This window comes from Levilactobacillus tangyuanensis, assembly GCF_003946545.1.
Taxonomy (GTDB): domain Bacteria; phylum Bacillota; class Bacilli; order Lactobacillales; family Lactobacillaceae; genus Levilactobacillus; species Levilactobacillus tangyuanensis.
On record NZ_RHOA01000013.1, the window covers coordinates 1 to 48204 of the forward strand.

Below are 48204 nucleotides of genomic sequence, written 5' to 3' on the forward strand. Positions count from 1 at the left end.
GATGCGGCTTCGGATTCGGATGCGGCTTCGGATTCAGACGCTGCTTCAGATTCACTTGCTGCTTCAGATTCGGATGCTGCTTCAGATTCGGACGCTGCTTCAGATTCGGATGCTGCTTCAGATTCGGATGCGGCTTCGGATTCTGATGCTTCTGATTCAGCTTCAGACTCGGATGCGGCTTCGGATTCGGATGCGGCTTCGGATTCAGACGCTGCTTCAGATTCGGATGCTGCTTCAGATTCGGATGCTGCTTCAGATTCAGACGCTGCTTCAGATTCACTTGCTGCTTCAGATTCACTTGCGGCTTCGGATTCAGATGCTGCTTCGGATTCACTTGCTGCTTCGGATTCTGATGCTTCTGATTCAGCTTCAGACTCAGATGCGGCTTCAGACTCAGATGCTGCTTCAGACTCAGATGCTGCTTCAGATTCTGACGCGGCTTCGGATTCACTTGCGGCTTCAGATTCGGACGCTGCTTCAGATTCTGATGCGGCTTCGGATTCCGACGCTGCTTCGGATTCACTTGCTGCTTCGGATTCTGATGCTTCTGATTCAGCTTCAGACTCAGATGCGGCCTCAGACTCAGATGCTGCTTCGGATTCGGATGCGGCCTCAGACTCAGATGCTGCTTCGGATTCGGATGCGGCCTCAGACTCAGATGCTGCTTCAGATTCTGACGCGGCTTCGGATTCACTTGCGGCTTCAGATTCGGACGCGGCTTCGGATTCACTTGCTTCTTCAGATTCTGATTGAGCTTCGGATTCAGACGTTGCTTCTGATTCTGATTGAGCTTCAGATTCTGATTGAGCCTCAGACTCGGACTGTGCCTCAGATTCCGATTGCGCTTCTGATTCACTGTCCGACTCAGAATCACTTTCTGAGTCAGCCTCACTGTGTGCTTCGGAGGCTAAACTAGCATAATTGTTAGCATCATTGGCAGCGCTGGAAGCTTTATCCTTTGCGGCTGCTGCAGATGAAGCAGCCTCTTTGGCCGTTTCAGCAGCGCTAGATGCCGTTGAGTTATCTCCCGCTGCTGTTGCAGAATCAGCATTCGATTGGGCAGCCTGTGCGGCAGATGCTGCAGCAGACGCTTCAGATGCTGCAGATGCTGCAGTTGAAGCTGCGGCTTGAGCTTGTTCTGCGTATGAAGTCGATGCGGAATACTTGTCGCCACCATATTGGTCAGCAACGTTAGCGTAGGAGTTTGCCAGACTAGCGTATTCGCCAGCGGCAGCTGCCGCCTCAGAGGCTGATAAGGCAGCAGATGAAGCATTGTCAGCACTAATCCCATCAACGGTCAATTCGGCAGGCCCTAAGGTCATGGTCAAATCACCATCGGTAACAACCAGGTAGTAGTACCCTGCTTGACTAGTCTTAACGTCGTTCAGATCCAATTGAGCACTGGTTGCTCCGCTGATAGCCGTACCACCAGTATTGCTATCAGTTGCTGAGTAATACCATTGGTAGGTAACTTCAGAGGTATCGTCGTTAGTTGTCGTCAAACTTGAATCTGGCAACCAAATCACATTGTCCCCAGCATTAACAGATTGATCGACTAACCCATTACCAACCGTAACCGTTCTAGAAGAAGAATAAGTTGATCCATCAGCGTTGGTAATCGTTGCTGTAATGGTAACTTTTCCTTCTGACTGGTCGGAAACAGCACTTACCACACCACCATTATCTACCGTAGCGATACTGGTATCGCTACTTGCCCAGCTGATTTCACCAGTGGCGTTCCCTGGGTTCGTCGTAGTCGTAAACTTCGATGACTGGGTATTCAGAACATAGTCTGGCCCACTGATTTCGATACTTGTTGCTGGAACATCAGAGTCATACACATCAACTTCGGCAATATTGCTACCATGAGTGATATGCGTAACCGTCAAAGCATCTTGGTACTGAGCGACCATTTGGAACATCATCGTCCCAGTAAAGTCGGAAGCCGTTTGAACGGTTACCGTGTTAGAAACGTTGGTCAGCACTGGTAATAAGTTGTATTGGTCGGTCTTCTGTTCACTGTACGTCAGGTAACCGGCGTCTTGAGCGGCGGACAACTTCATCCATGAACCGTTGATTTGGACATACCAAGTTGAAACCGTGTTGTTAGCGTACAAGTTCACCGTATTAATGTAGGAAGTGGCACTCAAGGTGAATGTATTTCCAGAAACAGTGGACGTAACCGCTGACGGTTGAGTTGTAAAACCAGCCTTCAAGGTCATTCCAAGGAATTGACTAGCATCACCAGTAATCGATGCTTGAGAAGTATTGGTCTTGTTAGAGTAATTTGTCGCATTCACAATGGCAATTGCAGCATTACTTGCGGCAGAGGTTGCGGCCGTTGCGTACGCCGTTGCATTTTCCAGCGCTTGGTTAGCATCGGCAGCGAAACCACTAGCGGCATTAAAGTCGCCCGCAGCAACTGCAGATGATGCCAAGGTCATGTAACTAGTAGCATCGGAAGCTGCATCGTCTCCTTGAGCTGCAGCAAGTTGTGCCTGTTGTGCCAAGCTAGCAGCTTGACTGATAAATGATGCACCTAGGCTCGTGTTCGACTTGTATTTAGCAGCCAGTGAGGTTGCTGCAGAGGACGCACTAATTGCGGAAGCGTTAGCGGCCGAAATTGACGTTCTTGCATCTGCGGCAACGGAAGACGCGTATGATGATTGCGCTGTCACAATCGTAGTTGTGGCGGCGTTTGCAGCGCTAGCCGCATAGCTTTGTTGTTCTACCGTCTGCTTCAGGTACGTGTTGGTAGAAACGGCGGCGTTAGAGGCAGCCTTGTAGTCTCCGTCAGCACCATAACTTGCAGCGGTAGAAGCGGCACTACTTGCCAGGGCAGCAAAACTAGAAGCTGCTGCGGCGGCAGAGGTTGCCATACTATTAGCTTCAGTTGCGGCTGAATTAAAATCAGGTGATGAAGACCACGCGTTGTTAGCAGCGGCGGCATTCGAACCTGCAACCGAGGCAACATTGGCGGCACTTGAGGCAGTAGCAGCTGCGATGGCAGCGTAACTAGCACCCAAGTAGTCGGCAGTTTCCTTATCAGATGAGGCTTCTTCTGCTGCGGATAATGCTAAGTCAACGCTACCTAAGGCAGCAGACGCAGCTGAACTAGCCATCACGTTGTAAGAACTAGCCAAAGTTGATTGTTCAGCGGCAACACTAGCAGCTGAACTGGCAACCGCATAATCCTTGGTTGCTTCGGTCAATGCAGCGGCAGTCTTCGAAACGGCAGCAATACTAGCAGCTTCGCTGGCCAATGCGGCGTATGAACTAGCCGCTTCACCACTCTTAGTTGCTAAGGAAGCGTTGTAGCTAGCCGTGTTGTCTGAAGAAACGTCCGCAATCGAGTTCATGTTAGCGATTGCTGAACTTGCAGCAGCAGCGGCGGCTTCGGCTGCCGTTGCATACTCAGCGGCTTCACTAGCTGATTTCGCAGATTGATCCGTGTAAGTCCCCTTGGCGTCAGTAACCACCACGGTAATGACATTCGAACCCGCCTTAAAGCCAGTAGAACTAAATAAAGCCGTTTTCGTTCCAGTAACCACTGCTTGATAGTAGTAAGTCCCAGCAGTCGTTGCGTTTGGGGCAAATGTCGCAGAAGTTTGGCCACTCACAGGTGACCAGGTACGTCCATCAGTTGAAACATACCAAACGTAATTTGCTGTCTTAACCTCATAACTGTTGACAAGCAGGTAATAACCCAAATCACTGATATTGGTTGTAATGGAAATCTGTTCACCAACCTTGTATTGGGTCTTGGCTGCACTAGCCGTAAGACTAGCCCCGCTGGCCGTCGAATCTTGACCAGTCACAGAAGTATTGAACGCCTTGGCCAGCGTTGCGGCATTGGAAGCATCCGCTGCGGCCGAAGAAGCCAAGACGGCTGCGGCTGCGGCCTCACGAGCGTAAGACGTCGCGTCCTGCGCCGTTAAAGCTGCGGCGGCATTGGAGGCAGCGGCACTGGTTTTAGCGGCTGCTGAACTGGCAATCGTAGAGGCACTGGCTGCACTGGAAGCATAGTTTGCCGATTGTGTCCCTTTGTAACCTGCAGCCTGAGAAGCTGCAGTACTTGCCATATTTGCCGAAGATGCTGCTAATGAAGCACTAGAAGCGGCTGAACTAGCCAGGTCCTGAATAGATAAGGTCGAGGCTTCGAGTCCTGCTGACTGGGCAACACTGTTAGCATCCGTAACGGTCGTGCTGGCAATTGCAGCAGCACTGGCAACACTATTCATGCTGACATTGGCGTTGCTTGCTGCGGCGTAATCGCCAGTGATACCTGCAGCACTGGCTGCAGCATAAGCGGCATCAGCTTGGCTGGCCAGATCACTTAAGGCAGCAGCGGCACTAGAGGCAACAGTTGCGGCACTAGTTGCCGTTGAGTATGCCGCCATGGCTGCTGAATTTTGTTTTGCATATTGTGTTGCTGTGTATGCGCTGCTGGCAGCGGCAGAAGCCTCAGCGGCAGCGATTGCTGCTGCACTGGCTGCCGAGTGAACATCCACGCCGGCACTGCTTACGAGGCTTGCCATTCCTTGAGCAGCTGCTAATTGAGCAGCTGAGGCGGCGCTGGACGTAATGTCAGCATAAGAGACCGCTGCGGCGGCATATGAAGCTGCAGCACTGGAAGCAGTGGCATAATTTTTGGTCATTTCTGAAGCATCACTGGTGACGTTCAGAGAATCCAAGTACATGTTCGCCAAACTATTGTAATGTTTAGCAAAATCATAAGCCTGGAGAGTTTCTTGATAAGCACTTGAGGCAGTCTTGTAGGCCGCCTGAGTATCTAACGTATTAACTAAAGATGCATAACTACTTGCTGCACTGGCAGCAACGGCTGCGGATGAAGCTGCGGCCGAAGCCGCATTCGCAGCACTACTATCCCCCGTTGAAGCACTGTTTGTATCGCCTGTGGTCGTGACTAATGAAGCACTTTCGGCCACTGGCATCACAACAGCCTGTCGGGTCATCGCAACTTTAGTCACAGTCTTAGTGACATTAGTTGTCAAGGTGACATCGGCATCTGTGTTAGCAGCTAAGCTAGCAACCTTCTTATTAGTATCATTCGTTGCAGCGCTTGAAGCCGAAATGGCCGTAATTGCTGAACTACTAGATGAAGAACTTGCTGAACTTGAGTCCGATGCATCCGAACTTTCCCCTGCAGCCGAGCTTAATTCAGCTGATGCTGAAGAAATCTTATCTGCCGAAGAAGAAGCGGCGGAGCTGGACTCATCACCTGCTGAACTTGCAGCAGATGATGCTGTTGAACTTGCAGCCGCTGAGCTATCTCGTAGCTTAACGGTTGACGATGAACTCGCCGAAGAGGCAGCAGAAGAAGTATTACCTGCTTTGCTGCTGGACTCATCAGCCTGACTAGCCGTGTCGGCCTTGGCAGTCAAATTGCCGGTTCCTAAAAGCGTAAAAGATGCCAACGCCGCGAAGACCCAGGTCTTCCCTGACTTGAACATCTTGTACCGCAATTTTGGATCACCGTTGAATGCCTTGTTCCGCATGAATTTCACTGTCGTAACGCCCTCCTTTATGAAAGAGATTCCAAATAAATTACAATCACTACCCCAAAAGTCATCAAACATTTTGAAATGATAGCGTTCAAAAGTTGAATGGTCTATACGCTTCCCCCACGATAGGGTCTCCCCTATAAACCAATCCCCTGATGGTGTTCATTCTAGCACAATTTCACTATACGTACTATTTTTAAAGTTAAATTACTAACGATAAACAAATAATTTCATGAATATTGTTCCTTTCTTAAAAATTTCTCAGTTAAATCAGTTGAGATTTTCAGCAGTATTAATCAATGAAAACGATTTATTAAACATCGAAAATTAACGACGACGATCAGTTTATAAACCCTGGTGTGGCGCCGTTTTCAGGCATGATGCCTTTTGACGGTCTCTCATCGCTTTTCTTTCAATGGTCAAGACTATTGATTACTGTCATTTTCACGGTTACTATTTGGTCCTCTAATATTACATTTCCGTTAAAAAATTGGCCATTTTCGCGTTTGTGTGAGCCTGTTTTCGAGGCACATTCGTTCCAAAAATCAAGGGATCAGTTTAGGTTTCTTTAAGGTTCAGTACCATGTTTTACTCACACAATATAGAATGTGTAACATTATTCATCTAGGCCAATTTATTTGATTTCACAATATTTTTCACAAAAGCTATTATATCAAGTTTCCTGACCATTTTGCCGCTTAACTAACACTTGATAAGTGACAGTTAAGGGGGGCGCAAAAAAAGCTCGCTAACTTAAGTTGGTTAGCGAGCTTTCTTTATTAAACGATGACTTCTTCTTGAATCACTCGAGCGAGATCGTTTGGAAGTTGAGCGTAGCAAGTGATCCACTGCTTCTTGAATGGTTGATAGAAACTCAGGCGAGCACAGTGCAATGCCTGCCGGTGAATCCACGGATCCGTTGGTTGACTGTATAACCAGTCCCCCAGCAATGGATGTCCCAGTGCTTCACAATGAACTCGGATCTGGTGTGTCTTTCCGGTATGTAATTTAATAGCCAGCAAACTGGCCATTTCAGACCGGCGACGAACCCAAATTTCCGTTTTGGCTGCCTTGCCATCTGGTCGAACGGTTCTTTTGATAAAGGACCCCTCCGCCCGACCAATGGGTTCATTCACTACCAGATGGTCTGGCTGCATCGACCCTTTGGCAACGGCAATGTACCGTTTATCCAATTGTCCCAGCTTCAGCTGTTTATCCAGAATTGAATGGGCAAAGTGATGCTTCGCAAACAGTACGCAACCACTGGTATCCCGGTCCAACCGAGTCACAATGTGCGTCACATCACTGTCGGCCTGAATGGCCCGTAGATGACCTTTCACCCGATTGGCTAACGTATCATCCGGATAAAGATGAGACGGCACAGAGGCCATTCCAGCCGGCTTATTAACCACTAAAAAGTGGTCGTCTTCATATAAAATATCTAAGGGATTGGTCGACACACTCACATGCTCATTCGTCGGTTCAGGGGGCAGCACGAGCCCCACTCGTTGTCCAGGATTAGCCATTGCAATGACTCGAACTGGCTGACCATCCAAGGTGACAATGCCACCATGGAACTTCACCTGCTTCAGAAAAGTCCTGGTGACGCCGTGCGCCATCAGGACTGTCCTAACGTGAACTGGACTCTGGCCGTCTACCGACCATTCGAAGGCCGTCATGAGCGTTCCCGTCCAATGAAGGACGCCTCGACTCGCTGCCAGAAATGGGTGTGACGATACTCAGCAAATAAAATTCGTTGCGGCGCAATTCGATACGTAATCGCTTTGATTGGCCGTCCCTCGATACTAAGCTGATCACACATCAAAACGTTATCGGCAGAGCTTGCTGGCTCGATCCGAATCCATTCGTCGGCCGGAATAATGAGTGGCGAACCCAGCGTTCGAAAGACAATGTTGTTGATTGATCCGATTTCCGCCATTTGAATCGCATTAAACCGAGGGTCGAGCACCGCCCCACCTACCGACTTGTTGTAGGCCGTTGATCCGGTTGGTGTCGAGATGCACAGGCCATCCCCCCGAAAGCTTTCGAACAATTCATCCTTGATATAGACGTCGGCAACCATGGTCCCGGAAACCTTTTTAATTGTAGATTCATTCAAAGCCAATGCCTCATCCGCATGCGTACCATCCGCATACTCTACCCGAATGGCCAACATGGGATAGCTGATACTTTGCCCATTGTCTTCCACCAGACTAGCCACCAACTCATCCACTTCATAGTCACGCCAATCCGTGTAGAACCCCAGGTGCCCTGTATGGATCCCAACGAAGCGTACCTGATCCAATCGGTCACTATAATGATGAACGGCAGACAAAAGGGTCCCGTCACCACCGACGGTTACCACAATGTCCGGGTCCAAACTATCTATGGTCACGCCACCAGCTGCGAGGCCCTCATGAAGCGCCGTTGCGACAGCCTTTGATTCTGGCCCATTATTACTAAAGATGGAAACCTTCATATCATTCTTCCTTGCTTTGCCCCGTCGAAGACGAGTCATGGTGTTGAGGCGTCATGTACTGTTGCGCCTCTTGAATTTCTTCACGAATTTCCGACATTTCCGTGTCCAGCTTAAAGGCCGCTTCCGCCGCCCGTTGCAGTCGACCACTTAATTCTTCGGGAAAATCGCCTTGATATTTGTAATTTAAAGAGTGTTCAATCGTTGCCCAGAAGTTCATTGCCAAGGTCCGAACCTGAATTTCCGCCAAAATTTTCTTTTCGCCGGAAACTAACTGCACGGGATACTCGATGACAATGTGATAGGAGCGATAACCACTCGGTTTTTCATTGTGAATATAATCGCGTTCTTCGAGAATGGTCAGGTCCGTGCGTCGTCGCAAGAGGTCGACCACATCATAGATATCATCAACAAATTGGCACATGATTCGTAGGCCAGCAATGTCTTGCATATCCTGTTCAAGTCGTTCCTCGGCAACGTGTCGCCGTGACATTTTTTCCTTGATACTAGCAACCGGTTTCACTCGACCAGTCACAAACTCTATCGGTGGCCGTTCATTACGATTCTCAAATTGTTTGCGAATCCCACGGAGCTTAACTTTAAGCTCGCTAACAGCCTGCTGATAGGGTAATAAAAATTGGTCCCAATTTGCTATCATAATCACGTTCCCCCTATCATTTGGCACAGATGTCCTATCCGATTTTACCATACTTTGACCGGAACCGAGAGAAATTACCAGTCACACCTGTGACTCATTTCACACTCTTGGACATGGTCAACAAACTAGCCGACTTACGAGGCGTTTAGCTTTACCTAATCACAAAAATGTTGCATGATTAGGTTGCGTTTTAAACGGACGGTCTTCACCTCAAACAAACGTTCTGATTGCTATTTTTATTTTTTTTGGTAGTGTAGTGTTATTAGTTTTTGTTTTGGCGACCTTGCTGATTGCCAATTAGACAGGTATAGGAGGAAGTAATGTGTTAGAAGTCTACTTGTTCGTCAACCCATTAGGCGCTCGCTGTATGCGTTCCGAGCGTAACATCATGAAGTTGGCTGACCATTTGAATAGCAAGGTATCCTTTCAATTCGTGCCCCTGCTCAATCAACAGATTATTGAGCAGTCACTCACAGCGCGTCCAACCCTAGCGGAAAGAAACGATCGCTTCAATGTGTATTATCGGGCAATTCTGGCCTACAAGGCGGCCCTCTTCCAAGGGAAGCGCAAGGGTCGTTCATTCTTACTCGATATGCAGTCAGCCGTCGTTGACCACCACCGGACTTTCTCTCAAGAATTAGCGCTCGACTTAGCTAAGGATTGTCAGTTAGACCTCGACATGTTCGTGGAAGACTGTGACTCCGATCTGGCCAAACAGGCCTTTCGGACTGACCAGAAGCTAGCTGCCGAAATGAAGGTCGAACAGTCCTCTTCCGCCGTTATTTTCAATTGTAGTGCCTCTCAGTGCGGCTTGTTACTCAACGATGTCACCTACGAATCACTCTGTGATGTCTGCGAAAGCCAAGGCGTTGCGACTAAAGAAATGTTAATGGCAGAACCTAATTACCCACAAAATAAAGAAGCTGCTTCAGCAGGCGGTTCCAGTCGTCCTCACCTGCACGTTCTTTAAGCAGCATTGAATCGTTTTACCCTTGTCCGACCAGCGTTCTGGCCGGGCTTTTTATTTGGCCAGATATGAAAACTAATTGCAATATGTTATGATGAAGCCAATTAATTGATTCTCAATTAAAGGGGTGCTTATTTTATGTCTACCGCTATTGTGACCGACACTGCTGCTTACCTAACCCCAACGCAAATTGCGCAGTATCACATCACCGTGTTACCAATCACAGTGATCTTAGGTGAGCATCAATATCCAGAATCAGAATTAGAAGAACAACCGCAGATGTTTTACGACTATTTGCGGACCAATCCCGACCTCCCAACGACCTCACAGACCTCGTTGGGCGAAGTCAAGGAAGCCTACGATAAGCTGGCAGATCAAGGGGTTGATGAAATCATCTCGATTCACCTTTCTAGCGGCATCACATCATTCATGGATAACCTGCAAATCTTTGCTAAGGACTATTCACGGGCTAAGGTCTACCCTATTGATTCACTGGTTGCTAGCGCGGGCGAAGCCAACCTCTGTCTTCTGGCCGGACAAATGGTCGCTAACGGCGATCACGCGGACACCATCGTTCCCGAACTGGAGAGTCTGCGGACAACGATGCAGGTCTACTTCGCCGTTAATAGCCTGAGTCACCTGGCCCGTACCGGTCGCCTGAGTAATCGGTCGGCGATCATTGGTGATCTCTTCAACATCAAACCAATCTTAACCTTCAATCCGACGGGCGAAATCATCGCCATCGATAAAGAACGGACGATGAAGAAGGCCTTCCGCTTAATGGTAGACCATCTAAAAACCACTTTACAATCCGTTGACTACCCGATTCTAGTTACCGTCATTGCGGCGAATAATCCCGAATTGGCAGACCAATGGGTCGCAAAAATTGCGGCCGACTTTCCTGAGGTTCGCGTTGTCTTCAGCGAGTTGGGCCCGGTCATCAGCGTCCACACTGGCGAAAAAACAATGGGCCTTATCTGGCAACGGGATTGGCGGTCTGTTTAGTTTAAACCTAATAACAAATTAAAAAAACTATCGGCCTAGGCCGATAGCTTTTTTTCGTCTACTTCAACTGTTTGGCCAACTCTTTAAATTCTGCTAACCGTTCATCAAAGGTCGCAAAGGCCGTTTCCAAATAATCTGGCTTCGTCATGTCGACACCGGCCGCCCGCATCACATCTAAAGGTGCTGCCGAGCTACCAGACTTTAAGTAACCCAAATACGCTTCGCGCTTTTCGGGGTCCCCACTCAGGATTCGTTGGGCCAATGTGGTGGCCGCCGCAAAGCCGGTCGCATACTGATAAACATAGTAATTGTAGTAGAAATGAGGAATCCGGGTCCACTCGTCGGCAATTTCAGGATCGGAAATAACGGCATCCCCGTAGTAGCGTTCGTTAAGTTTGCCATAGAAGTCACTCATGAAGTCCGCCGTCAGTGACTGACCATCTGCTGCCTGTTGATGGATAAAGTCTTCAAACTCAGCAAACTGGGTCTGACGATAAACGGTTCCCTTAAATCCATCGAGGTAATGATTTAACACATAGGCCCGAACCTTAGGATCCGTCTGAGTCTTCAACAGATAGTCCGTCAAAAGGTTTTCATTTGTCGTTGAAGCAATCTCGGCCACGAAAATGGAATAATCGCCGTACTGGAACGGCTGGTTAGCGCGCGTGTAGTGGCTGTGCATGCTATGGCCCATCTCGTGAACCAGCGTGAACAGGCTCTCCAAGCTATCCTGCCAATTGAGGAGGATGTAAGGCTTCGTATCATACGCCCCACCCGAGTAAGCACCAGTCCGTTTCCCTTGGTTTTCAACCACATCGATTGCCCGACTGGTGAACATTGCCTGGACCTGATCGATATAATCCGGCCCAAGGACACTGAGCGCCTTCAATGCTTCTTGCTGGGCTTCCTCATAGGTATAGCTCAAACTTGGCTCCCCCGTGATCGGCGTATAAAGGTCATACATATGCAACTCCGGTAAGCCTAGGATATCCCGGCGAAGATGAACATAATCATGAAGCGAGTCCAAATGACTGTTTACCGTCGTGACCAGATTATCGTAGACCTGGGCTGGAATTTGATTCTCGGCCATCGCCGCCTCACGAGCACTGGCGTAATGCCGCGTTTTCGCCGTAAAATTATGCGTTTTAACCTCACTAGCCAGTGTAGAGGCAAAGGTATGCCTGAACTGCTGATAAACGCTGTAAAGGCCCTTAAAAGCCTGTTCACGAACTCGTGGCGTGGTTGACTGTAACAAGACTCCATAGAGGCCCTCAGAGAGGCGAACATCCTTCCCTTCGGCATCTTGAACAACCGGAAATTTCAGATCGGCATCGCTCAAAACACTATAGGTCTTAGCTGAAGCACCAAAGATATCCTGAGCACCTGCCAGCAACTTTTCCTCACTAGTCGACAAGGTATGGTCCCGTTGTTCCGCCAAAACATCAAATAAATGTTGATAATCGGCCAAGCGTGGCTCGCTGTCAATCAGCTTCTGTAGATCTGCCGCGCTGAGCGCCAAGACCTCGGGTTCATACCAAGCCGTTGCGCTGGCAACAGTGGCCACCAAGCTCTCCGCCTGCCCTGCCAGATCTTGATAGGTAGCGTTGCCGGTATCTTGGTCATTCTTCAGTGAGGCATAGACGTAGAGTCGTTCAAGTTGACGGTTCAGGTCTAAAACCGCCGTCGTCACTCGGTAGAGGTCCGCACCACTCCTACTCAGTTGTCCTGATAGGGACTTGATCTGTTCTGCAGCGTCTTTAACTTGCTGCACATCCTTTTTGAAACTGGCATCATCCGGATAAATTGACGTCAAGTCCCAAGTCAGTTGTTCCGGTACTGCCGAACGCTTCGGTAATTGTTTCATTTGCACTCGTCCTCCTTCGATTTCCATAAGGATAGTTTAACACTTTCCCCAAAGATGACCGGACTAGGCGACCCCCGCTGACCAGGTTGGTTGCTTGGCCACCCGCCAACCACCGGAACCTGGGACTAGATAACCGTGATTGACCGCAACCCGTAACAAATCGCGAATAGCGTGCCCGATCACATCTGGGCAAGTGAACCCGGCTCCCGCCATGTGCCCACCGGTTTGATCAAAGACTGCTTGCCCTAATTCTAAAACCCGGTCCGGTGTGATCAGTTCCGTCTCGGAGAAAAGCCTGGAAATCATCAGGATTCGCCAATAGACCTCCCCCTGGCCAAATAATGGCCAGGTTGCTTGGTCACTCATCAGCATCTGAGGAAACGTTGCCAGGTTTTGACCACGAAGGTAAAGTTCCTCTTGTAACGGTCGTAATCGCGCATCCGACCGCCACAATCGTTGCTGTAACTGACGCCTAAATTGCGGCCAATTCGGTCTGGCCGGTGGGGTCATCCGGGGCCGGCCTTGAACAAATTGATCTAAACGCGTTATCCAGGCCGTTGTCCCCCAGCAATGACCCAAAACATCCTGATAAAGATGGTGGACCACTCGCAACTGTTGCCGGCCAACATCCCAGAACAATAGACACAGTCCCCATTGACCGCGAACGGCCGCAAACCGCTGAATCAAGCCTAATGACAGCCCCTGTTGATCATACCGCTTGCCCAACAACCACCCCATCGCCACCCCAAGTCTTGCATAGCCCTGCGTACGTAAAAGGACCTGGGTATCGTTGATTGGACTACACTGAAATTCTAACGCCAGTGGCCTTTGACCATGTGTCACCCAGACATCTGCTCGTTGCTGAATCGCCGGGAGAACCTCTTCAAGTCGAACAGGTCCCCACGCACTGAAGAAACTCGCCAATTGGCGCTTTCCCTGCATGTGCTGGCGACTCTCATGCTCACTCGCAATCTGACACTGACTGTGTGGTAGGTGGGCGAAATACGGTGGAATTCGCTGTCCGTGCCGTAATCTCACCGGTTCCTTGCAGGCGGGACAGGCGTAACGGCCGCCCTTTTGGGCCACTTGAGCGTCAATCAATCGGTGATCAGTCTCCGCAATTAACATGTCATCAGCTCCTTTAAGTTACCTCCGACAGTCTTCACCAAAAAATTTTAATAAAAAAAGCGACCCTCATAAGGGCCGCTCGTCAGATCATTAATTTTCAGGAAAATGGGCAATCACTTGGTAAATAGGACCCTTGGACGAAAACTTCTGCTCGTATTCCGTCTCAACATCCTCAACACCATCGGTGGCCGCATGCAGGTCCAACCAGACCCCTTCAAGAATCATGGGGAAATTACTCAAACTAGTCAGGGAATACTCAAACAAGCCACGGTTATCCGTCTTGAATTGTAACTGTCCCTTGGGCTGCATAATATCCTGGTAATGGGCCAAGAACACTGGCGATGTCAGCCGACGCTTGATGTGCCGTGTCTTGGGCCATGGATCGGAGAAATTAAGGAAAATTCCAGCGACTTCGGCGGGCGCAAAAATGGTGTTAACGGCCACGCCATCGGTGTGAACCAATTGAATGTTGGTTAAGCCACTGGCCACAACCAGCTTCAAAGCCGCCGCAATCACTGACATTTGAATTTCAATTCCAATAAAGTTGTGATCGGGATGCCGCCGGGCCATTTCAACGATGAATTGGCCCTTCCCGGTTCCGATCTCAACATAAAGTGGCTGGTCGCTTGGAAAACGACTCTGCCAGTCCCCACGTAAGGGTTCTGGTTCAACAACCATCCGTTCAGTATGTTCGGCCATGTAGTCCTTGGCCCAAGGTTTATTGCGCACCCGCATTGTTAGTCCTCCTAATGACAAGAACGGGAGTGAGGACATCCCCACTCCCGTCGACGATTAATCCGTCACTGATTCTCGTGTCAATTTTTCTAATAAGATTAAATGTTGATTCATAATTTGAAAACGTTGTTGATGGAAACTATCGGCGATCACCGTCAAACAGTGAATTCGAGCATACCAGTTCACCCGCGCCAACAGATCTGGCGTCAAGCGTTCGCCATAGTCCTGCAACCAACGTTGCCATTCTTCTAGTGGCACATACTCACATAGCAAGGCCCCAAGGTCGTAAGCCGGATCGGCAAAAGTTGCAGCGTCCCAGTCGACTAGGTACAGTCGACGACGATCGGACAACAACCAGTTCTTATGATTCAGATCACCATGACAAACTTCATAATCGGTCTTGGGCAGTTGTGGTTGCTCGTCTTGCAAGGCAGCAAACGCCGACTGAATTAACGGATGCTGCCGTAAGTCAGAAGCTAATGCCGGTTGCAGTCGACCCAACAACTGGGCGGGCGTTGTAAACCGTCCGCCGACTTTTAATAACATATCATGAAGCAGGTGGGAATGATGAACCCGATGGAGCAGTCGCGCGACACGTTGTTCACGCATCTCACTTCGTCGTAACGTCCGACCATTCAACCACTCCTGGGCAGTCATAACGTCTCCCGAAGCCAGCCGTTTCGTCCAGACCAGCCGAGGCGTAATGCCCTCCATTGACAGAGCTGCCAGGAAAGGTGAGGCATTCTGCTTGAGAAAGACTTTTTGCGATGCCTTAGTCCCCATAAAGGCCGTTCCGGTGTTGCCACCTAGCGGATACAGACTCCAGCCATCACTAATATCCAAAGCCATGCTTGCCACCCCTCCTCGATTTGTCAGCTACGATCAATTCTATTGGGAAATGCTGGGCACGTCAACCCCTATTTTTGATTGCCCGTGCAAGTCGTTGGGGTGTGTAAATGCGAGCAAGGTACCAGACCTCAATCAACTCAACGACTAGACTTCCGCCAGCGGTTTCAACCGTTGGATTAGCAATCAAAATGATCACCCACAGCAATGCCGCAGCGACCGCCAGGATTAACGTCACTAACTTAACAAAACTTTTCACTTGTTGTTGCTCAGTCAATGGATAAACGTGGGTAAAAACCACATCGTCATACTGCTGGAAGAATGGCAGGAGTTGAAACCCAATCAGATAAATAAAGAGTGCCGCTAGGAAGATCGGCAACCATTGTCCCCGGACAAAGTATAGGAGCAACATCCCAATCACCGTCAGCCGAACGACCAACCCACTAAACTCGGTTCCTCGTAACATTCCCCGGCTATATAGGTATAGATAGGTTTGCGAATGGGTCGGTTTAACCAGTCGCAGAATGCCATCGAGATAACGACGACGCTTAATCGTTCCCGCAACCATTGGCACCTCTGTGAATAAATTAAAGAACCGATAGATGCCGAGCATCCGATTATCCTCGATCTTGATCTGTTCACGCCAACGAATCTGTTGTTTGGGCCACCGTTCTTCCAACCAGAGCCAACTGAAAACGTCAATGAATAGAATCAAGACGAAGGACAAGAATGGCGTTAACCACAGTCCGGGCACCAACACAACGAGGCTGATTAACCACTTCAGTGACCAGTGATTCATGCGTCGCTGACCGGTTACCTGATAGGCACTGGCAATATCCAACCGCAGCAAGGCATCCTTCAAGACGAGTTGGGCAATCAATAATAGAATAACTTCCATTAACGACCAGCCCAAGGCAACCCGTAAGAATGGGGTCAAGATGAACATCACAATGACTTGCACAATTTCAGCCAGAACCAGGCTGTACTTACGCGCCTGAACGAAGTAGGCATGCATGGCCCGTTCCTTAGGCAACAGAAAGACGCGGTCCGCATCTTCAATCAAAGTGGCATATCGGCCAATTTGAGCGGTGATCGCCAAGATTAGTAACGCCACGAATGGCGCCCACCATTGATCTGCCTTAAGGTGTTTTAAAATGTTGGAATAACCTAGTCCTAAACCGCCTAGGAAAAATAGCAATGCAAAGACAAAGAAGTCATTAAAGACTAACCGCAGGTACTTCGCCATTTCCCGGAGATGACGCTGCAGTCGCTCGTGAAATAACTCGGTCATGAGCGATCGACCTTTGTCATTGAAAGATAGATATCGTTAAGTGATTCCCCCGCTTCCGGTAGCGCGGCCTGTAACTCACTCAACGTGCCTTCGGTCTTCACCTGACCATCGTGTAACAGGACGAACCGGTCACAATACCGTTGGGCGGTATCTAACACGTGGGTCGACATCAAGATACTGGCCCCTTCTTGCTTACGCTTTTCAATCAGCTGCAGCAGGTCGTTAACGGCCAATGGATCGAGCCCCAAGAAAGGCTCATCGATGATAAAAAGCTTGGCCTGCGTTAAGAAGGCACAAACAATCATAACCTTTTGTTTCATCCCTTTAGAGAAGTTGGCTGGGAACCAGTCCAACTTATTATCCAGCCGGAACGTCTTCAATAAGTCATGGGCCGTGACCCACGCTGCTTCGTGGTCGAGATCATAGGCCATCATGGTAAGTTCCAAATGTTCCCGTAAAGTCAGTTCCTGATAAAGCACGGGCGTTTCTGGAATATAGGCAATCTGCTGCTTATACGCCTGACTATCCTGAGTAATGGTAACGCCATTTAAGGTAATCGTCCCCTTGTGGGGCGTCAATAAGCCAATAACATGGTTAATGGTTGTGGACTTGCCGGCACCGTTGAGTCCGATCAGGCCGACTAATTCACCGTCTTGAACATCAAAACTAATATCTTTTAAGACGGGAATTTGTGAGTACCCACCCACAACATGGCTAACTTCTAATGCCATAAACATCCCTTCATTTCATCGAATTTAACCGTCTTATTATACCATAGCTCGACTGGTAATCGAATAATCTGCGGTGAACCCGTGGCGTTTGATGGTGTATAATGAATGAAACTTGAAGGAAAGAAGGAGTTCGTATGGATAAAATGACCCTCGACCCCCACTATGATGATGACTGTATCTTTTGCAAGATTTTGAAGGGAGACATCCCCAGCTACACCGTCTATGAAGACAATGTGGTGAAGGCCTTTCTCGACATCTCGCAAGGAACCCCCGGTCACACGTTAGTCATTCCTAAGACCCATGTTGCCGACATCTTTGCCTACGATACCGACTTGGCCGCAGCCGTTTTCTCGCGGATTCCGAAGATTGCTCGGGCCGTCAAGGCAGCCAATCCCGATATTACCGGGATGAACATCGTCAATAACAATGGTGAAGTGGCCTATCAATCCGTGTTCCACTCACACTTCCACTTAGTCCCTCGGTACACGGACCACGATGACTTTAAGATGATCTTCAAGGATAATTCCGATAATTACTCTCCTGCTGATTACCAGGCCATCCAAGCAAAAATCAAAGCCCAACTGGAGGATTAATTATGCGCTTAAGTCACTTAATCACAGGAACTGCTTTGGCTGCCGGCGTTGGTTTGGCAACCTATTTAACCATCTCGAAACAAGATCCTTTGACCTGGGGACGACACGTGAAGCAACAGGCCAAGCTGACCACGAACAATATCAGTAACGTCAAAGACGCCAAGGATCAATTGGGTCAGAGCGCCCACAATTTGGCAACGGCAATCGAGGACGCCCAACCTGCTCTCGATGAGATTCAGTCGGCAGTCGACAAGTTTTCTTTCAAGATAGCCCCTCGTTTAGAGGCCATCGAGTCTACCCTTGACCGGATGAACAGTCGGTAAGTTTGAACTTTTTGTAAAGCTTCCTCGACCTTTTTAGGTTTGCCTATTTTTGTGTTATGATGTCTGAGTATGGTGTTTACACCAATCTTGATGAATGGATGTGTTGATTAATATGAAGAAATGGTTTATCGCCCTCGCTGGTTTGTTACTTACTGTAACGCTTGCCGGTTGTGGGAACAAAACCGTTGCTACCACTGACGGTGGCAAGATTACCGAAAGTGCTTACTACAGCAGCTTAAAGGGGACCTCCTCTGGTAAGCAAGTTCTGCAACAAATGATCCTGAACAAGGTCTTGGAAAAGCAATACGGTAGCAAGGTAAGTAAGAAAGAAGTTACCAAGCAATTCAACACCTACAAGGCACAATACGGGTCATCATTTAGCAGCGTCTTATCTCAAAGTGGGATGACGCAATCAAGTCTTAAGACGGAAATTCGTTCTAACTTATTGTTGAAGGAAGCCGTTAAGGACAACGTTAAGGTTACTGATGCCCAATTGCAAAAGCAATTTAAGAGCTACCAACCTAAGGTTACTGTTGCCCACATCTTAGTTTCCAAGAAGTCTACGGCCGAAAAGGTTATCAGCGACCTCAAGGGCACTAAGAAGAGCGACCTGACTAGCGAATTCACTAAGGATGCTAAGAAGTACTCCACTGATACTGCTACCAAGAACAAGGGTGGTAAGTTAAGTGCCTTCGATAGCACCGACACTTCCCTCGACTCAACCTTTAAGAAGGCTGCCTTCAAGCTTAAGACTGATGAATACACCGCAACGCCTGTTAAGACGCAATACGGTTACCACGTCATCTTAATGTTGAAGAACCCTGGTAAGGGTACGATCAAGGACCACAAGGCAGAATTAACGAAGCAAGTCATTGATAACGATATGAATGACAGCACGACTCTGCACAACGTGGTTGCTAAGGTCTTGAAGAAGGGCGACGTATCCATCAAGGATAGCGATCTTAAGAACATCTTGTCTGACTACCTGTCAACATCATCAAGTTCTAAGACCTCTGCTTCATCTTCATCTAAGTAATTAACAACGAACACAAAAGGCAGCAACCAAATTAATTGGTTGCTGCCTTTTTATATGGTTAGGATTCTTTTGGTTTAGGTTCGGATGGCCGATAGAACCGCCGGCCGTCCATGGCGAAGACGCGTTCGGAGAACTCCCCTGGTGCGGTATGCTCCACCACCGTGTCAAGCATCATGATTGAAGCATCCAATTCATCCAGTTGATGTAAGACATCGGCCTCGCGTAAAGCCGGCCGAACTGGCGAACCATACTCGAGTAACCCATGGTGACTCAAGATCATGTGCCGTAACAAGAGGACGTCTTCGGCCTGCGGATCTAGCTTGAGTGGCTCGCAAGCCCGAACCAGTTCCCCATCGATGAGCACGATGTGGCCAACCAGATTACCGGCTAGCGTGTAAGTTGTCGACTTGGGGCCAGACAGTTCGATGGTCTTCCCCAGGTCATGTAGGATTGCGCCGGCAAATAACAACGGGGCATTGAGATCGGGATACTGCTTCACCACCGAATGCGCTAGCTTCAGAATTGAAATGGTATGGAAAGCCAGCCCACCTTGAAAGGCATGGTGATTGGTCTTCGCCGCCGGAAAGGTAAAGAACGCCTCCTGATACTCGGCTAAGAGTTTACGGACCAGGCGATTCCACGTCGGTTGGGTGATCTCAAAGACCGTTTGATTAATATAATCCTCCATGTCCGCCCGAGACATCGGGGCCTTTTCGATGTATTGATTCGGATCATCGGGCTCTCCCGCCGTGGTTAACCGCAGGTGAAAAATCTTAATTTGGGGATGCGTTTGATAGTTCTCGCGCTTCCCTTGAAGATGCACCACAATTCCCGCCACATAGTTCTCAATGTCTTCCGGTGACGCATCCCAGTATTTTCCTGAAATTTCTCCCGACCGGTCTTCAAAGACTAAGGCAATGTATTGTTTACCATTCTTAGCCGTGCGGACATCCGCTGCTTTTAGGAGCACAAAGGTATCAACTGCTTCATCAACCGCATAATCCATTAACTGCTTTGTTGCCGCCATCAAGGTCCCTCCTAGTCCATTAAACGAATGATATTTCCCGGCACTTCCTGAATAGCCGCTGCATCCGCTGTTAATAAAATAATTTGTAATTGCTCGCTGAGATCTGCCAACACTTGGATGGCGGCCCGCCGTCGGTTCGCATCAAAGTTCACCAAGCCATCATCGATGATGAGTGGCATCTGAACCCGTTCATTCATGACGACCGCAAAGGCTAGTTTAACCGCTAGATCCAACTGTTCCGCCGTTCCTCGTGACAGCTGGCTGACTTCCCGCCAATCACCCGTCGCCAACCGGACCCGTAGGTCGGTGTCGGTCAACGCAATCTCAGTATATCTATTTGACGTTAGTTTACCATAAAAGCCGCTTGCTCGTTGTAGAATCTGTGGCAATCGATCACCCGAGGCCGCGGCCAGCGTCGCCTTAATCCATTGACTCACCAATTGTTGTACCAGCCACGACTGGGCGTTGGCCTGCATCTGAGTTTCAAGGTTCGCGAGTCTCTGCCGCAAGGTAGCTTGTGTGCCACTGGCCGTCAAATGGTCAATTTGCCCGGCAATCGTTGCCAGTTGACTCGTACTGGCATCCAACGCTTGCTGGTGCTGTTGCTGGGCCGACTGCGCCGCCTGGACGGCCTGCTGAAGACTTGGCTGGTCCGCATACTGTTGAAGCCGCGTCATCGCTTCCTGACCCAACTGATTCGCCAGGGCAGCCTGTTGAGCTCGTTTATTTTGCGCTTCACGACTGGCCTCATAACGCTCGTAGAACGCCTGTGGACTCCGGACATTGCGAGTCTGCAAGAAGACCTGTTGATCCCGTTCCGCCGTTTGTAAGGCCACCTGTGATTGTTTCAATCGATTCATCAGGCTCGTCAACTCATCGTCTCGCGTACTGAGTTGCTGCCGCGTTCGATCAATCGCCGATAATTCGGCCAGAACCGCCGATAATGGTCGCCGACTCAAATCGGGAAATAACGTCCCAACTGCTTGCTGAAAGGCGGCCTGTTGATCGATGCCATTCGTTAACTGATCCGTGACCGTTTCTAATTGTTCCGTCAACTGATCCCATTCATGAATGGCGGCCTGTGCCGCTCCCCACTGTTCAACTGGGAGGTTGTCTAATCCATAGGCCGAACCAATCTCATCCAACTGGCTTGTTAACTGGTCGATACGCTGCCCACCCTCGCGAAGCTGGGCCTGGGTATCTTGAATGTCATCCGTAATGCTTTGTAACTGCCGACTAGCCGGTGTAGCACTATCGACGATGAAAACCCCATAATACCCGATGGCAACTCCCAGCAGAGCCCCGGCGAGCTTGAACGGTGCTGCCGGCAATAACAGCGAGCCGACCAAGATAATCAGACCAGCGGCCAGCCAGCCAACCTGCTTATCGGCCAACGGATTCGTCCGTTGGTGGCTGGTTGGTTGGACCTGACGATACTGTTCATTGAGTTGATTCAGCTCCTGCTGAAGTCGGCGACGCTTCTGTGTTGCCTTCACCAGTTCGGCCTGCCAACTGGTCACGTTTTGCGTAACGCCTGACGGAAAGCTTCGAGGCATCGTGCCATCCGCATTGGCGACCTGCTGCTCAATCACGGCCATCCGTTGTTGTAGCCCTTGCTGTGTTTGTCGTAACTGGTCATGCTCGGTAACGATCTGTCGTTGCTTGGGCAACTGGGCTAGAAGTGGATTCGCCTGAGCCGCCACGCTGACATATTGTTGGAAATTAGCCGGCAGATCGGCCTGTGCTTGAGCCTTTTCCAAGGAACGTTGCAGCGTTGCATTGCCCGTGGTTGCCGCCTTAACCTGACCCGTTAATCGTTCAAGTTCTGTCAGGTCAGCTTGGCTGAATCCGGTCGTTGGCTGAACGGCCATGTGCTGCAGCTGTCGCCATTGTTCGAAGGTTGGCCACAGACTGGCTAAGTGCGCCAACCGTTCGCTGGCCTGACGCTGCTGGGCTAATGCCGCTTGCTGCTGTTGTTGGTCCTGTCGCAAACGCTGTTGATCCTGTAGCAAGGTCCAGTAGGTGTCGTAAGCAGCATTGGCCTTGTTCAACTTGACCGTCAGCTCGGCATGCTCCTGCAGTTGCTGGTTTAACCGTGGATTCCGGCCCAACGGTTTATAGATCAGGTCAGCCGCCTTTTCCTGATTAGCCGCCTGTCGTAGCCAATAATCACTGCCAACCGCACCAACGTGACGGAGTCGTTCGACTAACGCCTGCTTGGAGGCCGCAAAGACCTCACTTAATCGAGGCTCATTCATGCTGTACACCTGAGTAAATAGTTGTTCATCTACCGGCGACAACAAACGCTCTAAGTTTTCCGCAGGCAACGGACTGTCAGTCGTTAGATTGGTCAGCGTGACCTTACCGCCACGCGGACCGTCGACGCGCCGAACTAAATAGTCGACGCCGGCTTGAGTCAAGAGAATCTCGCCACCAAACTGACTGCCATCTAACGGTTCATATCGTCGTTCGGGATGTTTCTTGGTGGGAAAACCAAATAGAATTGACGTGATGAACTGGGTAAGCGTCGACTTTCCTGCCTCATTCGGTCCCATCATAATATTCAGACCCGGCGTGAGATCGAAGGTTCGATCATGGAACTTCCCATAGCCATAAATGGTTAATCGCTTAAGTTGCATGATTGTCCTCCTCTCCCATTAATTTAGTCAGGGCCTGTTCGGCCTGCTGCCGAAGCTCATAGTCCGTACCTGGATGCGAAAACCAATCTGCCAGTGAGGGATCCTGCAAGAGCCGACCGAACGTTTCTCGTTCATTAGCCGGCTCGAAGACCTCGGCCTGTGCCTGCTGCCAATACTGCTGATCGATCTGTGGTGCGCTCAGCTTGACCGGCGCCTGTTGCACCTGAAGCCTGATCAATAGCCGATTGGCGGCCAGTAAGTGCCGCTGCTGCGTTCGCAGATAGAGGGCTAGCCAATCACCGCTGACAATTTGCGTGAGCTCGGTGGCATCGAGCGCCTGCGACAGGGTTACCGTTAACGCCGTCAGGGTCAGTTTCGCGGCTGCATGGGTCTCGATCCATGTCGTTAATGCCAGGCCTAGGCTCTTCAAATCCGTCACCTTATCAAGGGACACCGTCGCCTTTTCCCATAACACGGCACTCGTTGGAAAGAAGCTCGGAACCAAGTTTCCATTTTGACTGGTCACGAGATAAGCCCCTTTGGCCCCCGTCTCATTCACCGAACGTCCTTGGGTGTTCCCAGAATAGAGGATCGGCGGTTGGTCATTCAGTAGCTGTCGATGATGAATATGGCCAAGTGCCCAATAATCATAGCCCTTGGTTAAAAGCTCACTCACCTTGAACGGCGCGTAATGGTCATCCCCCCCGGTTGCAACGGCGCCATGAAGCATGCCGATTTGCCAGTCCACCTGCGAGCGTATGGGAAATGCAGCCGCTAGATCCCGCTTAACCCACCGTTCTGGATAACTAAAACCGCTAATGGCCACCGTTTCACCACTTTTAAGGGTCAATTTCTTCGTGGTCACTTCGGCCCCCAAGGTGGTCACATTATTAGGATAGGCCACCGTCTGGTGTTGATCCGTGGCGAAGTCATGATTCCCGAAACTGATGACCACCGGAATTTCTGCCTGATCAAGACGGTCAAACTGTTGAAATAGGTAAGCCTGGGCGGCCACACTCTGCTCGGCCCGATCGAACAAGTCCCCCGCCAAGAGAACAAAGTCGACGTGCTCCGCAATTGCCCGGTCAAAGACCTTGGTCGCTGCGGTAAAGGTTGCTTGCCGAACCGTGGTTAGAACCGCGTTGGGTAAATTAGTGAGCCCCAGAAAGGGACTATCTAAATGTAAATCGGCTGCGTGAATAAATTTCATGATGGTGCCCCCTTTCTGATTTTAAAACAAAAAAACGTCGGCACCGACCTCCCAAATTGAGTGGTTGCGCCGACGATTTACGATCTCATTACCCTTGGTAAATATCTTCGATAGGTTGAGTAATCATCTTATTCAAATCAGATAATAAATTGTTCACGTCGCGTTCCTTCTCCATCAAGGTCTTGATGACATCGATCTTAGCTACTTGATCGGCCACCTCACGAGCATGCTTCATTTCATCATCCGTTAATTGTTGACCAGCCATCTGCTTTTGCTGGAGGTCCATTTGGATTTGTTGGAATTGCTTGAAGAGCGTGTAAGTTGCCTCGTCCGCCTTCATTGCTTCAAAAGCATCTTGTAACCCTTGAAATTCTGGTGTTTCTTGGAGTGCCTGGGCAACTTCAGTACCCAAGGTCTTCATCTTTTCAGCCATGCTGCTTCCTCCTAACAAATATCGTTCCGTTAAAATTGTCAGTTACTATTGTAACATGCTTTAACCCTTGGCCCTAGGGCATTTGTTTAATTGACCCATGATTTGGCCTTTTCCCACCAGTTCTTAACCTGGTCGGCGGCATTATCGAATTGCTTACCGGCATTATTGATGCTCTGCTGGACCTGGTCCCAAACGTCCGTGCTCCCCGAACTCGAGGTTGTATTTCCGCCATTGGCAATGGTCGAGGCATCCTTAGTATCGAATGAGGTCCCCTTGGTGTTCGGCAAGATCGCCTGCATTTCTGCTTGGTACAACGGCCCTTCACCAGTACCGCTGACGTCTTCCAAGTGATGGCTGGTGCTGGTATTGTCGAATCCTTCCCAGGTTGTCACGACGACGTCCGGCGTGTACCCAACGATCCACTTGTCTCGTGTCGCGTCGTTATCGCCGTCGGCCTCGGTACTCCCGGTCTTGCCGGCAATCGTGTAACCATAGGGTTTAGCACTCGTCCCGGTCCCATAGTTAAAGACGCCCATCATCATACTGGTCATCTGCTTGGCCGTCTTACTCGACATGACCTTCTTGGTCTTGGCCGCCGAATCCTGCGTATCCACAACGACATTCCCAGAGGCATCCACAATCTTTCGGATGTAATGGGCCGAGGACATCGTTCCGTTGTTGGCGTATGCCGTGTACGCTTGCCCTAACTGTTGCGGAGACACCCCAGTCTTCAGGCCACCCAATGCCAATGCCAAGTTTTTATCCGACTTGGTTACGGGCAGACCAAACTTCTTCACGGAGTCATAACCCTTATCAACCCCGATCTTGTTCAGCAGCCAGACAGCTGGTGCATTCTTACTTTGAGCCAGCGCCTGGTACATCGGTACCTTACCGCTATATTGATTACCATAGTTATGTGGCGTGTAGTTGTTGGCGCCATAGGACTTCTTCTTGTCCGTCAACTCGGAATCATAGTAGTAGCCGTTCTCAAGTGCTGGCGTGTAAACGGCCAATGGCTTGATGGTCGATCCCGGTTGCCGGCGCATCTGAGTGGCCCGGTTATAGCCCCGGAAGGCATGCTTACCGCGACCACCAACCACGGCCTCGACGCCCCCGGTATTCGGATCAATCGCGATGCTAGCGGCCTGGACCTTGGTCCCGTCACTGGCATTCGCTGGGAAATAACTTGGGTTCTTGAACAACGTCTGCATCTGTTGTTGATTACTTTGGTCCAGGGTTGTGTAGATCTTATACCCTTTATTCATGATTTCCGATTCGGTTAACCCATACTTGTTAATCGCTTCATTAATGACCGCGTCAAAGAAGTAAGGATATTTATAACTATTCTTGTAGGTGTAATTATCACTGGTCGTCAGCGCAGTTGCCTGATATTGGGTCACCTGGCCACTCGTCAGCTTATTATTCTCACCCATCAACCCCAACACGACATTCCGTCGGCTTCTTGCCGCCTGAGGATGGTCAATTGGGTTGTAGGTGTTAGGCGACGTTAACATCCCCGCTAACACCGCTGATTGAGGAACGGTCAGATTAGCTGCGGTCGTGCCAAAGTATCGCTCAGCGGCATCTTGGACCCCCCAGACCCCGTTACCGAAGTAGGCGTTGTTCAGGTACATCGACAGAATGTCCTGTTTGGTATAAACATTTTCGACTTCAATCGACAGGAAGAGCTCCTTAAACTTACGTGTAAACGTCTGTTCCTGGGTTAGGTAGGCGTTCTTGACCAATTGTTGGGTTAGCGTACTCCCCCCACCACTAATATAGTTCTGGCGCAGAACCTTATTCTTGGCATACAAAAGTAAGGCCCGGCCAATCCCCTTGACCGAGAAACCATGCTCATGATAAAAGTTACGGTCTTCGGTAGAAATAACCGCATCTTGAACATGAGGAGAAATCTTGGTCAATGGCACGTAGGTCCCCTTCTGGGAATATAAGGTCCCAGCTTTATTATTTTTGCGATCATAGATCTTCGTGGGATTCTCAAGTGCCGCCTTCAAGTCCCCAACGTTGGCGGTCTTAGCTTTGAAGGTTAAATAGCCACTCATTAAAAGAATCATGGTCAACACAATGACAATCAGCCAACGGATTAGCTGGTAGCGTTGTCGGAACCGCCGGAAGCGAGCCCGAAAGTCTGACCAGAAGGTCTGCTTAGGTTCTTGGTTATCCATAAAATAGCCTCTTCTATCTCAATTGTAATAGGACTATTTTAGCATAGTCCACTACGCATACCGGTGAATCCGGCAAACTTTATGAACCTTTAAAATTGCTTAACCGGGTGAACGCAACGCTTGTCACCAATTTATCCACTGGCCCCCGGCCAAATAAAAAAGGACTCGGTATTAGCCGAGTCCCTACGCAAACATTTTTAGTGAATAATATCTGGATTCATTTCCGCCGCAATCTCATCGTGTAGCTTCTCTGCGACCTCAGTGTTAGGGCTCATGATAAAAATGGTATCATGTCCGGCCAACGTCCCGGCAACCTCCGGCAAATTCAGGTCATCAAAGATAGCCGCCAAGAGGTTTCCGTTGCTGGGCAACGTTTTTAGAATGTTGACGAATTCAACGCGGGTCAGCCCAGTCACCACCTCATTGATGGTCTCGCGGAGATGTTCCTCTTCGCTTCGGTTGCCAGCCTTGAAAATGGTATAACGCAAGTGACCATGACCGTCCTGAGCCTTGACGATCTGCATCTCACGAATATCTCGGGAGATCGTCGCTTGCGTCGCTTGAATGCCAACCTCATCCAGATGTTCCATAAGTTCTTCCTGCGTACCAATTGGATACTGATTGATTAATTGCTCAATTCGAGCCTGACGAATACTTTTCTTCATTGCAACGACCCTCCCGCATAATATTTCATTCATTCGTACAGAGGACCGGCAACGAAGGCCACTTGCTCTGCATATTTATAAAGCAAGTGTAACAAATATTCGTTTTTAACGCAAAAAGAACCGTTCATTTCCGCACAAACTTTACAAATGCTTTCAGGGATAACCAAATTCAACCAAAAAGGCAGCCGAGAAATCATCTCGACCGCCCCTTAATAACCGGTTTAATTACATTTCATCTGGCGCTTGGACACCTAACAAACGTAAGCTCTCCTTCAAAACCGTGGACACTGCCTTGACTAAAGCCAAACGAGCTGGCAAATCAGCATCCTTGGTTAAAATCTTAGAATGCGCGTAGTACTTATTGAACGTCTTGGCCAACCGGATCGCATATTTAGCCACCACGGAAGGTTCCAATTCGTTGCAAGCCATCTTCACAATCGCTGGGAAGTCGGCCAATGCCTTAATGGTGTCCCATGCCTCTGGGTCGGCAACTTGGTTGCCGGCATTGGCAACCGTAACGTCACCGGCCTTGCGCAAGATACTTTCGGCCCGGGCGTGTGAGTATTGAACATAGGGGCCCGTTTCGCCTTCAAACTTCAATTGATCGGCAAGAACGAAGTCAATGTTATTAGTCCGTTCATTCTTCAAATCGCCAAAGACAATGGCGCCAACCCCAACTTGTTGGGCGACGGCATCCTTGTTCTTCAAGTCCGGATTCTTTTCATTGATTTCTTCACCGGCCAACTTAACGGATTCTTCCAAGACCTTCGCCAGTAAGATAATCCGACCAGAACGCGTGGAAAGCTTCTTACCATCAACGGTAATCAGGCCAAATGGCACGTGTTGTAAGTTGTCCGCCGACTTAACACCCATTTCCTTCAAGACCGCCTTCAACTGCTTGAAGTAATAGGTCTGTTCGGAACCAACCACGTAAAGGTTCTTGGCTGGTGCGTACGTCCGGTCACGATACAAGGCCGTGGCAATATCCCGGGTGATGTACAGTGAGGCCCCATCACTCTTCAAGATAAGTGCTGGATTCAGGTCATACTTGCTCAGGTCAACCACCTGGGCCCCTTGGGATTCAACCAGGAGGTGCTTGTCCTTCAAGATTTGGACAACTTCAGCTAGCTTGTCATTGTAGAACGCTTCACCGTTGTAGGTATCAAACTTAACACCTAATTCTTCATAAACGTCATTGAATTCTTGGAGGGAAGCTTCACGGAACCATTCCCACAAATGATGGGCCTCTTCGTCGCCGTCTTCAAGCTTCTTGAACCATTCACGAGCCGTGTCATCCAACTCAGGCTTGTCGACGTCTTCCTTATGGAAACGAACGTAGTATTCCACCAATTTGTTGATGGGGTCCGCCTTAACATCGGCTTCGTTTCCCCACAGCTTGTAGGCCGTGATCAGTTTACCGAATTGCGTTCCCCAGTCACCTAAGTGATTATCCTTAATAGGATGGTAACCATTCTTGGTTAAGATTTCGGCGATAGAATTACCAATCACCGTTGACCGTAAGTGACCCATGGACATTGGCTTGGCGATGTTAGGTGAAGACATGTCGATAGGCACGTTCCCACCCTCACCGTCTTCATTTTGACCATAACTGGCCCCCGCGGTTAACACCGTTGCCAAGGTAGCTTCACTATAGGCTGACTTGTCAAAGAAGAAGTTCAGGTATGGACCAACCACTTCAACCTTCTCAAAGTCGATCGTATCCAACTTGTCGGCTAAGTCCTGAGCAATCTGTTGTGGTGCACGATGCAAGACCTTGGCCAAGGTAAACGTTGGGAAAGCTAAATCCCCTTTGTCCGACGTCTTAGGCCGTTCCAACTTGCTAGCAATTTCTTCAGCGGTCAGTTGACCGTCCAAGGCCGTTGCCAATGCCGCCGTAACCTTCTGCTTGTAATCCATATGCGTTCCTCCTGTATTCTTCAATGACTTTCTACGGTAAGTTTACACCATCTTGCAAATGGGATAAAAAAAGTCCCTTACAAATTAATTTGTAAGAGACGAGATTACCCGCGGTACCACTCTGATTGACTTAAAAGTCCACTTAAATGATTTATTTGATAGTGTCATCATTGCTCCGTTCCCACCCTTAATCCTATCCGGCTTCCATTATCCCGGACTTGCTGTAAGGCTTGGTGATGGTACTTATTCAACGATGGTTAATGCCTCCGAATAATAAGAAAGACGACCATGAAGGCCGCCCCATTCGAAAGCGGGTGACGGGAATCGGACCCGCGACGCAAGCTTGGGAAGCTTGAATTTTACCACTAAACTACACCCGCACAACACAAAAAAGTATAGCATACCTCTAACAGGTTGTCATTACTTTTTTGCAATTAAATGCAAACAATTTCATGAATACTAATCTTCGTCAGATTTTGCTTCGATAATTTTTGCCGCAGACTTCCGCACTACCGCACGGTTATTCATATCTCCAACTGCCGTTTTATCGGCTGGGTCGAAATCGCGAATCTCAACTAAAACTGAATTATCATACACTTTAGACACTTCACCCGTAAAGTCATGTTCCAACGGGCCAAACTTCTTTGCCGCGATTATGTCGCCAATCTTAATCTCAACTTCAGCCATCATTCGTCGCTCCCTTCATCTGCAAACTTCAATTATAGACATGTTGACCGACCTTAGCAAGTAAACACCTCATGGACGCAATCCAATTGTAAAGATTCTGCAACAATGGGAGAAAACCGAAGTTTCGGTGGCCAATCTGACCCCATTTCTTCTCTGAACGGCAAAACCCGAATTTCCATCTGAGAACCCGTCGATTCGGTTGATTATCACGAACAATACCACCGGATTCCGCCAAGGCACATCCGTATTCTTTCACTCGAAAATACGTTATACTCTAGGCGTTGCGTCATCGATTTTTTAAAGAATTCTAGAGGAGGAATTTTTATTATGAAAGCATGGCATCATTGGGTGCTTGGGGGACTCGCTATGACCGCGGGCATCATTGGTCTGGCTTGGGGCACCACCACCGCCAGCGCTAACTCAATCAATACTTATATTAGCAATCAAGGCTATTCAACACCTAAGATTACCAAAGCCATTTGGTCGGGCTTTCCTAAATACAATTACCGGAATAACAAACCCGAGGGCGTGGTCGTCCATGAAACGGCCAATCCACATTCTACATTGACCAACGAAGTGTCCTACATGAAGAATAATTATCAAAACGCGTTTGTGCATACCTTCGTTGATGCCGGCAGCATCGTTAATATTGCCAACACCAAGTACCTGAGCTGGGGAGCCGGCCCTATCGCTAATAACCGCTACGTTCAATTTGAACAGGTTGAGGTTCATTCTAAAGCGGCCTTTGCCAGCGAGTTAAACAACGCCGCCTACTACACAGCATACATCTTGAAACAATATGGCCTAACGCCTAAACGTTACACGACCGTGCTCTCTCACCATGATGTCTCTAATAATCTGGGCGGAACCAATCACTCCGATCCGGACGCTTACTGGTCAAACAGTGCTAAGACTTACTTCGGCACGACCTATAACATGACCGACTTTGTGGCTCTGGTTAAGACGCAATACGCTAAATTAGGTGGAGCACCAACCACAGACACCACGACCGATGAGAATCAACACACCACCGCACCGGTTGCTCCTAAGCCAAAGACGGTGGCCTATAACAAGGCCACTAATAACGAAACGGCTACCTTGAGCAATAATTATACCAAGTGGTCCGTGTACAACCACGTCAAGGGCACCAAGGGAGCGACCAAGATTGGCTGGGGTCGCCTGAGTGCAGACTATCGTGGTGCGAAGGTTTACGTTGATAACCGCGCCGTAAAGCAAGGTGGCTGGAGTGGCACCTGGTATCGAATTCGTTTCAGCAAGAACGCTAAAACAAAGTACTGGGTCTACAGTGGTGTCTTGAACTTTCCTAAGGTAACGTACACCAACGATTCAGGGACGGCAACATTGGTGACAACTCACGCGCCTCTGTACAACCACGTTTTAAACTCGAATTATCTTTCTAAGACCGTGGCCTACGCCGACAGCTTCCCTGCTGGTACCAAGGTCACCATCAACAAAAAGGGCTACAAGGCTAACGACGGATCGACCTGGTTCCGCATCGCCCTTAGCGGCAAATCCTATTGGATTAAAAATACCAATTTAGCCGGTCAGGCTTAGCCAGTAATAAAAGGGTCCGGAATTCTCCGGGCCCTTTTATTCACCACAACTTGAGAGGATGACAAGCATGGGAAAAATTATCTTTTATGGGGCTACTTCATTGGATGGTTATCTTGCAACGATTGACGACCGGATTGAATGGCTAACGGGTCTGACCGGCCTACCTGAAAATATTGGCGCCGACATTCTGGGATCCATGTCGACCGCTATTCTTGGGCGCACCACCTACGACTATCTTCAAGCGGCCGCGCCAGACATGCCTCTAAACCCATTCAACTCAGAAATGGCCAGTTATGTGTTAACCCACCGACCCTTGCCAGATGGCGCGGGTGTCGCCTTTAGGGAAGATAACGTCATCGACTTGGCCAAGGAACTGCAGACCCAGGGCAACGTCTGGATCGTTGGGGGCAGTGCCATTTTGACTCCACTCCTAGCGGCTGACCTCGTGGATGATCTGTATCTGCAGATCGCCCCCACTCTGTTGGGTCGCGGCAAGCGACTCTTCGGCAACTTAACGAGTGCCCACCAATTCGAACTGCGGGCAACTCACCAGTATGGGCCCTTGGCTGAGTTGGTCTTCAGCCGCCGTTAAATTAGTATTCGTTGTCCCGGGATTATGGTAGTCTAGACTTATCTAGTACATTTGCTAAGGAGCGATAAGTATGTGGTTAGCACTTCACCTCGGGACTTGGATTGTCCTCACCATCTTGGTCATTCTTGGCCTGACTCGCCACGCCGAGAAGCGGGTCAATCAATTTCTAATTTTGTCGCGCCTAGGCTACCTCGTCATGATTATTAGTGGCGTGGTCCTCACCATTCGGACCTTTAGTCATGATCCCCTATTAATTTCCCTCAAGTTTATCTTAGGGATCGCGACAATTGCTCTGATCGAAATTAGTTTCGGTCGTAAACTCGAACGAGACACCCATCATCTCATCTACTGGATCCTGGGGATTGTCGCGCTCATTACGATTGGCTTAGGCCTCACACTAGCCTACTTTTAACGAAAACAAAAAAGACGTTACCCCTTCGGTTTGGGTAACGTCTTTTTGCTTGGTCTAAGATTCCCGGTGCTTCAATGCTAATTCCAACGATCGGTCAACTAGGACTGATTGCGCGTCAATCAATGGCAGTGTCGTTTCCGGCTCGCGTTCCTGGGCCAGCGAAAGCTCCGTACAACCGAGAATTACCACGTCAGCCTTCTGTTCAGTCATCATCCGCTTTAGAATCCGGTGATACAGATTACGGTCAACATGATTATTCTGCTTAATATCATCGTAAATCAATCGCATGGTTTCCGCTTCGATATCCGCAGTTGGTAACACGGGTTCCAATCCGGCATTAGCCACTTCATATTCAATAATTCGGTCAGTAATCGTTCCTTGCGTCCCCGTGATTCCAATACGCTTAGCGTTTGGAAAACGCCGCTTGATTTCTTTAACGGCTTCTCTTGGCATATGCAAGATGGGAATATCTGTGGCCGCTTGGAGATCATCGTAGAAGTAATGCGCCGTATTACATGGTAGCGCAAAGAATTCAGGACCTAAGGCACTCTGTTGCTTAATGTCCTCCAGCAAGTCTGGTAATGGATTGGCCTGACTATGATCCATGATGTACGTCGTCCGGTCGGGAACCGTTGCATGATTGACCAAGATGTAGTTTAAATAGTCCTGATCAGTATGCGCTGGCGTCCGCAAATTCAACTGATGAAGATAACTTTCGGTTGCCATGGTTCCCATGCCACCGATAATCGTAAAGAACTTTTTCATAAGTCTTACCCCTTATTTTCGGCGAAATACTTCTTAAAGTTAACGGTATAGTTGTGTTGCATCCATTGAATCAAGGCCCAACGTTTCAGGTTCATGTCCTGGTCATAACGATAGGTCGTCCCATATCGGCCCTCGGAAATTAACTTGAGCGCACGATCCTTGTCGGCGTTTTCTCGAGTATATTCCTTAAAGACTTTCACTGGCACACCCAACCACAGTGAGTGTTGACTGTCGTCCTTGTTGGCCCGAACCGTTGGCGCATCCTTCAATTCACCCTTAACGTAGTCCTTGACCACCCAATCGGCCAAGTTGTAGCCATTCAGCGTCACGAAGAAACTGCTCCGGCCTTGGCGTAAATTAATTTCAAATAGCTTGAACGATTGGTCACGAGAATCATATTTCATATCGAAATTTGCATAGCCGGTAAATTCAATGGCTTCCAAGAACTTCTGGATTTGATCATAGATCTGGTCGTTGTATTCCGGAATAATTGCCACGTAATTACCAATGGCAGATGGTGCCGGATCTTCCAGCAAAGGATGGCCCAGACACATCATCTTCACGTGATGGTGCTGATCAACGTAGGCGTTCAATACCCGCATGTTGCTGTCATCCCCGGGAACAAAGTCCTGGAGAATTAAGTCGGATTGATAGCCATTATCGTAGATCTTCTTCAAGATATCGCGGAATTCGGCTTCGGACTGAATCCGAAAGGCCTTCTTCCGCCCCTCAAAGTGAACATCTAACCATTCCACACTGTTGGCCGGTTTCAGGGCAACTGGATAATCAAAGGGTTGCTCAACGGGTTCAGCCGCCGTCGCCTGGGCCTTGCTGATCGTCCGCGTTGCCGGATAAGGTAACCCATACTGGTCGCAGACCTTGTAGAAGTTCTCCTTATTGTTCAACTGCTTTAACTTATCGTAATCAATGTATGGGCAGATGAAGACGTCTTCTAATTCTGCCTTGTGTTTACTGATTAACTCAGCATAGCCATCCCCACAACCAATCAAGATCACGGGTTCCGGATGATCCGCGTAACGTTCCTTGAGTTTCCGCATGGTTTCAATCCAAACGGGATCTTCATCGAAGCCCGGAATCAATTCCACGTCAACCACCTTTGTATACCGGGTCGGTGCTAACTGAATGCTAGCAAAGGCCTGGACGGGTTCGTGATACAGGTCATAAAATGACCGTGCCATACCATAAACGTTAAAGTCACTCCCCAATAGAATGGGGGTGAACTGCTTTCCATTGGTTTCCATAACGAATTAAAGTCCCTTCACAACTACTTATTTCTATATATAAAGACGATCAAGGTTGTTATTGGAGTCGTCCGCTAACAACCTTGATCGTTATCGGCGCACCATTATAGGCTGCCGGCTTATGTTTACGCTTGCGTCAGATGCACTTGGTCAATAGTCTTGGCCGTGGTGTTTTCTGGGAAGTAAACTTCGTACCACAAGATAAATGTGTAAATCGTAAAGATCTTTTGCATGCTGGATTTACCGTTGATGTGCTCGTTTAAGATAGCCATCAAGGCTTCCGTGTTAAAGAACTTGTGCGCCACATCAGAATTGAAGGCTTCAATAATCCGTGACTTGTAAGGTTCTTCCTTGATCCAGCTAGCGATTGGAGATGGGAAGCCCAGCTTCTCTTTCTTCGCAATCTTTTCTGGTAATTCAGACGTGGCAGCGGTCCGCAGAGAAATCTTCGTTTCGTCTGGGCGAATCCGCGTCTTGACTGGCATAGTTGCAGCAAACTTTGCAACTTCACGGTCAACCAATGGCGTCCGCAATTCCAAAGAGTTGGCCATACTCATACGGTCAGCCTTGTGCAGAATGTCGTAAGGTAACCAGGTGTTGATGTCAAAGTATTGCATTTGAGTCATCTCATCCAAGCCCTTAACATCATCGAAGAGGTGCTTCGTGTAGGCACCAGCATCCCGGTTAAGCTTAGGATTCTTCAAGATTTGGTCACGATCATGGTGATCAAAGACGTAGTTGACCCGGTAGTAACGTTCGCTCAGTGGTTGGGCCCCACGGACTAAGAACCGCCGACCATGGAATCGTGGCATCTTCTCAGCAATGGACCCTAACATCTTACGGATTGGCTTAGCAACCCACTTCTGGTAACGTTCGAATGGAATAGCTTCCAGATAAGTGTTGTAGCCACCGAAGAACTCATCGGCACCTTCACCAGACAAGGCAACCTTCACAGCCTTCCGCGTTCCCTTGGAAAGATAGAAGAGTTGCATAGCTGATGGGTTGGAGAGTGGTTCGTCCATGTAGTACATGATGGTTGGTAAAATGTCAAAGTAGTCGTCACCGGTCATATAGAGTGGCGTATTCTTTTGGTTGATTTCCTTGGCGAATTCTGAAGACCAGCTTAATTCACTGTACTTGGAATTCTTAAATCCTAAGGAGAAGGACTGAATTGGCTTCAGCTTGGAAGCTTCATTCAAGACATATGAGGAGTCAATCCCACTAGACAAGAAACTCCCAACTTCAACGTCGGCAATCATGTGAGCCTTTACGGATTCGTCAACGATACCGCGAATCTTCTCAGCATCGCCCTCAACCGTTTGGGAATTGTCGATGTGATCGTAATTGAACTTGAAGTAACGATGCGTTTCGGTCTTACCATCCTTGTGCAGGAAGTATTGACCAGGCAGCAACTTGTAAACGTTCTTGAACATCGTGTCACGTGAAGGAATAAATTCAAAACTCAAATGAATGGGCAACAGAGCTTCGTTGAATTCCTTCTTGAACTTTGGATGGTCCAAGAATGCCTTGATTTCTGATGCCCAAAGGAAGCTATCGCCATCATCATAGTAATAGAGTGGCTTGATACCAAAGTGGTCCCGGGCACCAAAGACTTCCTTAGTGACACTGTCATAAATAACGAAGGCGTACATCCCCCGCAAATGACCTAACAAATCTGGACCCCAGGCGTCATACCCGTGAATCAAGACTTCAGAGTCAACTTCCGTTTGGAACTTGTACCCCATCTTTTGCAGTTCTGCTCGAATTTCTTGGTAGTTGTAAATTTCACCGTTGAACGTCAAGACCTTGGTCTGGTCATTGTTGAACATCGGTTGCTTCCCGTGAGCCAAGTCAATGATTGAAAGCCGACGGAACCCCATAACAGCGTTCTCGTCATGGAAGAAAGCCTCATCATCAGGCCCCCGGTGTTTGATCCGATCAGCCATAGCATTAATCGTGGTAGTCGGGACATCCTTTTGGTTTACGTAACCAACGAATCCACACATGTGCGTATCCCCTTTTTCATATCTAAAGTTTAAAAAGTATTTTTAGTCGTTCATTAAAATTAAATGAATTACAACAACCATTATTTTAGCAAATTTATTCTGTGAATGCCATATTATTAAGGATTCTTAAGGGTTCTCACGCTATTTTCCTATTGGGGTGCCAGAGCCGCCAAATCATCAACCGCCAAAACCTTAATTTGACGACGTCCAATCGTCTCGATAACCTCATCCTCAACTAGTTGATGGAGTTTACGACTTAATGACTCTGGCGTCATCCCTAAATAGGCCGCCAAGTCCTGTTTACTCATTGGCAGGTCAACCACGCCAGCCTGATAATGACTGAGAGCCTGTAGATACCCGGCCAGCCGAGGCAACGCATCCGGTATTGCCATCAGGGTTGCCTGACGCTCAGCGGCCTTAAGCCGATCGGCCAGGGCCCCAAGGAGCCGCATGGATAGCGGTGGCATTCGTGAAATCAAAGTGGTTAGGGAATCACGCGAGATCGTACACAACTCCGTGGTCATGGTCGCCTCCGCATACGATCCATGGATTTCATCCGTGAACAAGGCAATCTCGCCAACGAAGTCGCCAGGATTCAGGACCCGTAAGACCTGTTCCTTGCCCTCTGCCGATAAGTGGTATAGGCGAACCTGACCACTATTGACGATATACAGCGTCTGCGAAACTTCGCCCGCATTAAAGACTGATCCGCCCTTATCCGCATGGATGGGCCGGGTCACTTGAGCCACTGATAGCAGTTGATCCTCGGCTAGGCTTTGAAAGATTGGGACCTGAGAAACACATTCTAATTCCCGCTCAATCGAATGCCCATGCTGATGTCCATGTTCCATCTTGACATCTCCTTTGTACTAATAGGTCTATTCTAACAAATAAATCAGGGGAACCGGTAAACAACGTCTCCGCCGCCCAGGAATGTGCTATAGTATGGCTAATAACGACTAGACCCTTCAAGGAGGCTTTTTTATGTCCCGTCATCTCCATCAATCTTGCACATCATTTCTAGCTGGTAAGCATGCCACCATTGACGGTAGCACGCTGATTGCCCGCAACGAAGATAACTTTGTCGCCATCTGGCCAAAGCGCGCTGCGGTTCACGCCGCCGATGAGCCGCGCGACCAGACCTTTATCTCGAAGAACAACCAGTTCACGACCACGTTGCCCGACCACGCCCAGCACTACACCGCCATGCCCGACACGACCCCCGATGAGGGATTCTATGAGGAAAGCGGCATCAATGCCAAAAACGTTGCGATGAGCGCAACCGAAAGTGCCTATACGAACAGCCTGGTCCTAGGCAAAGATCCGCTGGTGGCTAACGGTATTGCCGAAGATGCCATGGTCACGGTCGTCCTACCTTACGTGGATTCTGCCCGAGCCGGTATTAAGCGTCTTGGTGAAATGGTCTCCACCACTGGTGCCGCCGAAACCAATGGGGTTCTCTTCAGCGATGTTGAAGAGGTCTGGTATATGGAAATTGTGAGTGGCCATCACTGGGTTGCCCAGAGAATTCCCGACGATGCCTATGCCGTTGTCGCTAACCAATTGGCAATTGAGGATATTGACTTTGACGACTCGAAAAATTTCATGACGTCCAACCATATTCGCCAATTCGTTCAGCAGAATCACTTGAATCCAGATGGTAATCGCTTCAATTCTCGCCACATTTTTGGCACACATTCCGCAGATGATGCCCACTACAATACCCCACGGGTCTGGTATGGCCAACGTAGTTTCACCCCAAGTGCCTTCATCGAACCAACCAGTATGGACCTACCATTCATTCAACATGCCGAACAGAAGATTACCCTGGCGGGCGTCGAGGCCTTCCTCGGATCGCACTATGAAGAAACCCCCTATGATCCGTTGGGCAACGGAACCGCGGCCGAAAAGCATCGGTTCCGAGCCGTTGGACTGTCCCGAACGCAAAATTCCCATATTTTACAGTTACGGCGAGACGTTGTGCCCCCACTTGCCGGAATCATTTGGCAAGCCCTAGGTAACCCGACCTACAGTCCATACGTGCCGTTCTACGCAACGGCGGGACAATTGGACGACAGTTACACCGCGGCCAACGAAGACTATGATGGGCAAAATCCGTACTGGGCCGCTAAGACGCTCAATGTCTTGAGTGAGCAAAACCATCATCAAAACTACAAGTTGATCCATGACTTTCTCAAGACAACTCAGTCACTTGGCATTCAACGAGTCGCTATTGGCGATGAGTTGAATGCCCCCACGGCCAGTGTCCTGGGCGGCTTCAACCATGAAACGGCGACCCTCTTCAACCAGGCCGTACAAACGCAGATTGGCAAGCTGGTTCAGGCCAATGCAGAACTCTCGGCCCTCACCTTCACGATGGATGCCAACCTGTAAAACGATGTCGTTTTCATGACAAATGAGCTATAATGAACTTAGTAGCTAGCCTCGAAAGGAATGATTAGGATGAACGAAATGGTTCTCTTTAACCCCGGCGACTCAATCGGTAACTTTCACGATTACAACGAAGCCGTCCGCACTGCACAAATCTACCAAGAACGGCATACGGATTCTGGCCACGTCTTGGTCGTTAAAAGTGAAGGCGGTGTCCCTTCATTTGACATTTTCATAGCTGACCAACAGTTGAAAGATCCTAAGGAACCTTCAACGACTCGCCGCTACACCATCTCTAAAGAAATCTAATGGCAAAACAAAAGCTGTCGCCTAGGCGACAGCTTTTTTGATCAGCTATTTGAAACGTTCTAATTCATCCTTGAGATATTTCCCAGTAATACTGCGTTCGTTAGCGGCGAGCTCCGCCGGTGTTCCAGTTCCGATCAACTGGCCACCCAGTCGGCCACCTTGTGGACCCATGTCCACGATGTAGTCCGCGTTAGCAATTAATTCCAGGTCGTGTTCAATGGCAATCACTGTCGCCCCTTGCTGAATCAACTGGTCGAATACCCGCACAAGTTGTTGAATATCCAAGGGATGTAACCCAACCGTTGGTTCGTCAAAGACAAACAAGGTCCCTGTTTGGCGTTTACCAATCCGTGATACTAGCTTCAAACGTTGGGCCTCACCGCCAGACAACGCTGGGGTGCTTTCGCCCAACAACAGGTAACCTAATCCCATATCATGCAGAATCTGCAGCGTCTTTTCGATCCCATCTTCGTTGGCGAAGACGGGTAAGGCCTCGTCAACCGACAGGTTTAAAATATCTGCAATGCTGTACCCCTGCCAGGTCACCGCCAAAGTCTCCCGATTATAGCGCCGACCATGACATTGCGGACAGGTCTCCGTAATGTCAGGCAGATATTGAACGTCTAATGAAATTTGTCCGGTCCCGTTGCATACCGGGCAAGCCCCTTCCGTCACATTGTACGAAAAGCGGCTCGTCGTATAGCCATGCTCTTTGGCAACCGGCGTATCGGTAAATAATTTTCGCAGTCGATTCAAGATATCCGTATAGGTCGCCACGGTTGACCGCACATTCTTACCAACCGGTACCGAGTCCACCGTCACGACGCGACGAATGCCAGATCTGTCCAGTTGCGTCACATGGGTTGGCAATGGTCGATGATCAACCTCGGCCTCAATGGCTGGAATCAAGCTATCCAAGACCAAGGTCGTCTTGCCGGCACCGCTCATTCCGGTAACCGTTGTCAAACGATTCTTAGGGAACTTAGCGTGAACATGATTAATGTTAAATCGTTGGTCCACGGTCACCTCCAGTTGTCCCTTGGCCCATAATTTATCATTCGGTATCAATGGGCGTTCTCGGAGATTAGTTGTCCCATTCAAAAAGGGAGCAATCAACGATTTGTCGCTATTGGCAACCTGTGAAACGGTGCCTTTATCCACAACCGTTCCACCATTTTTACCGGCCCCTGGGCCAATCTCAATGAGATAATCGGCCGCAGAAATGATGCGTGTATCGTGGTCGACAACCACGACAGAGTTTCCCTGGGCAACCAAGCCATGGAAGGCCTTGATCAGTCCGGCAACGTTCGCTGGGTGCAGACCAACTGAGGGCTCGTCTAGAACGTATAACACCCCGGTAGTTGCACTACGCAAAGTCCGTCCTAACTGGATTCGTTGCAGTTCGCCAGTTGACAAGGTGGCGCCCGGGCGACTAAGGGTCAGGTAGTCTAAGCCAAGGTCAACCAAGGGTTGCAGACTCTGTTCGAGCTCATCAATGAGTTCCGATCCCAGGTGGCCCATCTTATCGGGAAGCCAGGCCACAATCGTTTGGGCAAACTGCCTTAGATCGCTAACGGGCATGTCACAAACCTCGGCGATGTTGCGCCCATTAATCAACTGCTTTAACAGGTCTGGCTTTAACCGCGTCCCATGACAAGTTGGACAGGTGTCAAAGGTATAAAACTTATTGAGCTTAGCAATCGTTCGGTCATTCTTGGTGGTCGCCAGACTATCCTCCACGGCAGCAAAGGCGTTCTCATAAACTGCATTATCCATATGAAAAATCTTGCCCTTGCTGCTGGCAATATTCAAGGCAACGGTCTGCTTGGACCCGTGTAGAACCCGCTCTTTGTCTGCCACACTCAAATCCTTGTATGGTACATCTGTTGGAATACCAATGGCATTGGCCACCGTCGGCATGAAGTTTCGTCCCGGCAGATGCCATGACGCTACCGCGCCCTCTTCCAAGGTTAGCGTGTCATCCCCAATAATTCGGTCCGCGGCCAACTGCCGGACTTCGCCTAACCCGCCACAGGTTTCGCAGGCGCCGTCTGAGTTAAAAGCAAAACTCTCGGCACCTGGCGCCATGAAATGAACCCCACAGACTGGACAAACCAGGTTACCCATGTTTTCCGCCACGTCTAGTGTCGGATCAAGTCGGTGACCGTTTGGACAGACCGGCGACCCTAATCGGGAAAAAACCAGTCGTAGAATATTTAGACTTTCCGACATGGTCCCGACCGTTGACCGCACACCAGGTACCTGTGGCCGTTGACGCAAGGCTAACGCCGAGGGCAGATACTCGACTGATTCCACGGCGGCCTTCCCCATCTGATTAATGCGTCGCCGAGTAAATGTTGATAAGGCATTGAGATATCGTCGGGCACCCTCGGCGTAGAGTACCCCCATTGCTAACGAAGACTTCCCCGACCCACTTCGACCTGTAATGGCCACAAACTGATTGAGTGGAATATCGACGTCTAGATCCTTAAGATTATTAACCTTAGCACCTCGAACCTTGATTGTTGTTGGTAATGACCGTTCCACGGTACCACAACCCCTTCCTCGAATGGTGATGGTTCCATTTTCCCACTCTTCCCCACACCATTCAAACCCGAGGACAGCGTCACCCCACCATTTAGCGGCCAACTTACTCGCAGATTAACGAATTATTGTTGAAATTTAATCTACCTGTTTTATACTATTAAGAGTATGCGTAATCGCTTTCTGCCGGTCGAATCAGTTTGCTGGCCTGTGGGAGCGACTCGCGCTAAATGGGATAGACGATATCGACCCCCTCAGGAGGAACGTAACATGAAAAAATGGTTTGCAATTGGACTCACGATTTTAGCCGGTTTTGCCTTGACCGGTTGTACTGCCTCACAGTCTTCCAGCAGCACCAGCTCTGTCTTCGCTAGTGGCATTAAGACGATCGCTGTCGACAAGGTCACCACGCCTGACAAGGCCAACAAATATTACAAGGACCGCTTGGATAGCACGAAGCGTTTCAAAAAGGTTACGGTTACCAAGGGCATCATGACCATTGAATTGAAGAATTATGGTTTTGATGGTAACTTCATGAATGGTGGGACGGCTTACAACATTGCCGAGTACATCGGTGCTGCTTCCAAGATGCCATTGGCTAAGAATGGGGTTGCCGTCATTCAAAACGACACCTACATGACCAAGAAAGGCAAGCAGTCCAAGATGTTGAGTTACGCGGCCTATTACTCACGGGCCAACCTGGACAAGCGGTCCTTCAAGACCTACTTTAAGACGGTCACAAAGGAACCCAAGAAGCTCTTTACCAACGCCGATGGGTATTACTTAAACTCAGCACTTGCCAAGGCCGACGGCAGCAAGATTACCGCCCTCGCTGGCAAGAAGTCTGGTACCGATAAAGAACCAATGAAGACGTTCTTCTCTGAGTTCAACATTCACTAAATTTTGAGTATGACTTTGCCAATAGGGCGACACAACAACCAGTATCGGTGTTGTGTCGCCCTATTATTTTGATCTAAATCTGCCCATGTGCGTAAAACTAGGAACTTATTTTTTTATATTCGCAAATATAAAAATTTAAATGGTCTAAATACTTGTGCCCCTTAACTACCGAGGATTATTATCGGTCTGTACCAAAATAAACTATCTCGGGGAGAGAATGACATGAAATTGAAGCAAATCTTTGCCACCCTTGGTATCGTGGTCACGTTATCAGGAGCTGGTGCCACCGTCACACCCGTCGTCACTGCACAGGCTAAAAGCTACGTCGTCATCGCACCACGTTATGGAAAAAAGTCTCATCACTCACGGCATTGTCGGGGACTCAATGCCGCTAAGTCTACCAAGCGAGTCAGCTGGAAGTGGGCCAAGCACCATAACCGCCCACTCTGCCACTGGTGCTACCGCTAGTTAAGGTGCTGAGACAATAAAACTGGGTTACCGTACGCCTGCCTCGGAAAGTCTATCGGTGCCCGAACCTCTGGTAGCCTGCAGCGCAGCACAAAACACCTGATTGATTCTTCCTATGGTCATAAGGGCATTGGCTGGATCAAGGCCCCCCAGCGGGCCGCCTGTAATAAAATCTATCGCCAGACCAGTTGGTCTCTGTTTGATATTTTTAAGTAACCAGAATCATTTTGAATGTGTTCACACAGTGTGAACGCATTTTCTTTTTTGCTTAAAACCTGAATAGTTGTTGGCAAGTTATCTAAACTCCCGTACAATAAAACAAGCATAGGATTTAGAGTTAACAGTCTGTCTAATTAATTTGTCATTAAATCGGCTTGTTTTCACTATCCCATGAATACATATCCCCTGAGGAGGAAGCTTCATGAAACGTATTACGACTATCACCATTACACTTTTAGCGAGTTTATCCCTTGCTGCCTGTTCATCGAGCAATGACGCTGCTGATGATACATCCACGGATTCAACTTCTGAAGAGACTACCTCTCAAATTGCCTCTAGCAAAAAGAAAAACGATGTTCCGACCGAATACCAATCTGCGTTAAATAAGGCCGAAGATTACGCGGGTTCGATGGACATGTCTGAACAAGGCGTCTATGATCAGTTAACTTCGGATGCTGGTGAACAATTCTCTGAAAAAGCAGCAACTTACGCCATGAAACATCTAACAGATATCGATTGGAAAGCTAATGCCTTGGCCAAGGCGAAATCCTATCAAAAAGACATGGATATGTCACCGGACGCGATTCGCGATCAGCTTAGTTCTAGCGCCGGAGAACAGTTCACCGAGGCCCAAGCCGATTATGCGATTCAACATCTAGACAGCTAGCCTCATGCGGGTCTGCTGAAATTTTTCCACCAAATTCAGTCCTACATCTATGAAGTTCCATGTTGGCGACGCATCATTTGTCAACATGGAATTTTTAATTTACTAACAAAAAAGAGCCACGCTAGACATAAGTCTAACGTGGCTCCTTATCTGAGTTGTTTCAAAATGCCCCGAGCAGGATTCGAACCTGTACTTGGTCTCCCAAACAGCGACCTGAACGCTGCGCGTCTGCCAGTTCCGCCATCGGGGCAACTTAACAACATATAATATATTACACTATCTCTGTATAAATGTGAACCCTTTTATTCAGATTTTTTTGATTGTGGAAATTTAACCGCGGTCCCATAGCCATGAACAACCAAAAACTTGGGAGCCACGTTCATTTGAACCACTTCGGTATTGAAGCGTACCTCAATTAAACCATCGGCACTGGCATCCTTTGCTTGCTGTAACAAACTCTGTTTAACCTCATCGAATAAACCATCAAAGAGTTCAAATTGATCCGGTTTCTCCGACCGCAACATCGTATGTGCCGTAGCCGTTAAAATTCCTTGAATTGCATGGGTCCGATTAAGACCCCCAGTAGTCATGAACATGACGAATCTCTCCTCCACTTGTTTTGCCAAAATTTTGCAAGCCCGTAACCAAGAATGACGCCTAAAGCATTGGTAATTATATCATTAATATCGACCCAGCGGCCCAAGCCAAACAGCCAATTTCCCAGCGCCTGCCCGCCTTCCAAAGCTAAGCCAGTAAGTACCCCGGCCAAGAGCCATATCGGCCAATTCCAACGGGGCCAACGCCAATGCCACAACCATCCCTGGGGAATGGTCATCATGATGTTAAACCAGAAGGACGCATCGATACTGGCCCGCTGAAGTGGCCGAATGACCCAAATACCATTGGCCCACCAATGAGTGGTTATTCCGGCCACCGATCCGGTCGTCACCGTGATGGGTGTCCAGGTCAGTGTGGCCAACAACCACCAGCCGAGCCACCAGCCCAAGGTCGCATACTGCCGTCCCCGCCAGGCGTAACCGCACAGTAGGGCCAGGATGACGCTCACAATAACATAAGGTACCCAGCGCATGCCACCGACTCCCCCTCGAATTCATTGAATTTAGTATACCGACAATTAGTGGGAGTGACAATCACTCCCGGAAAATTTTATGGCAAATAAAAGAGGCTGGAATCTAACATCCCAACCCCTTGTCTTGCCTCAAACTTTTACTAATTGTGACGCTTGGAGGTCCCCCCTACCAAGCCGAGAGTAGCGAGTAACATGCTCAACCCTAAGGCGATCAGGCCCATGGATTGCTTATCGTTTGTTTGTGGCAAGGTTGCCTTCTTAGCGGCAGCACTCTTTAAATCAACCGTTGCATTGTTCTTGGTATCGTTCTTGACAGATACCTTGGCAGCCGCGGCACCATTACTAAGGTTAATTGCTTTGCCACCATGGTTGGCAGCCTTGACGTTAACGCCCTTATCAGCGGCGCCACCTTGGTTACTACCAGTGTCAATCGTTGCCCCATCGCCAGCATTTTCTAACTTGCTGTAGGTAAAGGTAATCGTTTGACCATCGTTGCTGTAAGTTCCCGTTACGGAACCATTGCCATCGACCTTGTAACCATCGATTGGATCAGCCTTGGCGGTAAAGGTATCGCCCAGCGCACCAGTCATAACCTTCTTACCAATGACGTTGCCATCATGGTCAACACTGACAACCGTGACCGTACCAGTCGTTACGCCTGGGGTTGGGTCAACCGGATTAACCGGGTTGACTGGGTCGGTCGTCATCTTGTTGTCAACTTGGAAGGTTACCCAAGCCGAGTAAGCGGAATCTGGTGAGACCAACTTAATCAGGTAGTAACCGTTTGGCGTATCCTTGCTAGCGGTCAGCTTGAAGCCCAACACCCCATCGGCATCCTTAGACACCGTGAACAAGTTGGAAGCATCGGTGTGTGCAGCGGCCCATGTAGCGTGAGCAGCAATATCATCGCCCGGCTTGTCTGCGGAGTAGGCCACCGTCATGTTACCGGTTAAGTTGCCTAATGTGTAGGCCACACTGTTATCGGGTGTGTTTGTGGCAACATCCTTTAAGCCATGAACAACACCGGTCACAGGGTTAAAGCTGTTGTGACCATTTGTCAGAACGATGTCATCACCAGTCAATGATTGTCCTTTGCCGTCAAAATCGATGCCATTACCAGCTGGTACGACACCACTCGTAATTTTGTTGTTGTTATATTGCAAACTATCCAAATTGCTAACGTCTGGTAAGTCACCACTAAAGTTGTTACCGCCAACTCGTAAAGTCGTAAAGTTTTTCCAAGAATGCGTATCTGGAATACTGCCACTCAGTTGGTTAGTCCAGGCACTCAGGTTCCACAGTACGGGCAAGTAACTGTAATCAGGAATTCCACCCGTTAAGTCATTTTCTGCAAAGTTGGCATATTGTAATTTGTCGAAGCCTTCCAGATTAGGCAAGGTCCCAGTCAAATGAATATCGTTAACTTCGATCGTTTGTAAGGCCTTGTTACCGCTTAAGTATTGTTGAACAAATTCATCGGCGGTCATGCCCCAGTCGGACAGCAGACCCGCTTGATTGATATCGTCTAAGAAAAATGACCCAAGTTGTGGCGAATTGGCAAAGCTAATCATACCATCCGGCGTAATGCTTGATTGTTGTAAGCTAACACCGGTAATATTCGTAAAGTATTGCAGGCCTTCCAAGCTCTTAATTGGCGTGGTCGTCATGTCGTCGTACAAGTTTAGAGGAACCTTCGTCCAGTTCCAGATGGTCGTATCGTCAACTTGATAATTTGGGTATACCCGTAAGAAGCTGGCTTCAACCGCTTGCCGTAAGGAAGCATCTGGCATCCATTCGTCAGCGTTCTTCCATGCGATTTCATCGGCAGTGTAGGTCTTAGCTGGAGCGGCGTCACGGAGCGCACCACGGAGCGAACTCTTGGTGGTATCGGTGTTAACATTGCCGTCTGTATTCGTGACCTTGTTAACGTTAGTATTCTTGTCAACGTTTTCTTTATCTGTGTTGGAAGTATCAACACTGTCATTGTTAACAACCTTAGCGCCGGCGTCCCCGGATTTGGAACCATCCGACACACCGCCATCGTTAACAACGCCGTCATTAGAACCGTTGACGTCACCGTTACTATTACTATCCCCATTAACGACATTGTTCTTATTAGTATCGTTGCCGCTAACATCCTTGTTAACAAGTTCAGAACTAGCATCGACGCTACCGTCAGTCGTGGCGGCATTCGCCGTAACATCAACACCAGCTAGACCTAAGCTAACAGCCAAAACCGTAATGCCGGCAAATACCCAGCGCTTGCCTGCCTTGTAACTCTTAAAGTGTGTTTTAGTTTCACCGTTGTAATTCTTAATCATGATTGCTTCCTCCTCTTTAGATAATGAAGCTTCCCTAGTAAGTGTATAGCCTGAACGAATTTCAACATTTTGGTCTGTCGGTCTAATTTTTAGTTTCTAGTTATCTATCATTTATTGATGAATTGTTTTCCTCACACATCATTGAATGTGGACAACTTCTTTACAAGTTCATTGTACTCCCATATATTTAAATATCAAGACGAAATGTACATGGGAGCAACCATTTTTATTGAGTCTGTTTTTTCATATTAACAATTAGTTATAGTTATCCATTAGAATAGACCATTATCATGTTCATCAATTCACATTCACTAGAAAAAAACCTTTTGTTATCAGGCTTTCACGAATAATCTTCACATTACTTTTCTTTCAATCGTTTTTTCTTCAACCGATAAATATCGTCGAAATTTTTTTGATCTTTTTTTAAGCATATAACCATTCTATACAAACTGTCACCCACCAAAAATACGTATAAGTCTCAATAACGGCAACTTAAGTCTCAACAATTATTGGTATAAACAAGGATCGACAAACCGGTCATAGGATGAACTAGCATCTAACCCGTGTAATGATTGAATATCGTGAACACTCAAATTATCAATAATTATTGAACTTACAGATGTAGTTGCTATATAATTATCCTATAGTTACGATTCGTCATAATGAGTGTTTAAATAATTATGTGTAAATAGAAAAATAAGCAATTGAAAAGGGAAAGCCTCTCCCTTATGATAGTTAGCA

Annotated in this window: 39 protein-coding genes and 2 tRNA genes; 13 read left to right on the plus strand and 28 right to left on the minus strand. The window is 48.6% G+C overall.

What is annotated here, in order from left to right:
• From EKM96_RS10770 to EKM96_RS08570, 4 genes are all read right to left on the minus strand, one after another.
• A partial coding sequence (locus EKM96_RS10770) for a KxYKxGKxW signal peptide domain-containing protein (RefSeq protein ID WP_404819635.1) occupies window positions 1-5519 on the minus strand: 5519 nt, incomplete at its 3' end.
• Window positions 5520-6304: 785 nt separating this feature from the next.
• The gene (locus EKM96_RS08560; RefSeq protein ID WP_125642556.1) at window positions 6305-7204 is read right to left on the minus strand and encodes an RluA family pseudouridine synthase; all 900 of its coding nucleotides are present in this window, start codon (window positions 7202-7204) and stop codon (window positions 6305-6307) included.
• The gene (locus tag EKM96_RS08565) at window positions 7201-8004 is read right to left on the minus strand and encodes an NAD kinase (RefSeq protein ID WP_125642560.1); all 804 of its coding nucleotides are present in this window, start codon (window positions 8002-8004) and stop codon (window positions 7201-7203) included. The genes EKM96_RS08560 and EKM96_RS08565 overlap by 4 nt, the downstream gene beginning before the upstream one ends.
• A gap of 1 nt (window position 8005) precedes the next feature.
• The gene (locus EKM96_RS08570; RefSeq protein WP_164511008.1) at window positions 8006-8659 is read right to left on the minus strand and encodes a GTP pyrophosphokinase; all 654 of its coding nucleotides are present in this window, start codon (window positions 8657-8659) and stop codon (window positions 8006-8008) included.
• Window positions 8660-8981: 322 nt separating this feature from the next.
• On the opposite strand from EKM96_RS08570, the gene EKM96_RS08575 reads away from it, so the two are divergent.
• Both EKM96_RS08575 and EKM96_RS08580 read left to right on the plus strand, forming a co-directional pair.
• Window positions 8982-9629 (plus strand): DsbA family protein, encoded by a 648-nt coding sequence (locus tag EKM96_RS08575; RefSeq protein ID WP_125642562.1) that lies wholly within the window; start codon window positions 8982-8984, stop codon window positions 9627-9629.
• Window positions 9630-9764: 135 nt separating this feature from the next.
• The gene (locus EKM96_RS08580) at window positions 9765-10631 is read left to right on the plus strand and encodes a DegV family protein (protein WP_125642565.1); all 867 of its coding nucleotides are present in this window, start codon (window positions 9765-9767) and stop codon (window positions 10629-10631) included.
• Between the two features lie 58 nt (window positions 10632-10689).
• Here the strand turns inward: EKM96_RS08580 and pepF are convergent, their stop codons facing one another.
• The 6 genes from pepF to EKM96_RS08610 form a co-directional block, all read right to left on the minus strand.
• Window positions 10690-12495: an oligoendopeptidase F gene (pepF, locus tag EKM96_RS08585; RefSeq protein ID WP_125642568.1), complete on the minus strand. Its 1806-nt coding sequence runs from the start codon at window positions 12493-12495 to the stop codon at window positions 10690-10692.
• Window positions 12496-12558: 63 nt separating this feature from the next.
• Window positions 12559-13623: a competence protein CoiA gene (locus tag EKM96_RS08590; RefSeq protein WP_125642571.1), complete on the minus strand. Its 1065-nt coding sequence runs from the start codon at window positions 13621-13623 to the stop codon at window positions 12559-12561.
• A 90-nt stretch (window positions 13624-13713) separates the two neighbouring features.
• Entirely contained in the window at window positions 13714-14358 is a 645-nt protein-coding gene (trmB, locus tag EKM96_RS08595; RefSeq protein WP_125642574.1) for a tRNA (guanosine(46)-N7)-methyltransferase TrmB, read from the minus strand.
• Window positions 14359-14415: 57 nt separating this feature from the next.
• Entirely contained in the window at window positions 14416-15207 is a 792-nt protein-coding gene (locus EKM96_RS08600) for a phosphotransferase family protein (RefSeq protein WP_125642577.1), read from the minus strand.
• Window positions 15208-15268: 61 nt separating this feature from the next.
• Window positions 15269-16495, minus strand: coding sequence for an ABC transporter permease (locus EKM96_RS08605; RefSeq protein ID WP_125642579.1), 1227 nt, complete (start codon window positions 16493-16495; stop codon window positions 15269-15271).
• Complete coding sequence (locus EKM96_RS08610; RefSeq protein ID WP_125642581.1) at window positions 16492-17226, minus strand: ABC transporter ATP-binding protein; 735 nt, start codon at window positions 17224-17226, stop codon at window positions 16492-16494. The genes EKM96_RS08605 and EKM96_RS08610 overlap by 4 nt, the downstream gene beginning before the upstream one ends.
• A 134-nt stretch (window positions 17227-17360) precedes the next feature.
• Here EKM96_RS08610 and EKM96_RS08615 point away from each other — a divergent pair, with 134 nt between their 5' ends.
• The 3 genes from EKM96_RS08615 (at window position 17361) to EKM96_RS08625 (ending at window position 19178) form a co-directional block, all read left to right on the plus strand.
• Window positions 17361-17819, plus strand: coding sequence for an HIT family protein (locus EKM96_RS08615; protein WP_125642584.1), 459 nt, complete (start codon window positions 17361-17363; stop codon window positions 17817-17819).
• Between the two features lie 2 nt (window positions 17820-17821).
• Window positions 17822-18142 carry a hypothetical protein gene (locus EKM96_RS08620; protein WP_125642587.1) on the plus strand — a complete coding sequence of 107 codons (321 nt, stop codon included), beginning with the start codon at window positions 17822-17824 and terminating at the stop codon, window positions 18140-18142.
• A gap of 112 nt (window positions 18143-18254) precedes the next feature.
• Window positions 18255-19178 (plus strand): peptidylprolyl isomerase PrsA, encoded by a 924-nt coding sequence (locus EKM96_RS08625; protein WP_125642590.1) that lies wholly within the window; start codon window positions 18255-18257, stop codon window positions 19176-19178.
• Window positions 19179-19236: 58 nt separating this feature from the next.
• Here the strand turns inward: EKM96_RS08625 and EKM96_RS08630 are convergent, their stop codons facing one another.
• From EKM96_RS08630 to EKM96_RS08670, 9 genes are all read right to left on the minus strand, one after another.
• The gene (locus EKM96_RS08630) at window positions 19237-20205 is read right to left on the minus strand and encodes a 3'-5' exoribonuclease YhaM family protein (protein WP_125642593.1); all 969 of its coding nucleotides are present in this window, start codon (window positions 20203-20205) and stop codon (window positions 19237-19239) included.
• Between the two features lie 11 nt (window positions 20206-20216).
• Window positions 20217-22844 carry an ATP-binding protein gene (locus EKM96_RS08635; RefSeq protein WP_125642597.1) on the minus strand — a complete coding sequence of 876 codons (2628 nt, stop codon included), beginning with the start codon at window positions 22842-22844 and terminating at the stop codon, window positions 20217-20219.
• Complete coding sequence (locus tag EKM96_RS08640; protein WP_125642600.1) at window positions 22834-24054, minus strand: metallophosphoesterase family protein; 1221 nt, start codon at window positions 24052-24054, stop codon at window positions 22834-22836. The genes EKM96_RS08635 and EKM96_RS08640 overlap by 11 nt, the downstream gene beginning before the upstream one ends.
• Window positions 24055-24142: 88 nt before the next feature.
• The gene (locus tag EKM96_RS08645; RefSeq protein WP_125642603.1) at window positions 24143-24487 is read right to left on the minus strand and encodes a YlbF family regulator; all 345 of its coding nucleotides are present in this window, start codon (window positions 24485-24487) and stop codon (window positions 24143-24145) included.
• A gap of 86 nt (window positions 24488-24573) precedes the next feature.
• Window positions 24574-26673, minus strand: a complete 2100-nt coding sequence (locus EKM96_RS08650) for a PBP1A family penicillin-binding protein (protein ID WP_125642606.1) — start codon at window positions 26671-26673, stop codon at window positions 24574-24576.
• A 197-nt stretch (window positions 26674-26870) separates the two neighbouring features.
• Complete coding sequence (locus tag EKM96_RS08655) at window positions 26871-27338, minus strand: arginine repressor (protein ID WP_125642609.1); 468 nt, start codon at window positions 27336-27338, stop codon at window positions 26871-26873.
• 225 nt (window positions 27339-27563) lie between these two features.
• Window positions 27564-29255 (minus strand): arginine--tRNA ligase, encoded by a 1692-nt coding sequence (argS, locus tag EKM96_RS08660; RefSeq protein ID WP_125642612.1) that lies wholly within the window; start codon window positions 29253-29255, stop codon window positions 27564-27566.
• A 309-nt stretch (window positions 29256-29564) separates the two neighbouring features.
• Window positions 29565-29635 (minus strand) — tRNA-Gly (locus EKM96_RS08665).
• A gap of 79 nt (window positions 29636-29714) precedes the next feature.
• On the minus strand, window positions 29715-29945 hold the full coding sequence (locus tag EKM96_RS08670) for a DUF2187 domain-containing protein (protein WP_225417729.1): 231 nt from the start codon (window positions 29943-29945) through the stop codon (window positions 29715-29717).
• A gap of 324 nt (window positions 29946-30269) precedes the next feature.
• On the opposite strand from EKM96_RS08670, the gene EKM96_RS08675 reads away from it, so the two are divergent.
• From EKM96_RS08675 to EKM96_RS08685, 3 genes are all read left to right on the plus strand, one after another.
• Window positions 30270-31517, plus strand: a complete 1248-nt coding sequence (locus tag EKM96_RS08675; RefSeq protein WP_125642618.1) for an N-acetylmuramoyl-L-alanine amidase — start codon at window positions 30270-30272, stop codon at window positions 31515-31517.
• A gap of 67 nt (window positions 31518-31584) precedes the next feature.
• Window positions 31585-32109, plus strand: a complete 525-nt coding sequence (locus EKM96_RS08680) for a dihydrofolate reductase family protein (RefSeq protein ID WP_125642621.1) — start codon at window positions 31585-31587, stop codon at window positions 32107-32109.
• A 70-nt stretch (window positions 32110-32179) separates the two neighbouring features.
• Complete coding sequence (locus EKM96_RS08685) at window positions 32180-32521, plus strand: DUF1516 family protein (protein WP_125642624.1); 342 nt, start codon at window positions 32180-32182, stop codon at window positions 32519-32521.
• 54 nt (window positions 32522-32575) lie between these two features.
• Here EKM96_RS08685 and EKM96_RS08690 read toward each other — a convergent pair whose 3' ends face one another.
• The 4 genes from EKM96_RS08690 to EKM96_RS08705 form a co-directional block, all read right to left on the minus strand.
• Window positions 32576-33286, minus strand: coding sequence for an aspartate/glutamate racemase family protein (locus tag EKM96_RS08690; RefSeq protein WP_125642627.1), 711 nt, complete (start codon window positions 33284-33286; stop codon window positions 32576-32578).
• Between the two features lie 5 nt (window positions 33287-33291).
• On the minus strand, window positions 33292-34548 hold the full coding sequence (locus EKM96_RS08695) for a carboxylate--amine ligase (protein WP_125642630.1): 1257 nt from the start codon (window positions 34546-34548) through the stop codon (window positions 33292-33294).
• A 125-nt stretch (window positions 34549-34673) separates the two neighbouring features.
• Window positions 34674-36554, minus strand: a complete 1881-nt coding sequence (gene asnB / locus EKM96_RS08700; RefSeq protein WP_125642633.1) for an asparagine synthase (glutamine-hydrolyzing) — start codon at window positions 36552-36554, stop codon at window positions 34674-34676.
• 149 nt (window positions 36555-36703) lie between these two features.
• On the minus strand, window positions 36704-37405 hold the full coding sequence (locus tag EKM96_RS08705) for a Crp/Fnr family transcriptional regulator (protein ID WP_125642636.1): 702 nt from the start codon (window positions 37403-37405) through the stop codon (window positions 36704-36706).
• A 133-nt stretch (window positions 37406-37538) separates the two neighbouring features.
• Between EKM96_RS08705 and EKM96_RS08710 the strand changes: the two genes are divergently transcribed.
• Complete coding sequence (locus EKM96_RS08710) at window positions 37539-38948, plus strand: C69 family dipeptidase (protein WP_125642640.1); 1410 nt, start codon at window positions 37539-37541, stop codon at window positions 38946-38948.
• Window positions 38949-39017: 69 nt separating this feature from the next.
• Window positions 39018-39254: a hypothetical protein gene (locus EKM96_RS08715; protein WP_125642643.1), complete on the plus strand. Its 237-nt coding sequence runs from the start codon at window positions 39018-39020 to the stop codon at window positions 39252-39254.
• Window positions 39255-39299: 45 nt separating this feature from the next.
• Here the strand turns inward: EKM96_RS08715 and EKM96_RS08720 are convergent, their stop codons facing one another.
• A complete protein-coding gene (locus EKM96_RS08720; RefSeq protein WP_125642646.1) occupies window positions 39300-41801 on the minus strand; it encodes an excinuclease ABC subunit UvrA in 2502 nt (833 codons plus the stop codon).
• A gap of 267 nt (window positions 41802-42068) precedes the next feature.
• On the opposite strand from EKM96_RS08720, the gene EKM96_RS08725 reads away from it, so the two are divergent.
• From EKM96_RS08725 to EKM96_RS08740, 3 genes are all read left to right on the plus strand, one after another.
• Entirely contained in the window at window positions 42069-42698 is a 630-nt protein-coding gene (locus tag EKM96_RS08725) for a hypothetical protein (protein ID WP_125642648.1), read from the plus strand.
• Window positions 42699-42920: 222 nt separating this feature from the next.
• Window positions 42921-43166 carry a hypothetical protein gene (locus EKM96_RS08730; protein ID WP_125642651.1) on the plus strand — a complete coding sequence of 82 codons (246 nt, stop codon included), beginning with the start codon at window positions 42921-42923 and terminating at the stop codon, window positions 43164-43166.
• 421 nt (window positions 43167-43587) lie between these two features.
• On the plus strand, window positions 43588-44052 hold the full coding sequence (locus EKM96_RS08740) for an Ltp family lipoprotein (protein ID WP_125642654.1): 465 nt from the start codon (window positions 43588-43590) through the stop codon (window positions 44050-44052).
• A 166-nt stretch (window positions 44053-44218) separates the two neighbouring features.
• Here EKM96_RS08740 and EKM96_RS08745 read toward each other — a convergent pair.
• The 4 genes from EKM96_RS08745 to EKM96_RS10590 form a co-directional block, all read right to left on the minus strand.
• Window positions 44219-44302 (minus strand) — tRNA-Leu (locus EKM96_RS08745).
• A gap of 52 nt (window positions 44303-44354) precedes the next feature.
• The gene (locus tag EKM96_RS08750; RefSeq protein ID WP_125642657.1) at window positions 44355-44648 is read right to left on the minus strand and encodes a heavy metal-binding domain-containing protein; all 294 of its coding nucleotides are present in this window, start codon (window positions 44646-44648) and stop codon (window positions 44355-44357) included.
• Entirely contained in the window at window positions 44639-45142 is a 504-nt protein-coding gene (locus tag EKM96_RS08755) for a VanZ family protein (RefSeq protein WP_125642660.1), read from the minus strand. Before EKM96_RS08755 ends, EKM96_RS08750 begins: the two co-directional genes overlap by 10 nt.
• A 140-nt stretch (window positions 45143-45282) precedes the next feature.
• Window positions 45283-47463, minus strand: a complete 2181-nt coding sequence (locus tag EKM96_RS10590) for a MucBP domain-containing protein (RefSeq protein WP_164511009.1) — start codon at window positions 47461-47463, stop codon at window positions 45283-45285.
• Window positions 47464-48204 lie beyond the last annotated feature (741 nt).

Excerpts from the sequence above, each read along its gene's own strand:
- EKM96_RS08690 (WP_125642627.1), bottom strand. The coding sequence starts at position 33,286 with ATGAAAAAGTTCTTTACGATTATCGGTGGCATGGGAACCATGGCAACC.
- pepF (WP_125642568.1), bottom strand. The coding sequence starts at position 12,495 with ATGAAACAATTACCGAAGCGTTCGGCAGTACCGGAACAACTGACTTGG.
- EKM96_RS08600 (WP_125642577.1), bottom strand. The coding sequence starts at position 15,207 with ATGGCTTTGGATATTAGTGATGGCTGGAGTCTGTATCCGCTAGGTGGC.
- EKM96_RS08590 (WP_125642571.1), bottom strand. The coding sequence starts at position 13,623 with ATGTTAATTGCGGAGACTGATCACCGATTGATTGACGCTCAAGTGGCC.
- EKM96_RS08750 (WP_125642657.1), bottom strand. The coding sequence starts at position 44,648 with ATGTTCATGACTACTGGGGGTCTTAATCGGACCCATGCAATTCAAGGA.
- EKM96_RS08670 (WP_225417729.1), bottom strand. The coding sequence starts at position 29,945 with ATGATGGCTGAAGTTGAGATTAAGATTGGCGACATAATCGCGGCAAAG.
- EKM96_RS08740 (WP_125642654.1), top strand. The coding sequence starts at position 43,588 with ATGAAACGTATTACGACTATCACCATTACACTTTTAGCGAGTTTATCC.
- EKM96_RS08605 (WP_125642579.1), bottom strand. The coding sequence starts at position 16,495 with ATGACCGAGTTATTTCACGAGCGACTGCAGCGTCATCTCCGGGAAATG.
- EKM96_RS08655 (WP_125642609.1), bottom strand. The coding sequence starts at position 27,338 with ATGAAGAAAAGTATTCGTCAGGCTCGAATTGAGCAATTAATCAATCAG.
- trmB (WP_125642574.1), bottom strand. The coding sequence starts at position 14,358 with ATGCGGGTGCGCAATAAACCTTGGGCCAAGGACTACATGGCCGAACAT.
- EKM96_RS08725 (WP_125642648.1), top strand. The coding sequence starts at position 42,069 with ATGAAAAAATGGTTTGCAATTGGACTCACGATTTTAGCCGGTTTTGCC.
- EKM96_RS08680 (WP_125642621.1), top strand. The coding sequence starts at position 31,585 with ATGGGAAAAATTATCTTTTATGGGGCTACTTCATTGGATGGTTATCTT.
- EKM96_RS08675 (WP_125642618.1), top strand. The coding sequence starts at position 30,270 with ATGAAAGCATGGCATCATTGGGTGCTTGGGGGACTCGCTATGACCGCG.
- argS (WP_125642612.1), bottom strand. The coding sequence starts at position 29,255 with ATGGATTACAAGCAGAAGGTTACGGCGGCATTGGCAACGGCCTTGGAC.
- EKM96_RS08560 (WP_125642556.1), bottom strand. The coding sequence starts at position 7,204 with ATGACGGCCTTCGAATGGTCGGTAGACGGCCAGAGTCCAGTTCACGTT.
- EKM96_RS08650 (WP_125642606.1), bottom strand. The coding sequence starts at position 26,673 with ATGGATAACCAAGAACCTAAGCAGACCTTCTGGTCAGACTTTCGGGCT.
- EKM96_RS08640 (WP_125642600.1), bottom strand. The coding sequence starts at position 24,054 with ATGAAATTTATTCACGCAGCCGATTTACATTTAGATAGTCCCTTTCTG.
- EKM96_RS08645 (WP_125642603.1), bottom strand. The coding sequence starts at position 24,487 with ATGGCTGAAAAGATGAAGACCTTGGGTACTGAAGTTGCCCAGGCACTC.
- EKM96_RS08685 (WP_125642624.1), top strand. The coding sequence starts at position 32,180 with ATGTGGTTAGCACTTCACCTCGGGACTTGGATTGTCCTCACCATCTTG.
- EKM96_RS08695 (WP_125642630.1), bottom strand. The coding sequence starts at position 34,548 with ATGGAAACCAATGGAAAGCAGTTCACCCCCATTCTATTGGGGAGTGAC.
- EKM96_RS08615 (WP_125642584.1), top strand. The coding sequence starts at position 17,361 with ATGGATAAAATGACCCTCGACCCCCACTATGATGATGACTGTATCTTT.
- EKM96_RS08625 (WP_125642590.1), top strand. The coding sequence starts at position 18,255 with ATGAAGAAATGGTTTATCGCCCTCGCTGGTTTGTTACTTACTGTAACG.
- EKM96_RS10590 (WP_164511009.1), bottom strand. The coding sequence starts at position 47,463 with ATGATTAAGAATTACAACGGTGAAACTAAAACACACTTTAAGAGTTAC.
- EKM96_RS08715 (WP_125642643.1), top strand. The coding sequence starts at position 39,018 with ATGAACGAAATGGTTCTCTTTAACCCCGGCGACTCAATCGGTAACTTT.
- EKM96_RS08610 (WP_125642581.1), bottom strand. The coding sequence starts at position 17,226 with ATGGCATTAGAAGTTAGCCATGTTGTGGGTGGGTACTCACAAATTCCC.
- EKM96_RS08565 (WP_125642560.1), bottom strand. The coding sequence starts at position 8,004 with ATGAAGGTTTCCATCTTTAGTAATAATGGGCCAGAATCAAAGGCTGTC.
- EKM96_RS08755 (WP_125642660.1), bottom strand. The coding sequence starts at position 45,142 with ATGCGCTGGGTACCTTATGTTATTGTGAGCGTCATCCTGGCCCTACTG.
- EKM96_RS08570 (WP_164511008.1), bottom strand. The coding sequence starts at position 8,659 with ATGATAGCAAATTGGGACCAATTTTTATTACCCTATCAGCAGGCTGTT.
- asnB (WP_125642633.1), bottom strand. The coding sequence starts at position 36,554 with ATGTGTGGATTCGTTGGTTACGTAAACCAAAAGGATGTCCCGACTACC.
- EKM96_RS08630 (WP_125642593.1), bottom strand. The coding sequence starts at position 20,205 with ATGGCGGCAACAAAGCAGTTAATGGATTATGCGGTTGATGAAGCAGTT.
- EKM96_RS08730 (WP_125642651.1), top strand. The coding sequence starts at position 42,921 with ATGAAATTGAAGCAAATCTTTGCCACCCTTGGTATCGTGGTCACGTTA.
- EKM96_RS08710 (WP_125642640.1), top strand. The coding sequence starts at position 37,539 with ATGTCCCGTCATCTCCATCAATCTTGCACATCATTTCTAGCTGGTAAG.
- EKM96_RS08705 (WP_125642636.1), bottom strand. The coding sequence starts at position 37,405 with ATGGAACATGGACATCAGCATGGGCATTCGATTGAGCGGGAATTAGAA.
- EKM96_RS08620 (WP_125642587.1), top strand. The coding sequence starts at position 17,822 with ATGCGCTTAAGTCACTTAATCACAGGAACTGCTTTGGCTGCCGGCGTT.
- EKM96_RS08635 (WP_125642597.1), bottom strand. The coding sequence starts at position 22,844 with ATGCAACTTAAGCGATTAACCATTTATGGCTATGGGAAGTTCCATGAT.
- EKM96_RS08580 (WP_125642565.1), top strand. The coding sequence starts at position 9,765 with ATGTCTACCGCTATTGTGACCGACACTGCTGCTTACCTAACCCCAACG.